Annotated in this window: 56 protein-coding genes, 3 tRNA genes and 1 rRNA gene; 5 read left to right on the forward strand and 55 right to left on the reverse strand. The window is 37.9% G+C overall.

Going from position 1 to position 54,844, the window contains the following annotated elements; translation table 11 throughout:
* Window positions 1-653: 653 nt before the first annotated feature.
* The 18 genes from AC1Q6O_RS21785 to AC1Q6O_RS21870 all read right to left on the reverse strand — a co-directional run bounded on the left by AC1Q6O_RS21785 (window position 654) and on the right by AC1Q6O_RS21870 (window position 20,392).
* Complete coding sequence (locus tag AC1Q6O_RS21785) at window positions 654-935, reverse strand: hypothetical protein (RefSeq protein ID WP_008180315.1); 282 nt, start codon at window positions 933-935, stop codon at window positions 654-656.
* Between the two features lie 196 nt (window positions 936-1,131).
* Complete coding sequence (lysS, locus tag AC1Q6O_RS21790; protein WP_008180313.1) at window positions 1,132-2,634, reverse strand: lysine--tRNA ligase; 1,503 nt, start codon at window positions 2,632-2,634, stop codon at window positions 1,132-1,134.
* Window positions 2,635-2,810: 176 nt separating this feature from the next.
* A complete protein-coding gene (gene dusB / locus AC1Q6O_RS21795; protein ID WP_089987423.1) occupies window positions 2,811-3,851 on the reverse strand; it encodes a tRNA dihydrouridine synthase DusB in 1,041 nt (346 codons plus the stop codon).
* 67 nt (window positions 3,852-3,918) lie between these two features.
* Window positions 3,919-4,428, reverse strand: coding sequence for a 2-amino-4-hydroxy-6-hydroxymethyldihydropteridine diphosphokinase (folK, locus tag AC1Q6O_RS21800; protein WP_492402206.1), 510 nt, complete (start codon window positions 4,426-4,428; stop codon window positions 3,919-3,921).
* Window positions 4,428-4,793 (reverse strand): dihydroneopterin aldolase, encoded by a 366-nt coding sequence (gene folB / locus AC1Q6O_RS21805; protein ID WP_008180308.1) that lies wholly within the window; start codon window positions 4,791-4,793, stop codon window positions 4,428-4,430. Before folB ends, folK begins: the two co-directional genes overlap by 1 nt.
* The gene (gene folP / locus AC1Q6O_RS21810) at window positions 4,793-5,647 is read right to left on the reverse strand and encodes a dihydropteroate synthase (protein ID WP_008180306.1); all 855 of its coding nucleotides are present in this window, start codon (window positions 5,645-5,647) and stop codon (window positions 4,793-4,795) included. Before folP ends, folB begins: the two co-directional genes overlap by 1 nt.
* Before the next feature lie 13 nt (window positions 5,648-5,660).
* Window positions 5,661-6,500, reverse strand: coding sequence for an aminodeoxychorismate lyase (pabC, locus tag AC1Q6O_RS21815; protein WP_008180304.1), 840 nt, complete (start codon window positions 6,498-6,500; stop codon window positions 5,661-5,663).
* Window positions 6,501-7,082: an aminodeoxychorismate/anthranilate synthase component II gene (gene pabA, locus AC1Q6O_RS21820; RefSeq protein ID WP_008180302.1), complete on the reverse strand. Its 582-nt coding sequence runs from the start codon at window positions 7,080-7,082 to the stop codon at window positions 6,501-6,503.
* Window positions 7,079-8,488: an anthranilate synthase component I family protein gene (locus AC1Q6O_RS21825; protein ID WP_371861942.1), complete on the reverse strand. Its 1,410-nt coding sequence runs from the start codon at window positions 8,486-8,488 to the stop codon at window positions 7,079-7,081. Before AC1Q6O_RS21825 ends, pabA begins: the two co-directional genes overlap by 4 nt.
* A 150-nt stretch (window positions 8,489-8,638) precedes the next feature.
* Window positions 8,639-9,568: a cysteine synthase A gene (gene cysK / locus AC1Q6O_RS21830; RefSeq protein ID WP_008180299.1), complete on the reverse strand. Its 930-nt coding sequence runs from the start codon at window positions 9,566-9,568 to the stop codon at window positions 8,639-8,641.
* Window positions 9,569-9,842: 274 nt separating this feature from the next.
* Window positions 9,843-10,814 carry a peptidyl-prolyl cis-trans isomerase gene (locus AC1Q6O_RS21835; RefSeq protein WP_008180297.1) on the reverse strand — a complete coding sequence of 324 codons (972 nt, stop codon included), beginning with the start codon at window positions 10,812-10,814 and terminating at the stop codon, window positions 9,843-9,845.
* Window positions 10,798-11,679 (reverse strand): Hsp33 family molecular chaperone HslO, encoded by an 882-nt coding sequence (gene hslO / locus AC1Q6O_RS21840; protein WP_008180295.1) that lies wholly within the window; start codon window positions 11,677-11,679, stop codon window positions 10,798-10,800. Before hslO ends, AC1Q6O_RS21835 begins: the two co-directional genes overlap by 17 nt.
* 21 nt (window positions 11,680-11,700) lie before the next feature.
* Window positions 11,701-12,468 carry a type III pantothenate kinase gene (locus AC1Q6O_RS21845; RefSeq protein ID WP_025116969.1) on the reverse strand — a complete coding sequence of 256 codons (768 nt, stop codon included), beginning with the start codon at window positions 12,466-12,468 and terminating at the stop codon, window positions 11,701-11,703.
* A 178-nt stretch (window positions 12,469-12,646) separates the two neighbouring features.
* Window positions 12,647-13,480, reverse strand: coding sequence for an aldo/keto reductase (locus AC1Q6O_RS21850; RefSeq protein ID WP_008180292.1), 834 nt, complete (start codon window positions 13,478-13,480; stop codon window positions 12,647-12,649).
* 162 nt (window positions 13,481-13,642) lie between these two features.
* Entirely contained in the window at window positions 13,643-15,673 is a 2,031-nt protein-coding gene (gene ftsH / locus AC1Q6O_RS21855; protein ID WP_043990717.1) for an ATP-dependent zinc metalloprotease FtsH, read from the reverse strand.
* Window positions 15,674-15,954: 281 nt separating this feature from the next.
* Window positions 15,955-16,497 (reverse strand): hypoxanthine phosphoribosyltransferase, encoded by a 543-nt coding sequence (gene hpt / locus AC1Q6O_RS21860; protein WP_008180288.1) that lies wholly within the window; start codon window positions 16,495-16,497, stop codon window positions 15,955-15,957.
* 67 nt (window positions 16,498-16,564) lie between these two features.
* On the reverse strand, window positions 16,565-17,971 hold the full coding sequence (gene tilS / locus AC1Q6O_RS21865) for a tRNA lysidine(34) synthetase TilS (protein ID WP_090003276.1): 1,407 nt from the start codon (window positions 17,969-17,971) through the stop codon (window positions 16,565-16,567).
* A 36-nt stretch (window positions 17,972-18,007) separates the two neighbouring features.
* Window positions 18,008-20,392, reverse strand: coding sequence for a SpoIIE family protein phosphatase (locus AC1Q6O_RS21870; protein ID WP_089987302.1), 2,385 nt, complete (start codon window positions 20,390-20,392; stop codon window positions 18,008-18,010).
* Between the two features lie 448 nt (window positions 20,393-20,840).
* Here AC1Q6O_RS21870 and AC1Q6O_RS21875 point away from each other — a divergent pair.
* The 4 genes from AC1Q6O_RS21875 to AC1Q6O_RS21890 all read left to right on the forward strand — a co-directional run bounded on the left by AC1Q6O_RS21875 (window position 20,841) and on the right by AC1Q6O_RS21890 (window position 21,473).
* A tRNA-Gly gene (locus AC1Q6O_RS21875) sits at window positions 20,841-20,915 on the forward strand.
* Between the two features lie 9 nt (window positions 20,916-20,924).
* Window positions 20,925-21,001: transfer RNA gene (locus AC1Q6O_RS21880), tRNA-Met, on the forward strand.
* A gap of 5 nt (window positions 21,002-21,006) precedes the next feature.
* A tRNA-Glu gene (locus tag AC1Q6O_RS21885) sits at window positions 21,007-21,078 on the forward strand.
* Between the two features lie 143 nt (window positions 21,079-21,221).
* Window positions 21,222-21,473, forward strand: coding sequence for a hypothetical protein (locus AC1Q6O_RS21890; protein WP_043990716.1), 252 nt, complete (start codon window positions 21,222-21,224; stop codon window positions 21,471-21,473).
* 89 nt (window positions 21,474-21,562) lie between these two features.
* Here the strand turns inward: AC1Q6O_RS21890 and AC1Q6O_RS21895 are convergent, their stop codons facing one another.
* From AC1Q6O_RS21895 to metG, 25 genes are all read right to left on the reverse strand, one after another.
* Window positions 21,563-22,000, reverse strand: a complete 438-nt coding sequence (locus AC1Q6O_RS21895; RefSeq protein ID WP_008180281.1) for a S1 domain-containing RNA-binding protein — start codon at window positions 21,998-22,000, stop codon at window positions 21,563-21,565.
* Between the two features lie 133 nt (window positions 22,001-22,133).
* A complete protein-coding gene (locus tag AC1Q6O_RS21900) occupies window positions 22,134-22,538 on the reverse strand; it encodes an FtsB family cell division protein (protein WP_107922835.1) in 405 nt (134 codons plus the stop codon).
* A gap of 17 nt (window positions 22,539-22,555) precedes the next feature.
* Entirely contained in the window at window positions 22,556-23,047 is a 492-nt protein-coding gene (gene yabQ, locus AC1Q6O_RS21905) for a spore cortex biosynthesis protein YabQ (protein WP_008180277.1), read from the reverse strand.
* A complete protein-coding gene (gene yabP / locus AC1Q6O_RS21910; protein WP_004229167.1) occupies window positions 23,044-23,343 on the reverse strand; it encodes a sporulation protein YabP in 300 nt (99 codons plus the stop codon). The genes yabQ and yabP overlap by 4 nt, the downstream gene beginning before the upstream one ends.
* 139 nt (window positions 23,344-23,482) lie before the next feature.
* A complete protein-coding gene (locus AC1Q6O_RS21915; RefSeq protein WP_008180273.1) occupies window positions 23,483-23,773 on the reverse strand; it encodes an RNA-binding S4 domain-containing protein in 291 nt (96 codons plus the stop codon).
* Window positions 23,770-25,239 (reverse strand): bifunctional methyltransferase/pyrophosphohydrolase YabN, encoded by a 1,470-nt coding sequence (gene yabN, locus AC1Q6O_RS21920; protein ID WP_090003277.1) that lies wholly within the window; start codon window positions 25,237-25,239, stop codon window positions 23,770-23,772. Before yabN ends, AC1Q6O_RS21915 begins: the two co-directional genes overlap by 4 nt.
* A gap of 9 nt (window positions 25,240-25,248) precedes the next feature.
* Window positions 25,249-26,871, reverse strand: coding sequence for a putative polysaccharide biosynthesis protein (locus tag AC1Q6O_RS21925; RefSeq protein WP_008180269.1), 1,623 nt, complete (start codon window positions 26,869-26,871; stop codon window positions 25,249-25,251).
* Between the two features lie 159 nt (window positions 26,872-27,030).
* Entirely contained in the window at window positions 27,031-27,567 is a 537-nt protein-coding gene (gene spoVT, locus AC1Q6O_RS21930; protein WP_008180268.1) for a stage V sporulation protein T, read from the reverse strand.
* Window positions 27,568-27,815: 248 nt separating this feature from the next.
* Window positions 27,816-31,325, reverse strand: a complete 3,510-nt coding sequence (gene mfd / locus AC1Q6O_RS21935; RefSeq protein WP_171366086.1) for a transcription-repair coupling factor — start codon at window positions 31,323-31,325, stop codon at window positions 27,816-27,818.
* A gap of 138 nt (window positions 31,326-31,463) precedes the next feature.
* Window positions 31,464-31,691 (reverse strand): anti-sigma-F factor Fin, encoded by a 228-nt coding sequence (locus AC1Q6O_RS21940; RefSeq protein WP_008180264.1) that lies wholly within the window; start codon window positions 31,689-31,691, stop codon window positions 31,464-31,466.
* A 202-nt stretch (window positions 31,692-31,893) separates the two neighbouring features.
* Window positions 31,894-32,454, reverse strand: coding sequence for an aminoacyl-tRNA hydrolase (pth, locus tag AC1Q6O_RS21945; protein ID WP_239355392.1), 561 nt, complete (start codon window positions 32,452-32,454; stop codon window positions 31,894-31,896).
* 155 nt (window positions 32,455-32,609) lie between these two features.
* Entirely contained in the window at window positions 32,610-33,206 is a 597-nt protein-coding gene (locus AC1Q6O_RS21950; RefSeq protein ID WP_008180260.1) for a 50S ribosomal protein L25/general stress protein Ctc, read from the reverse strand.
* Between the two features lie 265 nt (window positions 33,207-33,471).
* Window positions 33,472-34,431, reverse strand: coding sequence for a ribose-phosphate diphosphokinase (locus tag AC1Q6O_RS21955; protein WP_008180258.1), 960 nt, complete (start codon window positions 34,429-34,431; stop codon window positions 33,472-33,474).
* 24 nt (window positions 34,432-34,455) lie between these two features.
* Window positions 34,456-35,826, reverse strand: a complete 1,371-nt coding sequence (gene glmU, locus AC1Q6O_RS21960) for a bifunctional UDP-N-acetylglucosamine diphosphorylase/glucosamine-1-phosphate N-acetyltransferase GlmU (RefSeq protein ID WP_043990714.1) — start codon at window positions 35,824-35,826, stop codon at window positions 34,456-34,458.
* A gap of 271 nt (window positions 35,827-36,097) precedes the next feature.
* Entirely contained in the window at window positions 36,098-36,400 is a 303-nt protein-coding gene (gene spoVG, locus AC1Q6O_RS21965; protein WP_025116955.1) for a septation regulator SpoVG, read from the reverse strand.
* Between the two features lie 223 nt (window positions 36,401-36,623).
* Window positions 36,624-36,998: a RidA family protein gene (locus tag AC1Q6O_RS21970; RefSeq protein ID WP_008181603.1), complete on the reverse strand. Its 375-nt coding sequence runs from the start codon at window positions 36,996-36,998 to the stop codon at window positions 36,624-36,626.
* Window positions 36,995-37,828, reverse strand: a complete 834-nt coding sequence (purR, locus tag AC1Q6O_RS21975; protein WP_008181605.1) for a pur operon repressor — start codon at window positions 37,826-37,828, stop codon at window positions 36,995-36,997. The genes AC1Q6O_RS21970 and purR overlap by 4 nt, the downstream gene beginning before the upstream one ends.
* 56 nt (window positions 37,829-37,884) lie before the next feature.
* The gene (gene ispE / locus AC1Q6O_RS21980) at window positions 37,885-38,751 is read right to left on the reverse strand and encodes a 4-(cytidine 5'-diphospho)-2-C-methyl-D-erythritol kinase (RefSeq protein WP_089987305.1); all 867 of its coding nucleotides are present in this window, start codon (window positions 38,749-38,751) and stop codon (window positions 37,885-37,887) included.
* Between the two features lie 220 nt (window positions 38,752-38,971).
* On the reverse strand, window positions 38,972-39,151 hold the full coding sequence (locus AC1Q6O_RS21985) for a small, acid-soluble spore protein, alpha/beta type (protein WP_025116349.1): 180 nt from the start codon (window positions 39,149-39,151) through the stop codon (window positions 38,972-38,974).
* 115 nt (window positions 39,152-39,266) lie between these two features.
* On the reverse strand, window positions 39,267-39,527 hold the full coding sequence (gene veg, locus AC1Q6O_RS21990; protein ID WP_004229199.1) for a biofilm formation stimulator Veg: 261 nt from the start codon (window positions 39,525-39,527) through the stop codon (window positions 39,267-39,269).
* A gap of 156 nt (window positions 39,528-39,683) precedes the next feature.
* A complete protein-coding gene (rsmA, locus tag AC1Q6O_RS21995) occupies window positions 39,684-40,565 on the reverse strand; it encodes a 16S rRNA (adenine(1518)-N(6)/adenine(1519)-N(6))-dimethyltransferase RsmA (RefSeq protein ID WP_089987306.1) in 882 nt (293 codons plus the stop codon).
* Window positions 40,558-41,124, reverse strand: coding sequence for a ribonuclease M5 (gene rnmV / locus AC1Q6O_RS22000; RefSeq protein ID WP_090003281.1), 567 nt, complete (start codon window positions 41,122-41,124; stop codon window positions 40,558-40,560). Before rnmV ends, rsmA begins: the two co-directional genes overlap by 8 nt.
* Window positions 41,125-41,318: 194 nt before the next feature.
* Window positions 41,319-42,530 (reverse strand): resuscitation-promoting factor, encoded by a 1,212-nt coding sequence (locus AC1Q6O_RS22005; RefSeq protein ID WP_008181616.1) that lies wholly within the window; start codon window positions 42,528-42,530, stop codon window positions 41,319-41,321.
* 135 nt (window positions 42,531-42,665) lie between these two features.
* Window positions 42,666-43,436 (reverse strand): TatD family hydrolase, encoded by a 771-nt coding sequence (locus AC1Q6O_RS22010; RefSeq protein ID WP_008181618.1) that lies wholly within the window; start codon window positions 43,434-43,436, stop codon window positions 42,666-42,668.
* A gap of 253 nt (window positions 43,437-43,689) precedes the next feature.
* Window positions 43,690-45,681: a methionine--tRNA ligase gene (gene metG / locus AC1Q6O_RS22015; RefSeq protein ID WP_275444058.1), complete on the reverse strand. Its 1,992-nt coding sequence runs from the start codon at window positions 45,679-45,681 to the stop codon at window positions 43,690-43,692.
* 334 nt (window positions 45,682-46,015) lie between these two features.
* Between metG and abrB the strand changes: the two genes are divergently transcribed.
* The gene (gene abrB / locus AC1Q6O_RS22020) at window positions 46,016-46,294 is read left to right on the forward strand and encodes a transition state genes transcriptional regulator AbrB (protein WP_004229214.1); all 279 of its coding nucleotides are present in this window, start codon (window positions 46,016-46,018) and stop codon (window positions 46,292-46,294) included.
* Window positions 46,295-46,478: 184 nt separating this feature from the next.
* Here the strand turns inward: abrB and rsmI are convergent, their stop codons facing one another.
* The 12 genes from rsmI to rrf all read right to left on the reverse strand — a co-directional run.
* On the reverse strand, window positions 46,479-47,354 hold the full coding sequence (gene rsmI, locus AC1Q6O_RS22025; RefSeq protein ID WP_008179722.1) for a 16S rRNA (cytidine(1402)-2'-O)-methyltransferase: 876 nt from the start codon (window positions 47,352-47,354) through the stop codon (window positions 46,479-46,481).
* Complete coding sequence (locus AC1Q6O_RS22030) at window positions 47,351-47,614, reverse strand: GIY-YIG nuclease family protein (protein WP_008179720.1); 264 nt, start codon at window positions 47,612-47,614, stop codon at window positions 47,351-47,353. The genes rsmI and AC1Q6O_RS22030 overlap by 4 nt, the downstream gene beginning before the upstream one ends.
* Entirely contained in the window at window positions 47,598-48,347 is a 750-nt protein-coding gene (locus AC1Q6O_RS22035) for a tRNA1(Val) (adenine(37)-N6)-methyltransferase (protein ID WP_239355390.1), read from the reverse strand. Before AC1Q6O_RS22035 ends, AC1Q6O_RS22030 begins: the two co-directional genes overlap by 17 nt.
* A 63-nt stretch (window positions 48,348-48,410) precedes the next feature.
* Window positions 48,411-48,767, reverse strand: a complete 357-nt coding sequence (gene yabA / locus AC1Q6O_RS22040; RefSeq protein ID WP_043990641.1) for a DNA replication initiation control protein YabA — start codon at window positions 48,765-48,767, stop codon at window positions 48,411-48,413.
* A 27-nt stretch (window positions 48,768-48,794) separates the two neighbouring features.
* Window positions 48,795-49,610 carry a PSP1 domain-containing protein gene (locus AC1Q6O_RS22045; RefSeq protein ID WP_008179715.1) on the reverse strand — a complete coding sequence of 272 codons (816 nt, stop codon included), beginning with the start codon at window positions 49,608-49,610 and terminating at the stop codon, window positions 48,795-48,797.
* Entirely contained in the window at window positions 49,603-50,607 is a 1,005-nt protein-coding gene (gene holB, locus AC1Q6O_RS22050) for a DNA polymerase III subunit delta' (protein WP_008179713.1), read from the reverse strand. Before holB ends, AC1Q6O_RS22045 begins: the two co-directional genes overlap by 8 nt.
* A 297-nt stretch (window positions 50,608-50,904) precedes the next feature.
* Window positions 50,905-51,345 (reverse strand): YaaR family protein, encoded by a 441-nt coding sequence (locus AC1Q6O_RS22055; RefSeq protein WP_008179711.1) that lies wholly within the window; start codon window positions 51,343-51,345, stop codon window positions 50,905-50,907.
* A 131-nt stretch (window positions 51,346-51,476) separates the two neighbouring features.
* The gene (darA, locus tag AC1Q6O_RS22060; protein WP_004229230.1) at window positions 51,477-51,806 is read right to left on the reverse strand and encodes a cyclic di-AMP receptor DarA; all 330 of its coding nucleotides are present in this window, start codon (window positions 51,804-51,806) and stop codon (window positions 51,477-51,479) included.
* Between the two features lie 146 nt (window positions 51,807-51,952).
* Window positions 51,953-52,582 carry a dTMP kinase gene (gene tmk / locus AC1Q6O_RS22065; RefSeq protein ID WP_346037468.1) on the reverse strand — a complete coding sequence of 210 codons (630 nt, stop codon included), beginning with the start codon at window positions 52,580-52,582 and terminating at the stop codon, window positions 51,953-51,955.
* An 18-nt stretch (window positions 52,583-52,600) separates the two neighbouring features.
* On the reverse strand, window positions 52,601-54,025 hold the full coding sequence (locus AC1Q6O_RS22070; RefSeq protein ID WP_216604829.1) for an aminotransferase class I/II-fold pyridoxal phosphate-dependent enzyme: 1,425 nt from the start codon (window positions 54,023-54,025) through the stop codon (window positions 52,601-52,603).
* Window positions 54,026-54,220: 195 nt separating this feature from the next.
* The gene (locus tag AC1Q6O_RS22075; protein ID WP_008179701.1) at window positions 54,221-54,658 is read right to left on the reverse strand and encodes an SRPBCC family protein; all 438 of its coding nucleotides are present in this window, start codon (window positions 54,656-54,658) and stop codon (window positions 54,221-54,223) included.
* 110 nt (window positions 54,659-54,768) lie between these two features.
* Window positions 54,769-54,844: ribosomal RNA gene (rrf, locus tag AC1Q6O_RS22080) — 5S ribosomal RNA — on the reverse strand; the annotation flags it as partial.

The following is a 54,844-nucleotide window of genomic DNA, read 5'->3' on the forward strand; positions in this document are numbered from 1 at the left end:
CAGCGTTCGTCCTGAGCCAGGATCAAACTCTCCATAAAAGAAATTTGATTAGCTCAAATTGTTTTGCTGGCATCAATATTGATGTCCAAAATTTTGTTTTGTTCACTAGCTAAGCTAGCTACTGAAAACTTTATTGATTACGTTTTGCTTGTTCAGTTTTCAAGGTTCATTTAGTTGCTACGTTTTTGATAGCAACTCTTAAATTATAATATACTCAGTTATCATTGTCAACAACTTTTTTCAAAAAGTTTTTCGTTTACAAGAGACAACTTTTAAATCTTACCACAACCACATTTCAGTGTCAACAACTTTTTCGTTTATTGAATTTTTATGATGGTGTTGTTCTTACGTCGTTTTAACGACAAGTAATAATTTATCATGTTCGTAATTACTTCGCAAGTATTTTTTTCATAGAAAATGATATTATTGAAAAAACATGCATTAGTAAGCTATTTTCTACACTTATGAGAATGTAGATTTTATATCATTCTCTGTTCTAACTAAAATGATTTGTTTTACTATACATTGCTTTCTTTTAAAACTCAACAAATTAAAGACTAAAACATAGAAGCAGGAGTTAAAAGCATCTGCTTCATTTTCTCCTGCTTACTCAACTAAAAAACCTCATCGTTTGTTATTCAAGCTTCGCGCTACTACTTTAAGCCATCATCTTGTGGATCAACTATATTTAAACACCACAGGAAATTATCCCACGCGGAATACCAGCCACTAAAAATTTCAGAAGAATCATCCCAGCGAACATCAAACTTCTTATGTCCGTCTATCTCTACTAAATATAAAGTAAGATTCTCGTCTTTTTTGGCAACTACTAATTTCATTCCATGCTCAAGTTCTTCTTCTGTAAATGGAACATCCGATACAGAACGTAATTGAGCCTGTTCAAATACTTGTTTGTTAATAATTTTGTAATTCATTATATGCCCCCAATAAAAATACTTCTTTTTTATCTACTGTCGTTTATAAAAACATAGAACTATAAAAGTATAACCTAAATATAATCCACGTTTAAACAACTTAATTTTTTTAATACAAAAAAGAGGAGAATTGCCTTAACCAGCAAATTCTCCTCTTCATTCTATTCTTATCTTACTGTTAGAAAAGATGCTACGACTATTTAGTAATATGACGCATTGTCGGGAATAATAATACATCACGAATGGAAGGTGAGTTTGTTAATAGCATGATTAATCGGTCAATACCAATGCCTAGTCCACCTGTTGGAGGCATACCATATTCCAAAGCTTCAATGAAATCATTGTCCATTTCATGTGCCTCATCATTACCAGCTGCTTTCTCTGCTAATTGTGCTTCAAAGCGCTGACGTTGATCGATTGGGTCATTTAATTCTGTGAAGGCATTTGCATGCTCACGACGAACAATAAATAGCTCAAAGCGATCTGTGAAACGCTCGTCCTCTGGATTTTTCTTTGCAAGAGGCGAGATTTCCACTGGGTGCCCATATACAAATGTAGGTTGTACAAGTGTTTCTTCTATTTTTTGCTCAAAGAATTCATTAATAATATGACCTACTTCATGAACATCTTTCACTTCTACTCCATGTTCTTTAGCAAGAGCCTGAGCTTGCTCTTTTGTCATCGGCTGCCAGAAGTCTACACCAGTTGCTTCTTTTACGGCATCAACCATGTGAACTCGTCTCCAGCCCACTGCAAGGTTAATTTCATCTTCTCCATATTGAACTGTAGTCGTTCCAAGAACTTCTTGAGCAACGTGAGCTATAAGGTTTTCAGTAAGAGACATGATATCTTGATAGTCAGCGTATGCTTCATAGAGCTCAATCATTGTAAATTCAGGGTTATGTCGTGTCGAGATCCCTTCGTTTCGGAATACACGTCCAATCTCATAAACCTTTTCTAAACCACCCACAATTAAGCGTTTTAAATGCAGTTCGATTGCGATTCGCATATATAATTCCATATCAAGTGCATTATGATGAGTAATAAATGGACGAGCAGCCGCACCACCAGCAATTGTATGAAGCATTGGTGTTTCTACTTCTAAATATCCAGAGTTATCAAGATAGTTGCGGATAGCACGGATAATTTTAGAACGTGCTATAAATGTTAATTTGCTTTCTTCATTCGTCATAAGATCTAAGTAGCGTTGACGATAACGTTGCTCAACATCCTGTAAACCATGGAACTTCTCTGGCATAGGACGTAGCGCCTTTGTAAGGAATGTGAATTCCTCTGCCTTTACTGAGAGCTCGCCAACCTGTGTGCGGAATACATTCCCTCGGATACCTACGATATCTCCCAAATCAGCTTGTTTAAATAATTCATACGCTTCTTCACCTACATGGTCTTGACGAACGTAGATTTGAATTTGGCCACCCAAATCTTGAATATGTGCAAAGCCAGCTTTTCCTTTACCGCGCTTCGTCATTATACGACCCGCAATAATAACCTCTTGCAGATTTTCTTCTAGTTGCTCTTTTGTTTGATCTGCAAATTGTTCCTTTACTTCTGTTGACAAATGCGTACGTTCAAAACGGCTACCAAATGGATCTTGTCCGTTCTCTAATATAGTCGTCATTTTTTGGCGTCTCACCAAAAGCTGGTCATTTAATTCTTCTATGTTTGACACTTGTTTCACTCCTTAAATAAATAGCGTTTACGTCCATAATATTTCTATTGTACACAATTTTAATGCTGTAATCATCTGTTTCAGTTTATTTTCAATACAAGATAAGATAATTAATAATTCTAAAAATTAAAGCGCGCAAAAAAAGCGTCTCTGTCAAAACTTGAGACGCTCACGGTATCTTTATCTTAAATAATTAATTCTTTTGCTTCAGGGATCATGAGATTGGACTCGGATTCTGCATACTCTTGAACAAGGCCATTTAATAACGCGCGAAGCTCTGCTGCCGTTTCTGTTTGGTTAATAGCGTTACGTGCTTTACCATTACCTCTAATTCCCTTCAAATACCAAGATGCATGCTTACGCATTTCACGAACTGCTATACCTTCTCCTTTTAATTGGAGCAGACGTTCAAAGTGAAGTAGACAGACGTCCATTTTTTCACGTACACTCGGTTCTTCCTTTAATTCACCAGTTTCTAGGTATTGAACTGTACGATAAATCATCCATGGGTTACCCAAAGCGGCACGACCAATCATCACTGCATCTACACCTGTAGTTTCTAGCATACGTTTAGCGTCCTGCGGCGTTTCTACATCACCATTACCAAGAACAGGGATTTTCACATTTTCCTTTACCTGACGAATGATATCCCAATTCGCCTTCCCTTCGTACATTTGTACACGTGTACGACCATGAACCGCTACCGCTGACGCACCAGCACGTTCAACAGCCTGGGCATTTTCAATAGCGAAGATATGCTCATCATCCCAACCAATTCGCATTTTTACGCTAATAGGCTTTTTCACTGCATCCACCACAGCGGCTACCATTTCATACACTTTATTAGGATCTAAAAGCAAGCGAGCTCCCGCTTCACATTTAATGATTTTATTAACAGGGCACCCCATATTGATATCTATAATATCAGCGGATGTATTTTGATCTACATACTTAGCGGCCTCTACTAATGTTTCTTTATCTCCACCAAAAATTTGTAGTGACAGAGGATTTTCACGTTCATCGATATAAAGCATACCTAATGTTTTTTCGTTTTTTTGAACAATGCCCTTATCACTAATCATTTCAGCATATACAAGCCCTGCTCCGAACTCCTTAACGGTTAATCGGAAAGCAGAATTACAAATCCCTGCCATTGGAGCTAATACAACACGGTTGTCCATGACAATATCGCCAATTTGAAAGGGCTTCTCTGTTGTTTGACTCAACGTTGTCTTCCTCCTATATAGGCATGTACCTATTTATCCTTAATTTAAAATTATATAAAGCGCCTACCTAACTCACTATAAGAGGTTCGTTAGTTGGCTGCCACAAGTTTATACCTTCACGCTCACAGTCCATCTGTTGCAATAAATGATGTGCTTGTTGTAGCTGATCTCCGAAAGGTGCTGTAATCTCTACCAGTGGCACTAAGACGAAAGCTCGCTCATACATTCTTGGATGAGGAACAAGTAGGTTCTCTGTTTCAATATTTTCTTGATTGTAAAGTAAAATGTCAAGGTCGATGATTCGTGGACCCCAACGAAATTCTCGCACACGCCCTAACTCTTGCTCAATCGATTGGCAAATCTTCAGCATTTCAGTAGATGATGCATCGGTTTTGAGATGAACAGCAATATTCAAAAAGTCTGCCTGATCTGTATAGCCTACAGCTGCCGTTTCATAAACAGATGAAACACGGACAACCTCAATGTTCTCCTTCTCTCTTAAAAGAGCAACAGCTTGTTGAAGGTTTTCATATCTCTCACCCATATTTGTTCCTATTGATAAATAGACATCCTTCATTAAAAATCACCTCTCGTTACCTCAACAGACACTTCTTTGTAATAGCCGTGGATTGGTGGGTCTGGCTTGATCAGCTCTACACGAACGCCCTTTATTTTTTCAGGGTATGTTGTTAAAATCACGTTTGCCATTTTCACAACAAGTGCCTCAATAAGCTTAAAAGGTTCTCCTTCTACAATATCACGACACAAAGCATAGACCTCTGCATAATTTACCGTATAAGCGAGGTCATCCGTTTCTCCGGCCTTTGTCATATCTACAGCCAGCGAAACATTTGCTCGAAAACGTTGACCAAGAGTTGTTTCTGCCGCTAATACACCGTGGTAACCATAAAACTGCATATCTTTTAAATGAATATAATCCATTATGCCTCCTCCTTATACAGTCGTTTCCCTACTAGTACATCAGCCATATGCGCTGCACGTGCCATTTCCTTTACATCATGAACGCGTATCATATGACAGCCCTTTTCAATTCCATAAACTACCGTTGCTCCCGTACCTTCAAGACGTTCATTAACTGGTAGCTTCAAGACATTGCCGATCATGGATTTACGTGATGTTGCTAAAAGCACAGGATAGCCCATCTCCACTAAATCCTTTAAGTGTTGCATCATGGCTATATTCTGCTCAGTGTTTTTAGCAAAGCCGATACCAGGATCTAGGATAATATGATGATCAGGAACCCCCGCTTGATGTACGATAGCAATACTTTCATCTAAATCCGCTTTCGCCGTTGACCAAAAATCAACACCATAATCCATATTTTCACGATTGTGCATTAAAATTATTGGAACATGTAAATCAGCTGCAACCTGTGCAATTTCCGGTTCAGCTTTTGCTCCCCAAATATCATTTATCACATGCGCCCCCGCCTCAATGGCAGCTCGCGCTACGTTTGCTTTATACGTATCAACCGAAATAATGGCATCTACTTCTTTCAATAATGCTTGTATAACAGGTACAATACGTGTAATTTCATCTTCATCTGAAATACGCTCATAACCAGGACGTGTAGACTCTCCGCCTACATCAATAATTTTAGCACCATCCGCCACCATTTTTTTCGCTTGAGCTACCGCAGCTTCGACACTGTTGAACTTTCCTCCATCAGAGAAGGAGTCTGGTGTAACATTTAAAATACCCATTACAAACGTTTCTTTTGTAAAGTCTAATGTAATACCATTAATGGTTAATGGTTTTATATATTTATCTAGCATACAAACGCTCCCTCTATCGTTGCTCCACTTCTTGAGCAAATGCATCATGTAAACACGAATAAACAGGTCCTTTATTACCTAATAATTGCTGGTTCTCTATATGAATGATTGGTACAAGCTCCTGCACGGAATTGGTAATAAAGCATTCCGTACTTTGTTGTAAGTCTTCCTTCATATAAAAGCCTTCTCTTACTTCAATACCAAGAGCATCGGCTTTTTTTATAACCCAAGCTCGAACAATGCCAGGTAGTATGCCTGTTTCCAAAGAAGGCGTATATAGTATATCATTTTTTACCCAAAAAACATTTGAGGTTACACCTTCTGCAACGTAGCCGGCTTCCGTTAAAAAGAAACCTTCTTGCTGTGCCAAAGACGGCAGCTCGAAACGGCCAAGCACATTGTTGCCATAATGATGTGATTTGACGCGCACCCCTTGTTCAGGCGAATTACGTGGTGTAGTAAGCCACTGAGCTGTCTTTTCAGTTCCACGAGGTGTATCCAGTAATTCTTTACGAAAGATAATGACATTGGGTTGCATGTATTCTGTTGGCTGCAAACCAATATTATGTTCACCTGCTGAAACATTAAGACGGAAATAGCCATCCTGACCACCAGCTTGCTGATTTAATTGTTGCACAACTTCAAATAAAACACTTTCAGGATAGGTTAAATGAATGCGATATTGTGATAAAGCCTGCTGTAATCTTTTCATATGTGCATCCCATTCAAATATCTGCCCTTCATATGTTCGGAACGTTTCAAAGAAGCCCAAACCATATAAAAAACCATGGTCAAAAGGGGAAATTCGCAAATCCTCGGCTGCCATATAGCTTCCATTCATCCAGCACTGCATCTATTTAACTCCTTCTACGTACATTTCTATAAATTGACGAAGGAGTTGTTTACCTTGCTCAGTCATAATAGATTCTGGGTGATATTGTACACCCTCTATTGGATACTCCTTGTGACGAAGCCCCATAATTTCTCCCTCTTCTGTCCAAGCGGTTACTTCTAGACAAGTCGGTAGTGTCTCTTTTTCTACAATGAGAGAATGATAGCGAGTAGCTTGAAATGGGTTTGGCATAGCTCTATGTAAACCAACTTCAGCATGTAATACAGGGGATATCTTCCCATGCATAAGGCGCTCAGCCCGTATTACCTGACCACCGAACACTTGCGCAATAGCCTGATGTCCAAGACAAACACCTAAAATTGGAATATTTCCCGCGAAATATCGGATAATATTCAGACTTTCACCCGCTTCATTTGGACTACACGGCCCCGGTGAAATAACTATCATATCTGGTGCAAGTTGCTCTATGTCCTCTATTGTTAATACATCATTTCGTTTTACTATTACTTCATGACCAAACTCACCCAAATATTGTACGATGTTATAAATAAATGAATCATAGTTATCGATCATTAAAATCATTTTGCTCGCCCCTCCGCCATGGCCTTTGCCTGCCACATGGCCTTCGCCTTATTTAAAGATTCCTGATATTCTCTTTCTGGAACAGAATCAATGACAATACCTGCTCCTGCCTGAATATGCGCGATCCCATCTTTTATAAATGCTGTACGAATCACAATATTAAACTCCATGTCCCCAGTATAGCCGAGCCAGCCAATAGAACCCGTGTATAAGCCACGTCTTACAGGCTCTAATTCTTCGATAATCTCCATTGTTCGTATCTTTGGTGCACCAGTAATAGTACCGCCTGGGAACATTGCACGGATAACATCAGCGTTTGTTTTGCCTTCCGCTATTTCTCCCCGAACATTAGATACAATGTGCATAACATGCGAATAGCGTTCAATGACCATGAACTCATCTACTTCTACTGTTCCATAGGTTGATACTCGCCCTAAATCATTACGCTCTAAATCTACTAACATCACATGCTCTGCGCGTTCTTTATCATTGTCAATTAATTCTTGAGCTAATGCTAAATCTTCCTCTTCAGATTTCCCTCTTGGACGCGTTCCCGCAATGGGTCTTGTTGATAATTCTTGACCCTGGCGTTTAACTAAAAGCTCAGGTGATCCAGAAACAACCGCAAAATCAGGGGCTTCCATATAAGCCATGTAAGGTGACGGATTAAAGGCTCTTAATGCCTCATATACATCCATCGCTGTCGTATTTAAGTTTTTAGATTGACGAACTGATAAATTCACCTGAAACACATCACCTTGTGCGATATAGGTTTGAATTTTCTGCACCGCCGCCTCAAAGTCAGTCCCTGCGAATGACACAAGCAATTCACTCTCGTCATTGACTACTTCTATAGCATTGGTCTTTTCAAATTTACGCGTAGCAAGTCCATCACGGGCTGCAACTTGCCAATTAGTAGCCCATTCTTCTAAGTCAACAACACAATCTTCTAGCTTCATTAACGTGACCGTATTGTGTTTCACATCATGTACTGCCCAGCTATCAAACAAATAAAAATAAATATCTGGTATTTGTAGATCGTCATTAGCTGTATTAGGAAGCACTTCAATATTGCGCGCATAATCATATGTTACAAATCCAATAGCTCCCCCCTGAAAAACTGGAAGTTCCGCATTATGGGGAACCTGGTATTCCGCCACGAGTTCTTCCAACAATGCAAGAGATTCACCTGGTAAAACTTCGCTTCTGCCATTTCTCCAATTTACTAAAAGTCCGTCCTCTACCGATTGTGCGGTTGCTAATGGATTCCAAGCAGCTATTGTAAAATGACCACCACGTCCACTTTCTAAAAAGACATGCGAATCTTGTGTCTCAGTTTGCTTTTTATAACTATAAAAAAATGAATCTGCATCCATCTCTACTGTTTTCGTCAAAATTGTCTTCAAGTTAGCTTTCCCCTTTTAAATCATTTGATGTGATTCCATCTTAACGTGAATATTACATAGATGCGAATATTTTTATAAGGCTCTATGAAATTCTAAGCGCACTAAAAAAGACTCCTTATCAGGAAGGAGTCTTTTTTCTATTAACTTAAATTAGTCTTCAAATTGATAGAGAGGTGTTGATAGATAACGTTCACCATTCGAAGGAACAATAGCAAGGACATTTGAACCCTTACCTAAACGTTTTGCGGCTTCAATTGCAGCATAGATCGCAGCGCCTGACGATATACCACATAAAATTCCTTCTTCACGCGCTACTTTACGAGCTACTTCAAAAGCTACCTCGTTTTCAACAGGGAATACAGACGAATAAATCTCTGTATCTAAAACTGTTGGCACAAACCCTGCTCCAATCCCTTGAATTTTATGAGGGCCAGGCTGACCACCAGAAAGAACAGGCGAATCTTTTGGCTCTACAGCGATAATTTCAACATTGGGATACTTTTCTTTTAATACGGCACCTGCACCTGTAATAGTACCACCAGTACCAACGCCAGCTACAAATGCATCTAGTGTTAAGCCATCGAATGCTTCAACAATTTCAGGGCCTGTAGTTAGGCGGTGAATAACAGCATTCGCTGGGTTCGTGAATTGTTGTGGTAGGAAATAGCCATGCTCTGCAGATAATTCTTCTGCTTTAGCAATAGCGCCTTTCATACCCGCTGGTCCAGGAGTCAATACAAGCTCCGCACCATAAGCACGAAGTAAGTTTCGTCGCTCTAAGCTCATTGTTTCTGGCATCACTAAAATTGCTTTATAGCCTTTAGCAGCAGCAATCATCGCAAGACCAATACCTGTATTACCAGATGTCGGCTCGATAATCGTACCACCTGGTTGTAATGTTCCATCTTTTTCTGCCGCTTCAATCATGGCTAACGCTAAACGGTCTTTCACTGAGCTTCCCGGATTAAAATATTCTAATTTTACATAAACAGTGCCTTCATTTTCACTTGTTGCATGATTTAATTTAACGATTGGTGTTTTACCAACTAATTCAGCTATCGAGTTCGCTAATCTACTCATTTAATAATCCACTCCCAATCCCTACTATTTTTATAGGTTTTACTTATTTTGTATTTTATCAATTTTTCCATTCGATTGTCAATAAATAAAACTTGTATTTTCAGAATATTTATCTACTGTCAATGGATGGCGCCTTTGCTAGTCCATCAAACATCGCATAAAGACAAAAAGAATCTGCACCATTTGTCGGGTAAGTCCATTCTGATGACATCCACTGTCTGCAAGTTTTTTAGACTTATGCTACCCGCAAAGAACTTGCAGATTCTTTCATTTATTATTTTTCTTTTTTAGATTCTCCATAATACCATGTAGCATTAAATTCAGACCAAAACGCTTCAGGTGTAACAGATTGTGGCAACTGCTCTAAAGCTAATTCACGCTCGATATGTTCTTTCACATCGTCATATGTAAAGGATTGTCCCTCTAAAACCTCTTGCACCTGTACAATGCCATAATGACCATTATCTAACTTAAAGGCTTTACTTACCTCATTTGCCTTTGTAGATTTCACAGCATTAATAATGGCAGGATCCACGTTTTCCTGATTTTCCGTCAGGAAGCCAACGTCTCCCCCTAAACTCGCCGAAGCACTATCTAAGGAAATCTCACGGGCTAGCACTGAAAAATCAGAGCCATTTTTTAACTCACCCAGCGCCTCATCAGCCGCTTTCTTGGCGTCAACCTCAATAAAATTGGTACGATAGCTTGTTTTTGTATTGTATAGTCCTTGATTTTCCTCATAGTACTTTTCAATACTCTCTTCACTTATCACTACATCTTTTGTGAGTACCTTATCTAAAATAAGTTGTGAACGAATTTTTTGGCGTAGTTGCTCCGCTGAGAGATTTTGCATTGCTGTATCAAATTTATCTTGAGCAGAACGCATTAAGGCTAATTCGAGATCAATTTCTTGATCAGTAACTTTAATTTTATATGTCTTTGCTGCCTTTTCCATTACAGATTCATTGACTAAATTTTGTAGTGTTTCTTTGCCATATCGCTCTTCCATAGCAATCATCCACTCTTGGCGCGTGATAACATCCCCGTCAATGGCAGCGACTTGTTCATCGCTACCAATTTCCTGACTTTTATTTGGGATAGCCCATGCAATGAACCATAAAATATTACCTAATAACAATACCGCAATGACAGACAGAGCTGGTTTTGTTTTTAAACGGCGCTGTAGTAAAGGGGTTTGGTTTGGTGTTGTAGTGGCAGAAGGTCGTCTATTACGATTTGAGCTCATCAATAAACCCTTCTAACTCTTCTTTTGAAAAATGATAGGTCTCTAAGCAGAAATGACATTGTGCATCTGCACTGTCATCCTCTTCAATCATTTCTTTAATTTCAGCTATTCCTAGACCTAAAATTGCTGCACCAAACCGCTCTTTTGAACATTGACATTTAAATTCAACAGGCATGGAATCTAAAATTTGTAGATGGCCATTTCCTAATACAGCTTCTAAAATTTGCTCAGGTGTAAAGCCTTTTTCAATCATTTTCGAAACTGGCTCTATTGTAGCAAGATGCTGTTCGATTTCATTGATTGTTTCCTCTTCACAGCCTGGCATTAATTGCAGAATAAATCCTCCTGCAGCAAGAATTGTGTTGTCCGGATTAACTAATACGCCTAAACCAACTGATGAAGGTACTTGCTCAGACGTAGCGAAATAATAAGTAAAATCTTCAGCAATTTCACCTGAAACAATTGGTGTTTGGCCTGAAAACATATCTCGCAAACCAAGATCCTTAACAATTGTTAGAGCTCCTTCAGTCCCAACCCCTGCTCGCACATCTAGCTTACCTTGCTCGTTTAAATCGAAATGAACATGAGGATTCGTGACAAATCCACGTACTTCTCCACGTGCATTACTATCGATTACCATTGGACCAATCGGACCATTACCCTCAATCTTGATTGTAATCTTCTCTTCACCTTTTAACATAGCACCCATCATTACAGCCGCTGTCATAGAGCGCCCTAGAGCAGCTGATACAACTGGCCATGTATCGTGACGACGTTGTGCTTCTCCAACTGTTGCTGTTGTACGGGCTGCAAATACACGTACCTGTCCATTAAATCCTAAACCTCTAACTAAATAATCATTCATAAATGAAATGTCCCTCATTTCTTATTGGTTACGTTTATACAGTTTATATAAACCCTTTAACGTTAAAAACGGATCCACAACATCAATAATTTGCGTTTCCCCTGCAATTAGATTTGCTAATCCACCTGTAGCAATTACTAATGGCTCCTCTTTACTTTGTCCCTTCATCCGATTAACAATGCCCTCAACTTGTCCTACGAAGCCATAAAAAATTCCGGCCTGCATGGCGGAAACGGTTGTTTTTCCTACAATATGTGTAGGTCTTAATATTTCAATACGCGGCAATCTAGCAGCCTGAGTATAAAGAGCCTCTGTCGAAATGGTTATACCTGGCGCAATCGCACCACCCATATAGTCGCCTTTTTCATTTAAATAACAATAAGTTGTTGCTGTACCAAAATCAACTATAATACAAGGTGCTTTATATAAGTCTAAAGCTGCTATAGCGTTAACAATACGGTCTGAACCAACCTCTCGAGGATTTTCGTATTTAATATTCAAACCCGTTTTAACACCAGGACCCACTACTAGAGGTTTTTTTCGAAAATACTTCTGACACATTGCCTCTAATGAATACATAATTGGTGGCACAACTGAGGATATAATAATGCCCGTAATTTGTTCAAATGAAATACCTGCATGATTAAAAAACGAAAGAACTTGCATAGCATATTCATCTTCTGTTTTATAAAGGTCTGTCACCATACGCCAATGGAAGGCTAATTGTTCGTTGTCATCATAAACCCCTAACACAATATTAGAATTCCCTGCATCTAAAACTAAAATCATGGTTGACACCCCCATATCATCATTGTAACTTTCGCCAACCTACTGTTACAACTTACATTATCCATCTAACTTAAAGTTAAAACACTTTAGAAAATGATACCATACTTTTTATGCTAGGAAATAGTATTCCAACCTTCTAAAAAAAGAGCATCCTCAGCTAGGACGCTCCTTAAAAAAATTATTTGAAATTAAATTTTTCCGGATCTGGACCACAGCGTAGACCATCATTTAAAGCATCCAGTTGAGCCATTTCACCATCTGTTAATGTAAAGTCAAAAACATCAAGATTCTCCACCATACGAGTGGCTGTCATCGTTTTTGGGATAGTTACAACGTTGTGCTGTACATCGTAGCGTAATACGATTTGAGCAGGCGTTTTGCCATATTTAGATGCTAACTCTTGAATCAATGCTTCCTCCAATAAGGCGCCGTTCATTAAAGGAGACCAAGCCTCTACTTGGATGTCCTTGTCTGTACAATAAGCACGTACTTCCACTTGCGTTAAATGTGGATGGAATTCGATTTGATTAATAACAGGAATAACCGTAGTTTCATTCAAAAGTTTTTCTAAATGTTGTACATGGAAGTTACTAACACCAATTGAACGCACACGACCATCTTGATAAATCTTTTCCAGTGCCTTATAGACATCTACATAATTTGTATCAATGCCTGGCCAATGTACTAAATATAGATCCAAATAGTCTAATCCTATTTTCTCTAAACTACTATCATAAGCGGCAAGTGTTTCTTCATAGGAAAGTCCATCGTTCCAAACTTTAGATGTTATAAATAGTTCTTCACGCGTAACCAAACCTTCTTCTATGGCTGCTCGTATCCCTCGTCCAACACTTTCTTCATTACGATATACTTGTGCCGTATCGATGCTTCGATAACCTTTCGCAATAGCCATTTTTACGGCTTCAGCTAGGTCTTCTCCTTCTGGAACACGAAATACACCGTAACCAACCAAAGGCATTTTAAGTCCATTATTCAACGTTACAGTTCCCATGCGAAAACACTCCTATCCATTTGTCTTTACAAATACATCTTGTCTCCACCATTTGTGCGAAGTCATATGTAGCTGTCTTCCACTAATATCCTAATGCTTTTTCATAATAAAAGGCAAAGAAAAAGACTGTTTACTCATTTTGCAGTAAACAGTCTTTCCAATTTATTCACGTTTTTCGTCGATACCCTTAGGTGGTTCATTTGATTCCTTGCCTTCTTTTGCAAGGTCTAAAGTTGTTGGGTTTGGCTCTTTACTTAATAGCTCTTTTTCAACAACTGGCTCACCAATCGTATCTAATGTTGGCTTCGTTTCCACTTTCGGAGTGTTATTCCCCTCAATTTTTTCGACAGCCTCTGGTGCTGGTAAAACACCATGATCACGTAAATGCTCGATTTCCTGCGCATTTAATGTTTCTTTCTCCATTAACGTGTTAGCAATTAAATCAAGTAACTCACGATTCTCTGTTAGGATACGTTTCGTACGCTCATATTGCGTATCAATAATTTTTTGCATTTCTTTATCAATTTCATAAGCTATAGAATCAGAATAATTTTGGTCCGAATTAAAGTCGCGGCCAAGGAATACATTTCCACCCTGACTTGAACCGAATTGCATTGCACCAAGATTTTCACTCATTCCATATTCAGTAACCATAGCTCGTGCGATACTTGTAACCTTTTGGAAGTCGTTATGTGCCCCCGTAGAGACTTCACCAAGAACGATTTCTTCAGCTACGCGACCACCAAGCAGTCCAGCAATACGGTCTAAAAGCTCTTGTCTTGTTGTAAAGAAACGTTCTTCCTTCGGTAACATAATAGCATATCCACCCGCTTGACCACGTGGAACAATTGTTACTTTGTGAACTGTATCCGCTTCATCAAGTTCTAGACCAACAACTACGTGACCAGCTTCGTGGAAGGATACAAGTTTTTTCTCTTTGGCTGAATATACTCGGCTCGCTTTAGCTGGACCAGCGATTACACGGTCAGAAGCTTCATCGATATCTGCCATATTGATGGTACGTTTACTTTTACGAGCGGCTACAAGAGCAGCTTCATTTAGTAAATTTTCTAAATCGGCACCTGAGAAACCTGGCGTACGTTGTGCAACTGCTGCTAAATCAACTGTATCTGCTAAAGGCTTGTTACGTGCATGTACCTTAAGAATCGCCTCACGTCCTTTTACATCAGGATGTCCTACTGTAATTTGACGGTCAAAACGACCTGGACGTAATAATGCTTTATCTAAAATATCTGGTCTGTTTGTTGCAGCGATGATAATAATACCCTCGTTTGCCCCGAAACCATCCATTTCAACTAGCAACTGGTTCAATGTTTGTTCACGCTCGTCATGACCCCCGCCTAGACCAGCGCCACGTTGACGACCAACTGCATCAATCTCATCTATAAAGATAATACATGGTGCGTTTTTCTTTGCATTTTCGAATAGATCTCGGACACGTGATGCACCGACACCGACAAACATTTCTACGAAGTCAGAACCTGAAATTGAGAAGAATGGAACGCCTGCTTCGCCTGCCACAGCACGTGCAAGTAATGTTTTACCTGTACCTGGAGGACCTACAAGTAAGATACCTTTTGGAATACGTGCACCAATCTCTGTGAATTTACGATGGTCTTTTAAGAAGTCTACAACTTCTACAAGCTCTGCTTTCTCTTCATCAGCACCCGCTACATCTGTAAAACGAACCTTTTTCTTTTGGTCATCATAAAGTTTAGCTTTACTCTTACCAAAGCTCATCACTTTATTACCGCCACCTTGAGATTGGCTCATTAGGAAGAAGAACAAGAAAATGATGATAATGAAAGGGATGATCCCTGTAAAGAATTGAATCCATCCACTCGTTTCTGGCGCTGCTAAATATTTAATATTACTATTTTTTTCCTTAGCAGCCTCATCGATGCGATCCATTAATGATTGGTTATCTCGAGGGATGTTCACTGTAAAGCTTTGACCCTTTTCATAACCTTTTAATGTACCTTCTACGACATAAACTGATTTATCAGGTTGAATTGTAGCACTTGTTATTTCTTTCTTATCTAGAGCTTGTTGGAACTCATGATAAGTTAACTCTTTCGTTGGTGAATTGCCACCGTTGAAAGTACCAAAAATACCGATAATCACTAGGAAAATCAGTAGATAGAATATGGTATATCGAAATATTCGATTCATCTCCAGCCTCCTCATTACAAACAGAAAAATTATAAGTAAAATCTTAACATATCATGATTTCATCATACAACGAAAAGCCCTACTTAAAAAATGTTTCGTTCATTTTTTGCTATTATCAAAACAGTTTTTAGGCCATCTTAATACATCCCAGCGTAATTGTACCTGTTCCATGGGCTCGAAATAGCTGAACATTGTGTCAAGATTTCGAATTATGTTAACCATAATGAAAAACACTTGACTGCGCTGGAGGCCATAACTTTTAAAGCTGGTCGTTTTATATCTTAAAATGAATAAACTTCAGGTTTCAAGATACCAATATAAGGTAGGTTACGATATTTTTCAGCGTAATCTAAACCATATCCAACCACAAAGCCGTCTGGAACTTTAAAACCAACATAATCAGCCGATAGGTTCACTTTTCGACCTGATGGTTTATCAAGTAATGTAACAATTTTAATGGATTTGGCTTTACGATATTTAAATAAGTCTACTAAATAGCTTAACGTTAAACCACTATCGATGATGTCCTCGATAATTAATACGTCACGTCCTTCAACGCTCGTATTTAAATCCTTTAAAATCTTTACTTCTCCAGATGACACGGTAGCATTGCCATAGCTAGAAACATCCATAAAATCTAGCTCAATGAAAGAATCGAAACGTTTCATGAGATCTGTCATAAATGGCATTGCTCCTTTAAGTACACCAACAGCTAATGGGAATGCATCTTTGTATTCCTCTGTTAATTGTGCACCTAGATCTGCAATTCTTTCTTGCAATTGTTCTTCTGTAATCATTACTTTTTCGATGTCATTTTGTAACATATCGATTCCTCCTCGTGATGTATCAACAAATCTTCAACCAATTACGGTGAAATATTTTACAAAGACCTTAGTCTACGATGAGCACTGTATCATCGTTTGGTTGCGGAGTGGTTGAAAAAAACATTCCCATACGCACACCAATTACCGCTACCACCTCATCAGACTGAGAAATCAGTAACGGCCAGCTATTCCGCTCATTTAAAGGAATCTTTTCATCTATAAAAAGGCGAGATAAGCGTTTTGGCTGATCCATTCCTTTTAACAGCATTCTGTCTCCATCCTTGCGTGCTCGAATAGAGAGCGGAAGGTGGAGTTTGCTAGCGTTAAAATAAAAAAGTTGTGCAGTATCCGTCATCAATTCGGACGATAAATCGTGCAACTTGACTACGCATAAGCGTTTACCATTCGTCAGTGTTGTCCACCCATTAGCAGCCGAAATAATTATTTTTTCAGAAGAAGGGTAGTCCTCTGTTGAACTATTCTTCTGAATCATTAATTTTCCGTAACGGCGAACTGCAAGGAAATCTTCAGGCAAGTGAATTTCAGCATACCCTGCTGTCGTATCACAAAGCTTTAAAATTGAAGTCAATAAAGCATAACTTTGTATCGTATTTGAATCTTTGTAAAGATAGTTTAATAGTATTAAAATGAGCCTCCTTTGTAAAGCAAGTGGTACCAATTGAAAAGCCTCAATTTCCATGCTATATGTATTTTCATTACTTCTTTTAATGGTTTTGGAAAATACATCTTCGGCTAATGTCATTAAAAAGGTATTGTCTTCTTGCAATTGCGATGTAAAATGGGTCACTTGTTCGGTCACTCTCGGATTTTCAGCCTCCAGTAAAGGCACGACATGATGTCTGAAACGATTTCGTACATAAGTGTCTTTGGAGTTACTGACATCCTCCCGATAATTTAAACCTTTTCTAAGTAAATATTCCCCTATTTCAGTCTTTGTAACCGTTAAAAACGGACGAATTAATGATTTTCCTTCAAAATATCGCTGAGGGCGTATGCCTTGCATGCTATTCATCGTCGCATTTTTTGTCAGGGCCATTAATACTGACTCCAGTTGGTCATCCGCATGATGTGCAGTTACAAGCTTATTCGCATTCGTTTTGTACAAAACCTCTTTAAAATATCGATACCTTTCTCTACGACATATTAGCTGGGTATTTCCATTCTCCTGTGCCAGTATTGTTGGTATGGAGATCGCTGTGGCATGTAAATAAACGTCATTTTCATCACAATACTTTTGTACAAATGCCCTATCTTCAGCAGAAGCTTCTCCCCTAAGCATATGGTCGACATGTACTGCTTCCACCCGAATGTTCCAGTGCTCTTGTGTTTGAACAAAATAATGGAGTAAAGCCATAGAATCTACTCCACCCGAAACGGCGATGAGAAGATGGTCGTCTTGCTGTAATAATTGCTCTTTTTCAATAAATGTCTTAACCTTTAATTCAAATGACAAACGCTTCTCCTCCCCTTTCGATAATACAAAAAATGATTAGCTCATAGAATATTGTGCTGGTCTAAATACAGCCCATGTCGGAACAACATGTGTCACCTCTAACATGAGTACAGTACAATCATCTTCTATTTCAAAGTAATCTTGGAATGACTGCATTATCGTTGTTAGCTTTTCTTGGATAGTATTATTTGTACTGGCTACCTGCTGTGCATAAGCTAAAAACGTCTCCTCTTGCTCATCCCAATCGGCAACACTAGAAAACAGTCCATCTGAATGCATTAAAATGACATCCCCTGCTTTCAGCTTTCTTTTTTCAGCCTCTACCGCAGAAATCGATAGGAAACCTACAGGTGCTGCATTACTCTCAACCTTTATGACTTCCTTTCCACGCAAAATATAGGTCGACATTCCCCCAGCCTTCCATGACCATAAATCACCATGCTGTAAATCCACTAGTGCGAAATCAAGGGTTGCATACATATCATCCTGTTGTTTTAATGACATGACATAATGCAATGTATGCATTGCAGTTTCAGGATTCATATTATAATTAAGGCACTCTCGCATTAAATGTATTAATTTTCTACTTTCATGTTGCGCTTCTTTACTTTGCCCCATACCATCCGATAATAAAATGGCAAATAGACCTGGATGTAATTGGAAAAGTGCGTGTGAATCCCCAGAATACAATGTCGCATCTTTAGACATGCTATATATATCATACTCTACTTCAAAGCTAATAGCTGATCTAAAGCATATTTGTATATGACGAAACGGCATTTCACAGGCCACTACTTTTTCAATTTCAAATGGCTCATTAAAAATTTCGTAAAGAATAGGCAAAATCATCCGTTCAGCTAATGTTGTATCTTTCTCCCAGTCGACACGGGCTGGCGCCAAAGCACAAACTATCTTTCTAGCCCCTGGTTTATTGTTAAGTACATCTAGCTGAAAGCATTCAATATGAGCATCCTTTAAACGTTCAATGATATCCTTTTCAACACTTACAAAAGAAATCGTATCCTCCTTCATCTCAGCAATTAATTGGTTTAAATGATTACTCATATCGCGGAGCTGTAGTGCAATCATTTTTTTACCATGAAAGTACTGCCCGTTAATACGTTCCCTGTATAATTCCGTATCCAACTCTTCAAAAATCTTTGTCGATTTTACGCATTTATAGCGGATTTGTTCTTCTACACGATGAATAGCCGATTCTTTACCTACTCCCTTCATATGAAACCAATCTGTCATCAGCTTGTCCATCCCATTATTTTGAGCTCCCCAGCAATGATCATGACGGAAACAGCTTAAACATGTATTCATCGGGGATACTTCCTTCGCCTCTTCAACTGGCGCGGTCATAAAACGATCAAATACCAGCTCCTTCATAAATTGCACGAAATGCTGAAAATGTTCTAATTTGTATGTGACATGTTCAGTTAACCAATTTTGTCTTGCGAGTAAAATTTCCTCCCGTTGTGGGAAGAGCTTGTCCCTCACCTTATCTGAATATTTTCTAGGGATCGTTAGGAAAAGAACACTTCCAATGGCAATGGAAGTGAAATACACACTATCTAATGGCAATGTTGCATCATAAAATAAAAAAAACACACTAGGCAAGATACTTCCGATTGCAACCCCGAATCTACCGCCTTTAGCCCCCATACCTGCACATAGTCCTGTTAAGGTGGCAACAGATAGCATACCGGTAAAGGAGAGCTTAGCAACACCAATGAGCGTTCCTAATACCGCTCCGATTACCGTTGCTAACGGTACACTTCCGACTAATGCACCAAAACAAATAAAAAGCTGCAATAAAAATATAGGGAGCGAAAAATAGCTAAACACAACTGCTTGCATCCCTGTAAGCATAGCAGCAAACACTACTAACCCTGACCCAAGCTTCTCGTAAGTCCAATGACTCGTAAACCATTCATATGAATTGACGAAAAGCACTTGCATAAATAGGGTCATAATTAGAGCTAGTGCCGCTTCACAGCCTACATAAAATTGTACAAGCACTGGTGGTAAGCCTTGATACATCGCCCCTTGCCACATAATTTGCACCAATAAAACAGCTAAAGAGACGGCAATACTTTGAGGAAGTCGCCAGTAACGGAAACGCATAATACATTCATACATAATGATTTGTAATGCTAAAATCACAACTTGTCCAAAGCCTAGGAAAAAACAGCCGACCAAGCTTCCAAATAAAACGAATTTGGCGTACTCCCTATACTTTGTTCGAATAATTGCCCAAAAAGGAACTGAGAACGGTACTGCTGCTTCAAATACAACGGATTGAGCCAAAAAAAAGGATGTTAAAAAAAATAGGGTGCCTATGAAGACTTGCTTCTTTTTTATCCCTAATTTTCGGTCTTCTACATTTGCTGTATTATACCATTCAATACTTGTCATTTAATTATCCCCTTTCCCGCACTTTTGGCTATTATAAAGAATTATGCATGGAAAGATTGTCTGACGTTGGCATTAAAAAATATAAACATTTCGACGAATACGTATACATAAATACGCAAATTGGCAATAATTTCTTTTGTAATTGTTGGTCATTGTGATCCTATATGAAGTTTTCTGTTCCAGACAATATATCAGATATCGCCTCCCCTTTAACATGGAATCTTCTAAATTGGCGTGCTATCAACTATTCCCCTCTCATTTCAATGATTACAGCAAGACAATTCTACTTAAGAACAAAAAATCCGCTAAAATATCTTTATATAGCTGACTCTGTCTCATCTTGTTTAAAGAATTTTATTGTAAAATATATTTTTTGATATTTTTTTATTAATTTTCTTGACACTAAGACCAATGGCTTGTATTATTTAACTTGTTGCTTAAGCGACATGCGGAAGTAGTTCAGTGGTAGAACACCACCTTGCCAAGGTGGGGGTCGCGAGTTCGAACCTCGTCTTCCGCTCCATAAAAAATTGGCGGCCTAGCTCAGCTGGCTAGAGCGTACGGTTCATACCCGTAAGGTCGGGGGTTCGATCCCCTCGGCCGCCACCATAGTAGGCCCCTTGGTCAAGTGGTTAAGACACCGCCCTTTCACGGCGGTAACACGGGTTCGAATCCCGTAGGGGTCATCTCAAATAGGCGTCTCAGAATGATATTCTGAGACGCCTATTTTTTATTCTACAATATGATATGTATAAGGTTCGACTATGTGACTACATATAAAATATGGCATACTACATATAAGATTGTATTTTTAGGAGGTTTATTTTCCTTGAGCGCATTAACTAAAGCTGCTTTAATTTGTGGAAGTGGCTCAATGATTATTCTTGTTTCAATACTTATTAATTTACCATTTGTTGTTCAAATAATGTTACTACTTTGCGGGCTTGCTGTAAGCATATATGGCGTCTTTTTACTTGTTAAAATGGTTATTCGTCCAGCAGAAAAAGCACCCATTACTCCTGCTGATGAAAAAGTAGCCACACCTATCAAAAAGAAAAAGGGACCTTCCTCAACTTTATAGGTCAGTCCACAAAAAAGGGATTAGCTTTTTTCAAAGCTAATCCCAGCACTATATCATACACTTTTTCTACGATTAAAACAGTCAGCAAACTACCCTCTTCTAGCTCCGCGACCTCCGCGTTTTGACTCTGTAGCACGTTTAAGTGTTGCTAGACGTTCATCACTATCTTTTAAGAAGCGTGCCATTTTTTGCTCAAAATTTTCTTTTGGCTGGTGGCGGTCGTTACGATCGTTAGAGCGATTATCGCGACGTGGACGCGCTGGACGCTCTGGACGCTCTGGTCTCTCAGCTTGAGGCTTTGCTTTACGGATTGAAAGACCGATCTTTCCGTCCGCTTCAACATTCATCACTTTTACTTCAACTTCATCTCCAACTTTTAGATGCTCATTGATATCTTTTACATAATTGTCAGCAACTTCACTAATGTGAACTAAGCCTGTTTTGCCATCTGGCAGCTCAACGAATGCTCCAAAATTTGTGATTCCTGTTACTTTACCTTGTACCTTGCTGCCTACTTCAATTGACATAAAAAAAATGCTCCTCCTTAAAAATTAAGCGACTCTTTTGAGCCATGTAATCATTTAATTAAACTTTTTACTGCAATAAGCTTCTCTTTTCATTATATATAACTAAAAAAGAGTGTCAACAATACATAGCTTTTCAGTCGTCTTTTTTATCTTCCTTATCTGGAATTATAAAAATAACCTCACCTTTTTCAGACAAGTAATACTCTTTTCTTAATAGTTTTGCGATATATTCATCATCCTGTAATTGTTTGATTTTCAGATTTAGAGAATCCTGTTCCTCTTTCAATTCAGAGAGATGCTGTTTCGCTTCTTCCTTGGATTTCTCTTTAATCGCTAATGTTTCCTGTTGGTTAGATAGCACATTTAAGAGAAGGGCGATAATAATGACTGGTACAATCGCAAAAAAGACGATACGGCGCCATTTACGTTTCCGTGCCTGCTGCTTGCGATTTATAGCTTTATCCGTGTTACGGACATAGTCATTATCAAGCTTTGTAAAGTTCTGTTGTTCATCATTTGATGAATGACGTCTAGTCATGCCCGCACCTCCGAAAATTATTGTTGCTTTTTATTATACTTCAAATATCGTAACTTTTTTAAAAAAGTGTAGGACAAATACGAATAAATTTTGACAAAAGGTCTTATAACAAACATTACTATATTTAATAAAAACTGCAAAATATGTCGAATAACCGAGACGATGAAGCGCACAATGAACCAGAAGGGCCTCCATGTAATATTCACCAAAACTCTAGCTATGAAACGTAAAATAGTTTGAAAAAATGATTGATACAAAAAAATTCCGGCTATTTGCGCAAGCGGGTCGTATGCCCGCCATGCGCCGTCTTTTAGCCAAAATAATAAATAATATGTCAGCCCTCCAAGTAGAATCCATGTTAGTAATTCAAAAACCATCATCCACTTTCGAAGGCTTGACCTTTTTGGAGTTGAGAAAACAATAAGCCTTACACTATCAATAATGAAACCAACTGCTATACCGCTCAAAACCATGACAATTAATTGAAAGAATTGTTCACTAACAATCATCCAAATAACTTATGAAGGAAACCCTTCGAGAAGCCACTTTCCTCCTCGTCGTACTGTAAAGTTTTCACAGTTCCTTCAAGTGTCAATAATCCTTTGTCAACATCTAAATGAACGATATGCAGTTCCTCTCCACGGATTAACAAATGCCCTTGGGACGTCTTAATGAAAAACTCTTCCTGATCAAAGCGTTCAATTGATTTTACAGAAGTCATGTCCATTCTTTTACGATTACGAATCGTTAAAATATGCTCTCCAGATGGAATTGTGTAACGATTACTTTCTTGATGTAGCGTCATTTTTTTCCTCCTTTAGTCGTCCTAGCTTCTGTTCACTTTATGCGGACAACCATCAAAGCATGACAACTTTATTTAAGTTGTCTATTACTTTCATCCATAAATGGAAGCAGGAACAACATTAGGTGGCTAAAAAAGAAATTTATTCTTCATCATCTATAAATTCAGGCTCAATTTTTTCTAGTCTCTCTTCTTTCAAAATGGTAAACATTTTGGCTGCATCTTCTTTTTTCACTGTCTCACGTATTTCTTCTACACGTGCTGTTACTATTTTTTGACCAAATCGGATGGCCAGTTCATCCCCAGCTTTTACTGAGCTACTAGCTTTCGCTACCTTCTCATTGATAGTAATACGACCCTGATCTGCCACCTCTTTAGCTAAAGTACGACGTTTGATTAAACGTGAAACTTTTAAAAATTTATCTAATCTCATAGTTCTTTCTCCCTTTCTAGTTGCTTCGCTTCATTCCAGAACCTATCTAATTGATCTAAAGTAAAGTCAGCAAATAATTTTCCACTTGCCTTTACTTGAGCTTCCACATAGCCAAATCGTCTAGCAAACTTTTCATTGGCATGCAGGATTGCCTCTTCTGGAGATAATTTATAGAAACGTGCTAAGTTCACTAATGTAAATAATACGTCTCCCAATTCATCAAGTCTGGATATACTAGAGCCATTCGTCACCTCATGGCGAAATTCCTGCCACTCCTCCGCAAACTTATCCCATGCACCTTCTACATCCGGCCAGTCAAAACCTACTTTGGCAGCTCTATTTTGATAGTTAAAGGCTGTCTGTAGCGCCGAGGATGCCCTATATTCCCCGTCTAATAGTGGTTTATCAGAATTGCCCTTTTCTTCAGCCTTTATAGCCTCCCAATTGGCTACAACACCATCAGCATCTTCCACTGCGACATCTCCAAAGACATGTGGATGGCGACGAATCATTTTCTCACTAACAGAAGCTAAAACATCTTCAAGCGTAAAGTATCCTTGATCTTCTCCTATTTGTGCATGTAAGAACACTTGTAAAAGCACATCTCCAAGTTCTTCAATCATTGCAAAATCATCTTCAGCATCTACAGCAGCTAAATATTCATGAGCTTCTTCGAGTAAATACTTTTTCAAGGACTCATGAGTTTGCTTTTGATCCCATGGACAGCCATTTGGACCTCTTAATGTTGCAATTATTGTACGGAATGTTGTCCAATCTCTTAAGGCCTCTTCCTGTGAATTTACAGGTGGCACATAGACGGTTGTTAAATTATTAACCTCCACACTTTGATCGAGTTCATAGAGTGGCACAGTAACAATTTTTTCTTGTGAAGATCCCGCAGCCGTAACTACGGTCACTGGGTACTCGTCCTCATATTTTTCCATCAATGTTAGCTTCACTTCTGAAGCACTAAATGTATCGTACACTTGGGCGATTAAGATATGCTGACGCATGTTGATGTCATGCATGGAAAAGCTAGTACCATCCAGCAATTGAAAACCTTCAATCGGATCAATTTTCAATGCACCAAATATCGGATCCAAGAAACTTTGTCCACCTTCTATGACAAGATTGAAAGTTCCCTCATCCGCTGCTTTTATAAGCAATTGCACTGTTTGTTCTGCAACCAATGGATGACCTGGTACCGCGTACATACTATCCTCTATAGCGGTAGCTGCTATAAGTGATTCTGCAATTTCTGCATATACTGGCTGAAATGCGTCGTGTTTTTCATAAATTTTGTCAAAGCTTTCGAACGTTATACCTTCTGCCGCTAATTCCTCTAGTACCGGATGATCGATTGTACGAACAAATAATTTTTTAGCAGCTTTCAATTTTTTATAAACGCCCATTTGCAGCTGATTAAAATCCCCTGCGCCTAGACCAATAATAGTTAAAGTATTCATTATTTCCACCTACTTCTTTGAATTTAGCCATAGTTGGTAAACGGCCATTCTACGTCCGAACGGTAATAAATACCACTCTTTTTCTACTAACACTCGTTTCTTCGCAATCATTGTAAGCATAACAAACGCTCCCAAGCCTACTGCAGTGAATCCTGCGATCACCGCTACTGAACGTGATGACAATAAATGGCCTAAAAAGGCAGATACCATCTGTAGCCATACCAATACGACCACTGCCATACTTATTGATGCGAGCCCCACTTTTTTATAAAATTCGGTGGGTGCTAATTGAATACCTGTCATTGTTTTTAAATAAACAATTAGCAAGAATGCTGTTAATAGTAAGCCTATATCATTTGCAATAGCTGCTCCTAATACACCAAGCCAGCCTATCAAACGAACATTTAATATTATTTTTAACACAAACCCTATCATTAAGAATAATGCTGGCTTCTTTAATTTTCCATAGCCTTGTAAAATGGCTGTAAATGTAAGAATAATCGACAAAGGCACGATTTGGAATACATACACAATTAATACTTCGGATAATGTATTGGTTTTAAAAAGCATTTCATTTAAATAGGGCATCACAAGCATTAATCCGAGTGAAGCAGCCCAGCCAAACAAAATAGACGCTTTGTATGTTAATTGGATAAATGGAATGGCACTTCGCCCTTCTTGTTTTTTCGATAAATGAGCAACAAGTGGAACAATTGCAAGGGATAGCGAGGATGCGATAACAACGCCTAGTTGTACGAGCGGCTGTCCACGATCATAAATCCCCTTGGTTTCTTTAGCAACTGTAGAGTCCATACCGTGATCGATTAATAACGAATAGATCGTAAAGGAATCAACTAATTGATAGCCTAGTAACAAAAGGCCACTCATACTTACACTTAAGCTAAGCCATGTAACCTCTTTAATAATCGGTAAGCTTTTAGCCTTGTGTAGACGTAAGTGCACACGGAATAACCCAAAGCGTTTAGAAAAAATATAGGCAAGTAATAATAATGCAGTTATTTCCCCTATGACTGTACCAATAACGGCCATTTTCCCCGCAGCATATAGTGATTTTGTGGTAGTCATAATGACAAAGGTTCCTGTTAAAATAACGGTTACCCTAATCGCTTGTTCAACGACTTGAGCATAAGCAATAGGCTCCATAATCCCTCTAGATTGAAAACCGCCCTTCAAAATAGCAAGCGCTGGCATTACCAATACTACGAGGGAGCCCGTGCGTATCAACGGTGCCAGTTGAATATCACCCATCAACTGGGCTATTTTTTCAGCACCTCCAAATAGGACAGAAAAAAACAATAATGAGAGTATCGTCAAATAACGGAAAACGACACGCATGATCATGCTTCTTTTTTCATTACGTTCTATTGTATCAACTATGCAATCATTATCTGCAAGCATTTTTGAAATGGCTACAGCAAAGCCACTAGATGTCCAAACAACGAAAATTGAAATGACTGGATATACCTGTTGATAAATATAAAAACCTTCATCACCAACTAGATTTTGAAAAGGTACACGGTAAAAGGCACTAAGTACTTTTACGATAAGGGCAGCGATTGTTAATAAGGCCGCTCCCTTCATGTAGCTTTTCATACCAAAACGTTGCGACATAAATTGCCCTCTTTCCTTCTTAACAATGCCAATAGTATAGCATATCTAAAAAGTTTGACGCGCCAGGCGACAATACTGTTCCTAATTTGGCCCATATTTATGTACGCAAAAAAAGTTATTACACGGCCTAAAAGGTCATCGCAATAACTTTTACATGCATCAGCTATTCATTTGTTTCGCTAAGAAGTTTGCAGCCGTTTCCACTACTTTCACTTCTACCTCACCAACAAAATGCACTTTAGACAATACTATAATGCAGCCAATTGGGTCACCGTTCACCATAATAGGTGATGCACAATATGATTTTACTTGCTCATATTGTCCAGGAACAATTTCAATGGATGTCTCCATTTTCTCAATCTTAGTAGAGCGCTCTTCCATGAAGCCTTCTGCAAAGGACGTAATACGACGATTGATATACTCTTTTTTACCAATCCCTGCTACGGCAATTACTTCATCACGGTCTGTAACAAATGCTGGTGTTCCTAATGTTTCATATAATGTTTCAACATATTCTCTTGCAAATTCTCCTAAATCATTAATTGGAGAATATTTTTTTAATATGACTTCACCTTCACGGTCCGTATAAATTTCAAGCGGGTCGCCTTCACGAATACGTAGCGTCCTACGAATTTCTTTTGGAATAACTACACGCCCTAAATCATCAATACGACGAACAATTCCTGTTGCCTTCATTCTAATGCCTCGCTTTCGCTACAATAAAATTTTTTATTCAACTATAGTATGGTTTTTATTTAAGCAATCTATGCAAAAACTGAAGAAAAAGGATTTCACAACCATCAATTTTTTTCAAAAAAATTGCATTACATCAATCAACTCATTATTAGAGTACCCAAGGAATACGTTTCTATAATAAATTGATTAAAATTATCATGAAAAAAGGCAGTCTTATCTTTTCTTCAAAAGATAGGACTGCCTCTTTATTATAGCTTCTTTGCTTGATCAATAATTTGCATCAGCTCTTCCAAAATGTCAAAGGGTTGATGTTTTCCGCACTTCCGCTCATCAATAGTTAGTTTTAATTGCATGCCATCCATACCAAAACCAACAGCACGTTCAAATTTCATAGACTCTTCAATAATTTTACTACCATCAACATTTGCTGTTCCCTGTTCGGATAGCATAATTGTAATAAGTTTCTGCTTATCCTTTACAGAGACTACTCCCGCACCTAATCCCCATACTTTCATTCGTGCTACACGAAGTAGACGCTCTGTTTCAATTGGAAGATCACCAAATCGATCTTCTAATTCCTCCATGATTTCACCATACTCCTCCACCTGATCCATCGCTTTAATGCGTTTATACATTTGAATTTTTTGGTATCCATCAGGGATATACGCATCAGGGATATACGCATCGACACTTAATAAAATTTCAATCTCAGGTTTTTCTTCTTTTTTCACACCTGTTTGACGCTCTTCAATTGCCTCTTGGAGCATCTGTGAATATAAATCAAAACCAACTGAATCAATAAAGCCATGCTGTTGCGCTCCAAGTAAATTTCCGGCGCCTCGAATAGATAAATCTCTCATAGCAATTTTAAAGCCTGAACCCAGCTCCGTAAATTCTTTAATAGCCTGCAATCTTTGCTCAGCAACATCTGTCAATACTTTATCACGCTGGTACATAAAATAGGCATAGGCTACCCGGTTAGAGCGCCCAACGCGTCCACGCAATTGATAAAGCTGAGCTAAGCCCATTCGATCAGCATCGTGGACAATTAAAGTATTAACATTGGGAATATCTACACCGGTCTCAATAATAGTCGTTGTCACAAGTACATCATAGTCTCCTTCTAAAAAGGATAATATGACTGATTCTAATTCAGACTCTGACATTTTCCCATGTGCATGACCTATTCGTGCCTCTGGAACGAGCACTTGAATTTCCTCAACTTTTCTAGCCATATCTTCTACTCGGTTATATAAGTAAAACACTTGTCCGCCACGTGCCATCTCTCTTTCGATTGCCTCTCGAACTAGTGCCCCACTATGTTCCATCACATATGTTTGAACCGGGAATCGATTGGCTGGTGGTGTTTCAATAACAGACAAATCTCGGACCCCTACCATTGACATATGGAGTGTTCTCGGAATAGGGGTGGCTGTTAACGTTAACACATCGACATTTGTTTTTAACTGCTTAATTTTTTCTTTATGCGTTACCCCGAAACGTTGTTCTTCATCAACAATTAATAAGCCAAGGTCTTGGAATAATAAATCCTTCGATAAGATTCTGTGTGTTCCGATAACAATATCGACTTGCCCTTCTTTTAACCCTTTTAATGTAGCTGTTTGCTCTTTCTTTGACCTGAAGCGTGATAGCAACCCTACATTAATAGCAAAGTCCTGAAAGCGTTCACGAATGGTCTCATAATGTTGCTGAGCTAAAATGGTTGTAGGAACAAGGAAGGCAACCTGTTTGCCATCTTGAATAGCTTTAAATGCGGCACGAATAGCCACTTCTGTTTTACCATAGCCTACGTCACCGCAAACTAGGCGATCCATAGGACGTTCACGTTCCATATCTCTTTTTACTTCAACAATAGAACGTAGCTGATCCTCGGTTTCTTCATAGGCGAACATTGCCTCGAAGTTACGCTGATCATCATTATCAGGTGTAAAAGCATGCCCCTTTTCAGCTTCTCGCTTCGCATAAAGCTTAATTAAATCATCTGCAATATCCTGTACAGCTGATGATACCTTAGCTTTAGCTTTTTTCCACTCTGCGCCACCTAATTTATGTAGCTTCGGTTCTCGGTCCTCTGATGCCACATACTTTTGGATTAAGTCTATTTGCTCGACAGGTACATATAATTTATCGTCTGCACGATATCGAATATGCAAGTAATCCTTATGTGTTCCATTTACCTCTAATGTTTCTACACCAATATATTTCCCTATTCCGTGGTGAACATGAACAACATAATCACCAGGTTTAATTTCCGTATAGCTTTTAATGCGTTCAGCATTCGTCATTTTTTGCGTACGTGCTTTTTTCTTAGCCTGCTGCTTAAATAGTTCATCCTCTGTTACAATGGCCAAACGTTGGAGCGGTAATTCGAAACCACTCGACAATACTCCATCGACAATATAAATTCCAGCATCTGTAGGCTCACCTATAGCTGCATGGATATCATACTCTTCTAGCATTTGCTGAACACGTTTCACACGCTCTTTATCTCTAGCTACGATGAGTACTGTAAATTTGCCAAGTAGCCAGCGTTCAATCTCACTTTGTAGCAATGCCATTTGTCCGTGAAATTGTTGCATTGGCTTGCAAGAAAAGTTAGTCGTCTTATTAAACGTTATTCCCGAAAATGTACGTGAAAATAATGAAAAGGACAGCTTTTGTTGCGACAACATTGCCACTATTTCCTTTAATGTGAAGGCGGGTTTAACATCATGAACCATTTTCCCTTCTTCAATTAAAGATAAAAACCATTCCTCTTCTTCACGTTCCCAAGCATCCATAACTTCTTGAATACGTCCAAGCTCATCAAATAGAACAATTCCATCTTGCGCAAAATAGTCGCCTAAAAAAGCCGTTTTATCATATAGTAATGACCCATATTTATTGACATAGTCAGGAAGATTTCCTTGTTGTAGCAATTCAATATCATACTGAATATGCTGATAAAGGAGTTCTTTTGTTTCCTGCTTTTTAACTTTCTTTAAACTTGCGGCTAAGGCTTTTTCTAAACGATCTGCCAAGTTCTGTCTTTCTGATTTTGTCAGAATAACCTCAGAAGCAGGAAGTATACGAATTTTTTGTAATTTATCAATAGAACGTTGGTCATCTGCCGAAAATGTTCTTATAGAATCTACTTCTGTATCAAATAATTCAATCCGAATAGGTGATTCTAAATACGGTGGATAAATATCAAGTATGCCTCCACGTAAGGCAAATTCGCCAGGTGTAGTCACCATGGAATTTCGGACATAGCCCATTTCAACTAATGTTTGTAGCCATGCATCTACTTCAATTTCATCGCCCACAGTTGTTTGTAAAAAATAGTGTAGCCAATGTTCCTTCGGCTGCATGATCTTCCTTAAACCTGCAACAGGGATCACGTAAACAGCCTTCTCCCCCCTGGCTAAGCAATCAAGCGTGGCGATTCGCTCCGCTCGTAATTCTGGAGAGGCAACAGAAAGGTCTGCAGCAATAAATTCGTCCGCTGGGTAATAGTGCACATTTTCTTCACCTAATAGCCCAGCAAGCTCATCCACCATTCTTTGTGCCTGCAGTAGATTAGGAGACACAATGTATATCGGCTTCTTTACATATTCAAATAACGCATCGACCATAACGGGACGTGCGCTTCCAGTTAAACCTGTAATAAGCTGTGATGCAGTTTGACCGCTCTGAATCTCCTGTAAAAATGATGTAATATGTTTATCCCTCGACACAAGCTGTCGTAAAACTTCCACAGTCAAAAGCTCCTTTCAGCAAAAAATTCTATTTGTCATTACTAGCATTCTAGTGCTAGTTTGTATATATTTATTAGCCATTTTACAAAATGGAAAAAGCCTTGAACACACATGAAGTGTGTCAAAGCATCCTTCCAATTATTGAATCCATTTATTGAGTGCATGATAATCTGGATATTGTCTCAGCGAATCCTCACATTGCTCACAAATACAGTGTACAGTCGTATGACCATGCTGATCTTTCTCAACATAATCATCGGCTTCTCCCAATTCGAAAATATGTAGTTTTCGAATTGTATCATCTGCATCAAATGGTAGTGTCCCTATTTCTACTTCACAATGCCGACATCGATAGCGAACTGACATCTCCAAATCATCCTCCTTTAAGCAACTTTCTACTTAAAGTATAGACATTTATAAATTGGATTATGCACTATCTTCGTGTCTTCAGTATTGTATGAACGTAAAAATGGGAGAATTAATTTTTGCTTATAGGCAAGACTTATCCATATAAGCATGAGTTTAACTTAGACTTCTGTATCCAAAAATTTTAACTAAATTCACGACTTTACTTGTTAAAATGATTCATCACATCAAGAAATGGCTTTGAAAGAGATACTTCTACAGCATTTACAGACTTTTCAATGGCTTCTTTCATATAATCCTGATCTTCCTTTGAAAACTTTGCTAATACATAGTCTGCAACCTTCATGCCAGCTGGTGGACGACTAATGCCTACTCGGATTCGATTAAATTCCTGCGTACCTAAATGTTGAATTAAGGATTTAATGCCATTATGGCCACCCGCACTTCCTTTTTGGCGCAAGCGTAATTTTCCAGTTTCCAAATCTAGATCATCGTATATAACAATTAGATCTTCCACATCAATATCAAAATAATCCATTAAGGGACCTACACATTCCCCTGATAAATTCATATATGTTAAAGGCTTAACAAGTAGAACCTTCCCCTCAGGTCGATGAACAGTTGTGTACATACCATTAAATTTTGAATTTGTTAAAGGTGCCCCCCATTTTTCTGCTAACGCATCAATTACATCAAAACCAATATTATGTCTAGTGTGCTCATACGGTTTACCCGGGTTTCCTAAACCAACGATAATTTTCATAAGTACCTCTCTTCTTTCAAATCTAATAGTCATTATTTTACCATACCACAGGACTAGAAAGCATTTTGAACAATTGCTAAATGCCATTTTAACGCTACAAAAAAAGCTAGCAAGAAAGTTTTTAGCTTTCTTACTAGCCAGATAAATAATTTATTTTACATTTGCTCTTCTTCTACGCTAGCAGTAACTTCTTCTTGCTCTGCCGAAACAGGAGCAACAATCGTTACTAATAGATAATCATCTTCACTAATAACTTCTACAGGCGTTTGATTTCGAATCTCTGCCACAGTCAGGGATTCCCCTACTTTCAGTGATGAAATATCAACTTCAATGGAATCAGGTAGTTCAGCTGGTTTCACCTTCACTTTTAATTCTAAGTTAGGCTGCATTAAAATGCCGCCCTCACTCACTCCAACTGACTGACCAACTAATTTAATTGGCACATCGGCCTCTAATTCCTCCGCCATATTAATCGCTAAAAAGTCTACATGATTAACTTCATCTTTTAATGAACATTGCTGTACTTCTGATACAACTACATTCACTTTTTTCCCCTCTAAATCTAGTGAAAACACACTGTTTTGCCCATTTTTTTGAATGGATTTCTTAAATTCTTTTGCAGAAATAGAAATTGGGGTTGAATCTAACTTATAGCCGTAAATAACTGCAGGAATGGCTCCCCCTTTTCTAAGTTGGGTTAATGTCGAACGATGCCCAGTTTCGCGCTTTGTAACACTTAATACTGTACTCATATCTCTTTATTCCCCTTCCAAGAAAATTATTTACGCCTTATCAACAATCAGCCACTCAGCATTTTAGTGACTATCTTGTTTAAGGCTATAATAATATTTACCTCTATTTTTTAAAGTAGTGTAAATATTATGAAGACACATTTACTATTATACCCCTATATTAGGAGATTCACACATAATATACTCTTTCCCTTGATTAAATAAAAAGAAAAAGGACAAATCCATCTAAAAAGATAGATTTGCCCTTTATACAACATCTTTATAATTAATCGAATAGAGTACTTACAGATTTGTTTTCGTACACGCGAGAAATTGCATCAGCCATTAATTTAGCTACAGAAAGCTCTGTAATTTTTGGAGATTTTTTATCATCCGCAAGCTGAATTGTATTTGTCACCACTAATTCTTTAATAGAAGAGTTTTCGATACGCTCAATTGCTGGCCCAGATAGTACAGGGTGAGAACAGCAAGCATAAACTTCTTTTGCACCGGCTGCACGTAATGCATCTGCACCGATCGTAATTGTACCTGCAGTGTCAATAATATCATCAATCAAGATTGCCACTTTACCATCAACATTACCCACAATGTTCATAACTTCCGCAACATTTGGTTTTGGACGTCGCTTGTCAATAATTGCAATTGGTGCTTTTAAACGTTCCGCCATTTTACGAGCACGTGTTACCCCACCATGGTCTGGTGAAACAACAACGATTTGATCTTCTGGAATACCTTTAGATTTAAAGTAATCTGATAATAACGGTACTGCCATTAAGTGGTCGATTAAGATATCGAAGAAACCTTGAATTTGAGGTGCATGTAAATCTAATACGATCACTCGTGTTGCACCAGCTGTTTCAAGTAGGTTTGCCACTAATTTAGCTGTAATTGGTTCGCGCGCTTTTGCTTTACGATCTTGGCGTGCATAACCATAATAAGGCATTACGACGTTTACTGTACGAGCAGATGCACGTTTAACTGCATCTACCATAATTAAAAGCTCCATTAAATGTTCGTTTACTGGTGCAGAAGTTGACTGCACGATAAACACATCACAACCACGAATACTTTCTTCAATGCTAATTTGAACTTCTCCATCGCTGAAGTGCTTAACAGAAGATTTCCCTAATTCTACACCCATTTCTTGCGCAATTTCTTGAGCTAACGGGTTATTTGAATTTAGAGAAAATATTTTTAATTGTGAGTTTGCATAATGATACGGCATGATGGCCTCCTGTTTAGTTGATAATTATTTTAAATTTAATTTGCTTACATAATTAGGTTTGTTTTCTTGTCTTGCACGAGCAATTGCAAGTGCATCTTCAGGTACTTCTTTTGTAATTGTAGAACCTGCTGCAATAAATGAACCTTTTCCAACTTTCACTGGCGCTACTAAGTTAGTATTACATCCTACAAATACATCATCTTCAATAATTGTTTTGTACTTATTTTTTCCATCATAGTTAACTGTAATGGAACCGCAGCCAACATTGACGTTACTGCCAATTTCAGCGTCACCAATATAGCTTAAATGCGATACTTTTGTGTCATTACCTAGCTTGCTTTTCTTCACTTCTACAAAGTTACCAATTTTCACATGGCTACCGATGTCTGAAAGTGGTCGAATATGAGCAAATGGTCCAACGGCTACATCTTCCGCAATAGCGCTTTCACGCACAACTGAAGAATGCACCGTTGTACGATCTCCAATTCGGCTATCTGCAATTTGAGTATTTGGGCCAATATTGCAATCTTCTCCGATTACAGTGGCTCCTTCTATCATACAACCAGGTTGAATGACAGTATCACTTCCAATAACAGATTCCGCGCTAATATATGTCGTTTCAGGGTGAATAATTGTCACACCGTTACGCATATGCTTTTCATTAATTCTCGCACGCATTAATGTCTCTGCCTGTGATAAAGCAACACGGTCATTGACACCAAGCGTTTCTTCAAAATCATCTGTCACATATGCTTCTACAATATCACCTTGCTTTTGTAGAATTTCAATAACATCTGGTAAATAGTATTCACCTTGAGCGTTGTCATTTTTCACTAATTTTAATGTTTCAAATAACAACTTGTTATCAAAGCAATATGTGCCCGTGTTTATTTCTTTTACTAATTGCTGTGCTGCTGAAGCATCCTTTTGTTCAACAATTTGCTCTACTTGCCCGTTCTCGCTACGTAAAATACGACCATAGCCAGTTGGATTTTCCGCAATGGCAGTTAAAATTGTTGCTTTAGCATTCTTTGCCTGATGATGCTCAAATAGAGCCTGCATAGTTTCGGGACGAATTAGCGGTGTGTCACCACAAACAACTAAAGTTGTTCCTTCTTCATTCCCTAGAATTCCCTCAGCTTGTTGAACAGCATGTGCTGTCCCTAACTGTTCGGCTTGAAGAACATACTCACTTTTATCTCCCAGCTGATGTTGCACTTTTTCTGCACCGTGTCCAACAACCGTTACAATGCGATTCACATCTAACGTTTGAATATGATCCACCACATGTTGTACCATCGGTTTCCCACAAACTGGATGGAGCACTTTATATAATTTGGACTTCATACGTGTACCTTGACCTGCAGCCAAAATGACAGCAAAAATATTGCTCATCTGTAAGTCCTCCAATACGCTCATTTTCTCTTATGACTATATAGCATAATTCATCTATTTTCAAGGCATGTAGAGTTGACAAAAAGATGAATTCCAAAAACCACTGCACCTTCTGCTCGAATGTCATGAAGTATATCCTAAAACTGCTGGTTTTCTCTTTTTATCAAAATAAAAAGAACTCTTCAAATTTGAAGAGTTCTTAAAATTTTTGACTAATAAAATCAACTTTAAATTGTAACTACTTCTTGAATAGTTAGTTATTACCTTTTAACTATACACCAATGCCCTCTAATTCTACTTCTTCGCCCGTTTCTTCTAATTCACTAGAGTTGTGATAGGCGTTTAAAATAATCTCTTGAATTTTATTACGAGTGTCCGAATTGATTGGATGAGCGATATCCCTAAATTCGCCATCTGGTGTTCGTTTACTTGGCATTGCTACGAACAATCCAGTATTTCCATCAATTACACGAATATCGTGAACAACAAACTCATTGTCAAGTGTAATGGAAGCAATCGCACGCATGCGACCATCCGTCTGTACCCGACGTAATCTCACATCAGTAACTTCCATTTTCTCACCACCTCTCTCTTAGATGCCTAAATAAAATTATCATATTCTTAATTACCGAATATTTTCCTTTTTATAGTCTATCAAATTTTCTAAAAAATTTGAATACTTTCGAGAATAATATTTTTTCTTATTTACGGAATTTTTGACAATTGTTTGTCAACAATAAAAAAAGCCCCCTAAACAGAACGAATGCTCTTAATAGTGGGCTTCATTAATCGATTCTTTATTTAACAATAGCAATAACTTCGATTTCTACTTTTACGTCTTTAGGAAGTCGAGCTACCTCTACAGCAGAACGTGCAGGCTTATGCTCCCCAAAGTGGCTTGCATAGACTTCATTCATTGCGACAAAGTCGTTCATATCCTTCATAAACACTGTAGTCTTTACAACATTTTCTAAAGATGATCCCGCTGCCTCTAATACTGCTTTTACATTGGCGAATACCTGATTTGTTTGCACAGTAATATCGCCTTCCACTAATTCACCTGTAGCTGTTAATGGAATTTGTCCTGAGCTATAAAATATACCATTCACAATAATCCCTTGTGAATATGGTCCAATTGCTGCTGGTGCATTTGATGTTGCTACTACTTTCATTTGTCATGTCCCCTTTTAGAAAAATAGTTACCTTCACTTAATGCAATTGTTCGATCTTTTTCATTCACTTCATGAAGCTTTACAAGTGAATAGTAATCGTCTACTAACGTTTCGTCCGCATGTTCAGCCTCAACAAGAACTGCAATGCCAGCTAATTTACAATCAAATTCTTCTAATAAATTTTTCATGCCATTCATAGTACCGCCAACTTTCATAAAATCATCGGTAATCAAGACACGTTGTCCACTCTTCATGCTTCTTTTTGATAATACCATTGTCTGAATTCTTCTGGAAGAACCAGACACATAATTAATACTTACTGTAGAACCTTCTGTTACCTTACTATCTCTTCGCACAACAACTACTGGCACATTTAAATGTCTAGCAATAGCATGTGCTATAGATATACCCTTCGTTGCTACTGTCATTATGACATCGATCTGTTGATCTGCAAAAGCAGAAGCAAAAACCTTCCCTACGCGGTTAATTAAATCTGGGTTCCCTAGTAAATCTGTCATAAACAAGTAACCACCAGGCAATAAGCGATCTGAATGCTCCAGCTCTGCCTTTAAATCCTGAATAACTGAACGCACCTCTGGCTCGGACATTTTAGGAATATATTTCACTCCTCCTGCAGCACCCGGCACTGTCATCAATAACCCGATTCCTTTTTCTTCGAAAGTTTCTTTTACAATCGTTAAATCCTCACTAATGGATGACTTCGCAGATTGATATAGTTCTGAAAAATAAGTTAGCGGGATCAGCTGATGTGGATGTTCTAGTAAATAGTACGTCATATCAACTAGTCGTTCACTACGTTTCCATTTCATGCGACCCTCTCCTAAACACGAATATTTATAGGTAAAATTAACACAAATTTGCGTTTCTAAGCAAGCGTATTTCGCTCACCTAATATTCTTACTGCATAAACTTCCTCACAAAACCCACGTAAACCATTATAAATACGACTGACACGAGCTTCACTATCCACTAGCCCAAAAACAGTCGGACCGCTTCCGCTCATTAACGTAGCATCTGCTCCAAAGCGTTTCATTTGTTCCTTTAACATGACGACCTCTGGATGTAGCTTAAATGTTACAGTTTCCAAAACATTTCCTAATGAAGAACATAATAGCTCATAATCCTTCGTTTCAATAGCCTTTATCATCTGCTTCGTATTGGGATGCTCCAGTCCTTTAACTTTGAGACCACCATATACTTCAGCAGTGGATACGCCAATTTTAGGTTTTGCTAATACTACCCAGCAGTTAGGCGGGGCAGGGATTTCCTTTATTATTTCTCCGCGTCCTGTGGCAAGTGCTGTGCCACCATAGACACAAAATGATACATCTGAACCTATTTTAGCACCTAGTTCAGCCAATTCATCTATCGATAACCCTAAATTCCAAAGTTCATTAAGGCCCTTAAGTGTAGCAGCTGCATCACTACTACCTCCAGCAAGGCCGGCAGCAATAGGGATTTCTTTTTCAATAGTAATGGATACACCTTGTTTAATGCCATATGTATCTTTAATGAGACGCGCTGCCTGATAAGCAAAATTACGATGATCGTTCGGTACAAAATTATCCGTTGAAATTATTTGGATCACACCATCTTCTCGAGATTCAAGACTGATACGATCAGCTAAATCGACGGTTGTCATAACCATCTCTACTTCGTGAAAATTATCAGGTCTTTTATAAAGTACATCTAAAGTTAAATTAATTTTTGCAGGCGCCTTTACATAAAGCATTTTTCTTCCTCCCTTATAGCAACACATATAAACAATTCCTTTTTCGCACAAGATTATTCATTTTATTTTACCATACTGAGATTACGAAAATGGAAAAAAAGAACCGTATACCCTGTTCGGAGTAACGGTTCTCTCTCGTCAGCTGTATTTGTTGTGTCAGTAAGGATTTTCATCCTTACTGAATGAAACTTAATAAGTCGTCTATTTTATTAGAAATAGTCTACTTACGCTCTTGCTCATTACTTGCTCGTTCAGCCATTTCAATGGCACGTTTGACCATATTACCAGCATCTCGAGCTTTTATGCCGCCCCAGCCTTCCTTTTGCACAACATCATAAAATCCAAGTTCTTTTGCGATCTCTTCTTTTAATCGAGGTGACATGATACCCTTTCTAGGCATATAAACTCCTCCTTTAACAACTGACCACATTAGTATGCCCCGGGAAAACGCAAAACACTCATGTAGTTTTTAACATACATGAGTGTTTCAAAAATATAGAAATAAGTACTAGAAACTATTTTGCGACAGCAGCCTTTGCTTCGTCTAAAAATGTAATCTCTACTGCTTCAGTTAAAATATCTGTGTAACTATACGATACGCGCTTACACGTATTGTCTTCTTGGTCAAGTTCAACTACAAAGATGGCGCGATATGTCTCGCGTAATATCCCTGCACACTCAACCGTTTTCTTGCGACCACCGTTTGCTTTTAATTGCAAACGTTTACCCAAATGACAATCCAACGACTTTTTAATGTCCGCTAAAGTTTTTGGCATTTTCGCTTACACCTCACTAATAACTAGTATAAGCGAATCGCCCAAAAATGTCAACAAAATATAATATTTTATCAGCACCTCATAAATCTTGTCAACTTATTTTTTATAAAAAACATATATTTTTTTACATCTAAGAAAAAATGTTAACAAAATTTTTTACTTTGCAAATACAGGATATAGCGCATCGGCTAATTTTCCAAACTCTTGAATCGTTAAAGTTTCACCACGACGGGTTGGTTCGATACTAGCAGCAGTTAAAGCCTCTAGAATGAAGTCCTTTTGTGCTTTACCATTCGGCAAACCAGATTGTAGGTTATTATATATCGTTTTTCTACGCTGTACGAAAGAGGCACGCGTCACGACAAAAAGGAAATCCTCATTAATAACCTTTACTGGAGGCTCATCGTGCTTAATAAGGCGAATGACTGCTGAGTCGACGTTAGGCTGTGGCATGAAAACTGTCTTAGGGACTGTCATAGCAATTTCTGCCTTTACGTAATACTGGATAGCAATCGACAATGAACCATATTCCTTTGTCCCTGGTTTAGCCGTTATACGATCTGCCACTTCTTTTTGCATCATGACAACAAAACCACGAATTGGTAATCGATCATTCAATAATTTCATTAAAATTGGTGTAGTTACGTAATACGGTAAATTGGCCACAACCATTATATCTTCAATTCCTGGCATTTCCTCTGCAATCACTTTAGCAACATCAGCCTTTAGAATGTCAGAGTGGACAATAGACACATTATTGTAGGGGCTAAGTGTATCCTCTAATACAGGTAATAGTCGTTGGTCAATTTCAAAGGAAACGACCTTTTTAGCACTTCTCGCTAAATGTTCGGTTAATGCCCCAATGCCTGGGCCAACTTCAATCGCCCCACTATTTTCTGTTAAGTCGGCATGACTAACTATATTTCTTAATATATTTGGATCAATTAAAAAGTTCTGTCCTAAGCTTTTTTTAAATGAGAATCCGTATTTTTTTAAAATTTCCTGCGTTCGAATTGGTGTTGCAATATCCTTATGCATCATTTTCCTCCTGATCTAGCTGTGCAACTGCGGCACCAAATTGTTTTTCTGTAATTTGAAACATTTTCAATCTTTTATGGAGCTGCTTACCATTTGTAGCACCTATATTTAATAATTCACCAAGACGATCACGACGATGCTTTGCCTGCGGATGACCAATTAAACGAGCTGTCATTAAATCCTCTAGTGTTATATCATCTTCTTTTGGTACATCAAAATTGGGGGTATAGACAAGTCGTAGCGCTTCACGAATATCGTCGTCTGCTGCATGCTCAATCCCTAATCCCTTGCCATTCTTCGCAATTGTCTTTGCTTTCGGTAAAAAAGCGTGCTTGACCCCTTGAACGCGCTCCTCAATAATGGCACGTATGCGGCGTCCTGGATAATCAGGATCGGTAAATACAATAACTCCACGCTTCTCCTGCGCATGCTGAATTCGTTTCAACGTCTCTTCAGATATAGCAGATCCATTTGTTTCTATAGTATCTGCTTGTACGGCACGCTTAATAGCTGTCGTATCATCTTTTCCTTCAACCACGATAATTTCTTTTATTTGCAAAAAGGCTCCTCTTTTCTACCTTATCTTCTGACCATTTTACAACTGCATGATACTGTTTGTACAGGAATACAAGACTTATACGTACCTATACATATACTATTGCTTGGCCGCTAAAAATAAAAAAAGAAGCTTTCCTGCCAGTCAAAACAGGAAAGCCCTTAGTGAAAAACATTTTGATTTATTTTACAATTTTTTTAATTTAATACTTTAATACGCACTTTCTTACGTCCCCAGTTGCGTGCTTGGGTATCTGTTTGTACAAGTATATCGATCTTATTACCCTTAATTGCGCCACCAGTATCTCCAGCAATAGCTGTACCATACCCTTCAACCCAAACTTTTGAGCCTAGCTTAATAACAGAAGGGTCTACTGCTACAACCTTCAAGTTGGAATTTGAACGCAAGTTTATACCAGTTGCCGATGTACCTGAGCAACCGTTGCAATATGGCGTATAGGCTGTTGCTGTTACATAGAACTCTTTACCGCTTGATGGCTCTGCTGAACCACGCGATACAGTCGCTGCACTTGCAACTACAGTTTTAGTTCCGACTGCAACTACTTGCTTTTTCGGCTCTTTTAAAACTGCCTCAGATTGTAGATTCTTTGCTACAACCTTCCCATTTTCTTTGACAACTTCATACGTACGAGAAACAGAACCCTTCTGTCCTGTTGCTACTACCTTTTCTTTCCCCTTTTGCAATGAAGCATCTTGCTTCTTTTCAACTGCGAAATCTAAAGAGTCTTCCACTACATCGATAACCTTTTCTACGCGAACTACTGTGATTTTACTCGCCGGAGTAAGAACGTCCTCCAGGTTATTTTCGACACGATCGAATTCATTTAACTGAATTCCTTGTTGTTTTAAAAAGTTAGCGACCGTAGTCGAAGTGGACCATACTTGTCTTTTGTTTACGCCATCGACAAGCGTTAATTGAAACGCTCTTTGAATATCGATTTTGTTTTCTGCGCCTAGCTCAGTATCTAGACCTTGTGCTAAAGAGTCATGTTCAGATACTTTAATATTCGCTTCCTTCAAAATGTCTTTCACTAGTGTTTCAGTTGTCCATACTTTTGACTGATTTCCATCAACTGAAATTGTTACTTCTTTTGCCTGTTCCCATTGAATTGCTAAGCCATTAACAATTTTGGTGTTCAGAGAGGGTGATATTTTATCATGCGCTGCTACATCTATATTTTGATCTTGTAATAATTGTTCTACAGTTTTGGCATGTGTGGATACTTCGATTGTTTCTCCATTTGCTTCAAGCTTTACGGCTTTTTTCGTACCTTGATAAAGCACGAAAGAGATTACAGATACAAACAGGACAAGTGAAATAATTCTTATCACTGTTTGCTTACTCCTCAATGATCCTAAGAACAAGTTTTTCATGGAATTATTTGACATGAAAAAACGCCTCCTTAATACAAGGTTGGATTATACGGACTAGTTTTGACACTGTCAACCCGAAAGTATTTCTTTGAAAATTGACTTCTTTGTTTTTGCCAACCGTAAACCCTGTATTGGAGGCATCTTAGCTAGTTAACTGTCAATCCCAAAAAATTTTTTCGCATTGTCGGTAGTTGCTTGTGCAATTTCCTCGATTGTCAACCCTTTCAAACGTGCAATTTCTTCCGCCACTAATGGCACAAAAGCGGGTTCATTGCGCTTTCCACGGTAAGGATGTGGCGCTAAATAAGGGGCATCAGTTTCAATCATTAAGTGCTCAAGAGGGATATCCGTAGCCACTTCTTTTGGCAAACGTGCATTTTTGAATGTCACAGGTCCCCCAAGACTAATCATAAAATTCATAGCAATACATTCACGTGCTGTCTCTACACTCCCACTAAAGCAGTGCATAACACCCCCTACAGATGCTGCATTTTCTTCACGTAAAATATTTACAACATCCCCTGTTGCATCCCTATTATGAATGATAATTGGTAAATCAATCTTTTGCGCTAACTGTATTTGTTTGCGGAAAAGTGCCTGCTGAACATCCTTTGGTGATTTATCCCAATAGTAGTCCAACCCAGTTTCACCAATACCGACTATTTTTGGATGTGCTGCTAATTCCTCAATCCACTCTAAATCTTCCTGCGTGCAATCAATGGCGTCGACCGGATGCCATCCAATAACACCGTAAACAAAATCATATTGCTCTATTAGCTCCATAGTTCTTTCAATGGTTTTACGATCAAAACCTATAACCACCATTTTTTCTACTTTAGCTTCTAAAGCTCTATTGATTACATCTTGAAGGTCTTCCTCGTATTGATCTGCGTTTAAATGTACATGTGTATCAATAAACATCTTCATTCTCCTAACATAGATTTTATTAAAATTTATTATTTCATATTTTTCGTAAGCATTACAAATTTGTTACAAACGATTCGAGTTTGTGACAATTCACTTAATCGACAAAGCTCGAGTTGGTCCTATATACCTAAAAATCCATTAATTTTACAGTATATAAATTATTTTAAAATAACAATAAGACTAATTCTACTAGCAGATTTGAAAAGCCTGCTGAATAATATCTATTCAGCAGGCCATTCTTCGTTTGTTACTTTACTTTTGCACCATTTTCAAGTTTTGAATCTACAGATGCTAATTTTAAAATCCCATCTTTTTCCCCAGCTAGGATCATACCTTGTGATAATTCACCACGTAATTTAACTGGTTTTAAGTTTGCTACGACAATCACTTTTTGACCAACTAATTCATCTGGAGAATAGAATTTTGCAATGCCTGAAACTACTTGGCGTTGCTCGTATCCTAGGTCGACTTGAAGCTTTAATAATTTATCAGCTTTAGGCACCGTTTCACATGCGGTTACAGTCGCAACACGAAAATCAATTTTCATGAAATCATCAATAGTAATTTCAGGAATTTCTGGGTTCCCATCACTCTTTGTCTCACTTTTAACATCTTCTTCTTGTGAAGTTTTTACTGAACCACGCATTTCTTCACGGATATAAGCAATTTCAACTTCATTTTCCAAACGAGGGAAAATAGGTATCCCTTTTTCTACCACTTTAATGTTTGCTGGAATAGTATTGCCGAATGTTTCAATTGTATCCCATGCTAAGAATTTGTCATCCAAACCAAGCTGTTCCATCATACGTTTAGGTATTGTTGTCATAAATGGTTGTAACATGACAGCAATTTGATGTAAGCTTTCTGCCAAATTTCGCATTACTGAACCTAATTTTGGTTTATCCGCTTCTTCTTTTGCTAATACCCATGGTTGTGTTTCATCTATATACTTATTCGTGCGTGATACTAATGTCCATAAGTCTGCCAATACCACACTGAATTGCATTTTTTCCATACTTTCTTCATATTTAATACGTACCGACTCAGCCTGCTCTTTTAATGCTGCATCAAATTCTGTCGATTGAAGATTCTCTGAAGGAATTATGCCATCGTAATATTTGTTAATCATGGAAATAGTACGGTTTAATAAATTACCTAAATCATTTGCAAGATCAAAGTTTGTGCGTTCAATAAATGATTCTGGAGAGAATACTCCATCTGAACCAAAAGGTAATTCGCGTAAAAGGAAATAACGAGTCGCATCAAGGCCATAACGTTCGATTAACATTTCTGGATAAATGACATTACCTTTTGATTTAGACATTTTCCCGTCTTTCATCATAATAAAGCCGTGTGCAAAAACCTTTTTCGGTAATGGTAAATCTAAAGCCATTAAGAAAATTGGCCAATATATTGTATGGAAGCGAACGATATCTTTCCCTACTACATGCACATCTGCTGGCCAATATTTGTTGAATAATGTTTCATCATCTGAAAGATATCCTAATGATGTAATATAATTCGTTAATGCATCTACCCATACATAGATAACATGTTTGGGATCCCCAGGTACTTTAATACCCCAGTCAAAGGAAGTTCTCGATACTGATAAATCTTCTAACCCCGGTTTAATAAAGTTATTAATCATTTCATTTTTTCGAGACTCCGGTTCAATAAACCCAAGGTTTTCCTCATAATAAGATAATAAACGATCCGCGTATTTCTTCATATTAAAGAAGTACGATTCCTCTTTTACTTTATGGACGGGGCGACCACAGTCTGGACAATTGCCATCAACTAGTTGAGTCTCTGTAAAGAATGATTCACAAGGCGTACAATACCAGCCTTCATACTCACCTTTATATATATCTCCATTATCTAAAAACTTTTGGAAAATCTTTTCGACAGCTTTTGTATGTCGTTCTTGCGTTGTTTGAATAAAATCATCGTAAGAAATATCCATTAACGCCCAAAGCTTTTTCGCAGCCTCTGCAATTTCATTGACATAATCCTGAGGATGTTTGCCCGCTTCTGCTGCCTTCTCTTGAATTTTTTGTCCATGCTCGTCCATACCTGTCAAAAAACGAACATCATAACCACGTAAACGTTTATAACGTGCTATCGCATCTGATGCAACTGTTGTATATGCCGTACCAATATGAAACTTCCCACTTGGATAGTAAATGGGTGTTGTTATATAGAATGTTTTCTTTTGTTCACTCACAAGAACTGCCTCCATTGTTTTACAATATACTTTCTATTCTAACGAAGTCCGAAATTCGTTTCAATGAAAGTTTATTATTTGCGAAAATTGTCGAATAATATATTTAATCCATTTACTGACTTAAATAAGAACCTTTTATACTATAATCAAAAATATTTATTAAAAACCTTTTAAAAAAACAGAAAAAACAGCATTCTTCTCAAAAAAATTTTTAAAAAACCATAATATTAGTGCATTAATTAATTGACGTTTATGGCATTACTTGGTATGATAACTATCAGACAAAGAAATGATGTCGAAATTTGACGAAATGCCAATATAACTTTTATAAATTAGGAGGAAAACTATTATGAAATCAACAGGAATTGTTCGTAAAGTCGATGAGTTAGGTCGTGTAGTAATACCTATCGAATTACGCCGTACACTAGGTATCGCTGAAAAGGATGCTTTAGAAATCTATGTGGATGATGATAAAATCATCTTAAAAAAATATATGCCTAATATGACATGTGCTGTTACTGGCGAAGTTTCAGATGATAACTTCCGTCTAGTTGGAGGCAAATTAATTTTAAGTCCAGAAGGCGCTGAAATGTTAGTAAAAGAAATTCAATCAAACTTAAAAAAATAATGCTTACACACCTAAATCAAGACAGTGATTTAGGTGTTTTTAATATAAACGTATACTATCTACTATACCCAAATTGTGAACCCCTTATAATGTCCATGTCAGACCTTTATATGTAAGGTTACTATTATTTACATTTGTATTCAATCCAAAAAATTAAGAGCTACCCTAAGGTAACTCTTAATCGTCATTGATTATGATATTCGTTATAGACATCTCTCTTCGCTAGTTGTCGTTCCTTGGCTACTTCTTTAATGGCTTCTTTAGAACTTACATCGTTTTGTTGAAGGATATAATCCACGTGCTCGATAATAGACAGTGTATGCCAATAAGCCTTTTCAGAATCTTCCACTTCAACTTCCTGATTCCCCTCAAGGACTATACAAAATTCACCACGTATTTCTTCTGTTTGTGACCATTCTATAGCTTCTGCTAGGGTGCCACGCAAAAATTCCTCAAATTTTTTAGTCAGCTCTCGTGCTAAAACAATATGACGATTTCCGAGAATAGCTTCCATATCTTTTAATGTTTCCTTTAAGCGATGAGGTGCTTCATATAATAAAATCGTTTCTTGTCGTTTTTTTAATTGTTCTAATTGTTGGCGACGATCTTTTTTTCCACGATTTAAAAAACCATAAAAGAAAAATGGCTGAGGTGTTAATCCTGAAGCGATTAATGCAGTTATTGCTGCATTTGGACCTGGTATAGGCACAACCGGAAAGTTTTGAGCAATTGCTTTTTCAACTATATCTGCACCAGGATCAGAAATACAAGGTAAACCTGCATCACTCACTAATGCGATGGTCTTCCCTTCCTGTAGAAAAGTTAATAATTTTTCTCCACCTACAGCTAGATTATGTTCATGGTAACTCATTAAAGGTGTGTCAATTTCAAAGTAGTTACATAATTTCTTTGTATTTCTAGTATCCTCTGCTGCAATAATATCAGCTTCTTTTAAAATACGGAGCGCCCGTACACTAATATCCTCTAGATTTCCGATAGGTGTCCCTACAAGATATAAACAGCCTGTCTGATCGTGTATTGTACTTTTTTGTGATTTCACGATTCACCCCTCCTTATATACATTATTTTTTGAGTTCTTGTTAGTTGCTTAAAAGCATATTCTGCGCGCATTGCCTCTTCCTTTGTTTCAAATTCTTCCTTATAAATACACTTTACTGGCCCTCTAGCTCTTGTATATTTTGCCCCTTTGCCAGCATTATGTACAGCTACACGCTTTTCTAAATTATTTGTATAGCCTGCGTAAAGTGATTGATCCGCACACTCTAGCACGTAAAAATAGTGACTATTGCTCTTTTCCATAAAGAATCTCTCTCACTTCTGCTGTGTATTCATTATTCTCATTATAGACATACAATGGTGGTAATATTTTTAAATCAGGCTTCCCATCCTTTATTCCTTCTATTAATAATGTATTGGCCTCTTTTCCTTCTTTCGGATAAATAAGCTGCATTCGTTTTGGCTCTAAACGATTTGCACGCATTGCCGTAACTATATCTAATAATCGACCTGGTCGATGTACAAATGCTGCTTTCCCACCTTGCTTTAATAATTTGCTTGCTGATTGAATGGCCTCTTCTAATGTTAAATAGAGTTCATGTCGTGCAATAGCATGATGCTCACTAAGATTTTTATCACTAGCTTCATGCGCTAAAAAATAAGGGGGATTGCACGTAACAACATCATATTTTTCAATGCCCAGTTGTTTCGGTATTTCTTTTACATCTCCAAGAATCATTTGAATTTGATTTTCTAATTGGTTATAGCGAACACTTCTCTCTGCCATATCTAGCAAGCGTGGTTGAAGCTCAACTCCTGTTATTTGCCCCTTCGTTCGTGCACTTAAAAAGAGAGGGATTACACCATTTCCCGAGCATAAATCTACAATACTTCCTTTATGAGAGGGAATATTGACAAACTTTGAAAGCAATACCGCATCCAATGAGAATGAAAAGACAGATGGACTTTGAATAATACGTAAATTCTCAGCCAATAAATAGTCTAGACGTTCATCACCTTTTAGCCATTTTTCCATGCTAATTCCTCCTATGCTACAAAAGAAAAGACTGATACCACCATGGTGGGAATCAGCCTTCTATTATACATTTTGTTTATTTAAAAATGATAGACAAAACAGACAATCTTCACCTTTTCGAGAGCTTCCAAAATGAACATGACAAACATGGAAACCTTCCTGGTATAGACGAGCTAGGTTATCATAGCCTTCACCTATATCTAGCGGACTCTCTTTCTTTACTTCAGCAGCTTGTACGGAGTGTGTATTTGAAAGTAGTTCTTCTAGACGTGTGCGAAGATGATGATTTTCTGTTTCGAGTGCCTTATGCTCTTCCATCATTAACGCTACAAATTGTTTCAATGCACTAAATTGCTCCTGCATTGCTTCGAGCTGTTGTTCGAACTCCATAACGGTATCTAAGAAATTACGGTCCTTCACCCAAGCCACCTCGTTAAATTCTCTATCTTATATAAGATTTTTTTCGCATGCTAGCAGTTCTTCTAGTGTATACTCAACTGTGCGCTCCTGCTCTTGTAAATATACTTGAATAAGTCTTTCCAGCACATTTAAACCTACAACTTTACCGCGGCCATCTGGTGTCATAGCTACTTCACCTAAATCTGGCATACCTTCTTTTGCCTCTTCATACTCATCATTCTCATACTTTAAGCAACACATTAAACGTCCGCAAAGTCCTGATATTTTTGAAGGATTTAAAGATAAGTTTTGATCTTTAGCCATTTTTATAGAAACTGGCTCAAAATCTCCTAAAAATGTAGAGCAACATAGCATACGACCACAAGGCCCAATGCCTCCTAATAATTTTGCTTCATCACGAACACCGATTTGGCGAAGTTCGATACGTGTTCTAAATACCGAAGCTAAATCTTTTACAAGATCCCTGAAGTCAACTCGTCCTTCAGCTGTAAAATAAAAAATGATTTTATTACGATCAAATGTATACTCAACATCTACAAGCTTCATTTCTAGATTATGTTCTATAATTTTAGTACTCGCAAGTTCAAATGCTCGTTTTGACTCAGCAGCGTTTTCTTCTACTTGTATACGATCACGATCATCCGCCGGTCGAAGTACTTGTTTAAGTGGTAATACAACATCATTATCACCTACTACTTTTTGAGGGACAACCACTTTACCATATTCGACGCCGCGCGCTGTCTCAACAATAACATATTGACTATCTTCTAATAGAAATGATGCTGGATCAAAATAATATATTTTACCCGCTTTTTTAAAGCGGACTCCTACTACATTATACAAATGTATATCCCTCCTGCAGATTTAGCATTAACTGCTCCATCAATAACGTCCTATTCATGTTACGCTGTAAAGATGCACGCGCCTGTAAAATAGATTCCATTTGCTTAGACAATTGCTCATAAGTGGAATATAACGCGACTTCTTTGAATAGTGGTAACATGTCTGGATAAGTACAAGCTGCCTCGGGATTAGCTTTTATTGACACTATATCACGGTAAGCAAATAGTAGTAAATCCATTGCTTGCTCTATTTCGCTTTTTTCTTTAAAGTGTGGTAGCCACTCCTCGTGCACAATAAGCATGGCCTCATGTACATTTTGCCGAATAGCTTCTACTAATTTTAACACTGTTTTTCGAGCAAGTGCAAACTGCTCATCACTTGCTAAAAATATCGCCATTTCGAGCTCGTTCGTCATCATACTTACGGTTGAAGCCATCGAATGCGAAATATTATTTTCCTGTAAATGCTGTAATAAAACATGACGGGGCATTTTTTGGAATTTTATGTGTTGGCAACGCGAGCGGATCGTTGGTAGTATCGATTGCATTTGCTCTGTTAATAAAATAGCAGTAACCTCACCATCCGGCTCCTCTAAAAATTTAAGTATCATATTGGCAGAAGCAGTGTTGAGACGATCTGCATGATGAAGAACATAGATTTTGCGTCCCTCTTCTACGCCCATCATTTTCATTTCACCAATTAATTCACGCATTTGATCAATCTTAATAAATTGACCCTCTGGATAAATTTGATGAATATTTGGATGATTTCCCGAATCCACACGTCTGCAATTTCGACATGTTTCACATGGAACATTTTCATTTGGGTGCTCACATAGCATTAGTTTGACAAAAAAATGCATAATATCTGCTTTGCCTGTCCCTTTTTCACCGTCAAAAATGTACGCATGTGCTAATCTATTTTTGTCAAAAATCGTTTGAAGTTGCTTCATTACAACTGGTTGTAGCGCGAATAGCTCTTCAACATTCTTGGCCATATATTTAAAATTCCTTCCTGTTTCTATTGTAAAGATGGGACTGTTCCACTCTTAACTTTCCATAGAAACATTGCAGTAGTTCTTTATTGGCGATTGCGTTTTGCGTAAAATTGCCACTGTCACCTCACACATTTGGGAAGATAATCACAGCGTTCTTTATTAACAGATATTCTTGATTCAAAAATGAAATGATAAGTATTTAAACGCTATTGGTTTTCAATTGATCATGGGTCTACTATTGAATGAAGGTAAATATTCGAAAAAAGCCCGCGCCTATAGGAGAATGAGACACGGGTTTTACATATATAAGTTAATTAGTAAGCCTTTAATCTCACCGATTTTATCAAGGAGGTCAATCGCTTCTTTCTCTTCGTCTAAAAGATCTTGCGCAAGTTCAACCAGACGTGTATCAATAGTATCAATGATTTTTAAACGTCTTCCTTCACCAAAACGATTCCAAGTATGAGATTGCTTTAATTCCATACCATGTTCTACTGTCTCTTGTAGAAATCGTTTAACTAGCATTTTAAACCTAGCAAGTTCTCGTAAATTACGCGATCTCGCAACTCGGTCACCTGCAGTAGATATATCCCCTAACAACCTTGTCAATTGCTCAGTTTGCAACTTTGTTCCTTGCTTGACGACCATATCCCCAAATCGGTTATTTTGATTATTATTTTGTAGTGGCTCTTTACGATTTGTATTTAACCCGACGCGTATATCTTGATTAATTTTCAAGCTTGTTTCGCCCCCACGATCTTTATCTATTTCTCCTCAGCATGATTGCTTTAGGATAACAATAGGCTAAATCCTAGTCATGATTCTGCCTTTCAAACAGTGAACCCTAATGTTTATGAGGAGGCTCTTTTTTAAAAATGATGGAATTGTTCAATTGGTAAAACAAAGACAGTGGCTCCTCCTACCTCAACCTCTACAGGATAAGGAATATAGGAATCAGCATTTCCCCCTAGTGGAGAAACTGGCGCAACCATCTGCTCCCGAGCACGACAATTATCCCGAATAATATCTAAAAGTTTGGGTATGAGAGAGTCTTCAGTTCCTATAAGAAACGTCGTATTTCCTGAACGTAAAAATCCTCCTGTGCTCGCTAATTTAGTTGCGCGAAACTGATTTTTCGTTAAAGCATTTGATAAGCGGCTGCTATCCTGATCCTGCACTACAGCTACGACTAACTTCATTCGCACTCACCCCTTTTATAAAATTAACCTAAATAGGTTTCAATATTATTCCTAAACTTTTAATACTCCCACTATTAATAATCTAATTGAAGATAAAATAATGGATAGTATCATTATATCACATTGTTATAGACAACTTCATGTATTTACTGTATTGCGTCCAATAATAATGACCATACATCTTCAACAACGCTATCAATATCTTGGTCAGCATTCACAATACGTATACGTTCTGGATAACGCTCAACTAGTAGTAAATACCCTTCATGCACCTTTTGATGAAACGGTAAACTTTCAACATCTAAACGATTTACTTCGCGATTTCCCGTTGCATAAATACGTGCTAACCCTACTTCTGGTGCAATATCAAATAATATCGTCATATCAGGTAATTTCTTTCCGATAGCGAATTCATTAATGGAAAGCACCTCATCAATACCTATACCTCTTGCATAACCTTGATAGGCTAAAGATGAATCGATAAAACGATCACATATTACCAACTTCCCAGCATCTAAAGCAGGTTGAACCTTTTCAAAATAATGCTGGCTTCTTGCTGCGGCATATAACAATGCTTCAGTTCGTTCATCCATTGCTGTATGTGCAGGATTTAAAATAATCGTTCTTATTTTTTCTGCAATTTCAATTCCACCAGGTTCTCTTGTTGCTAGAACATCAATATTTATTTCTACTAACCGCTCTGCAATCTTTTGAATGACTGTTGTTTTCCCTGCTCCTTCTGGACCTTCAAATGTTATAAATAAATTGCTTTTCATGCTGTTAATTGCCTCCAACTATTTAATGACCTGAATCAATTTTTCTGTTAAACGATGATTTCCTTGAAATGTTGCACCTGCTGCTAGTAATTCTTCTAATTGACTTAGTTTTGCTACTGTTATTCTTTCTCCTGGCACTAGTAATGGAATGCCGGGTGGATAAGGAATAATCATACTTGCTGATATTCGTCCCATTGTTCGCATATATGGTAACCATTCTTTATTTAAAGATGCAATCTCATTGAAAGTATAAATAGGCTCAGTTATCTGAACAAACTTATAAGCTGCTTGAGAAGCCTGGCTGCTATCAGTTTTTGCTGTTTCTAATAGCAATGTCACAGCTTCCTTTATTCGGACTCTTATTTCAGCAAACGGATAGGTATGTCCTTGCTTGAGTAATGGTAATATGAATAAAACTTGATTCCTATCAGCTAACTCCCCATAGACATGCACTGCCTCTAGCGCCTCCTGTAATTGAAAGCCACTATAACCTTTGACACGTAAAAGTAATTTGAGAGGGTCATCTACTTCAATAACTTCCAAAGAGCCAATTGATCGTAATGCTTCAACCCATTGATTCCTTTTTTCTATTATATATGCCCCATCACTCTCCATATATGTCTGTACATAATAACGAGCATCATCTAATGAAGCTAATAGCACATAAGATGGGCTACTAGATTGTAGCATACGTAAATAGTGATGGATTTTGTCAGCTTCTATTAACTCCGATCTCACATGCATAAAGGATGCCATCGTCATCGCAGGTAGAGTTTTATGCGCTGATTGTACAACAACATCTGCCCCAAGAGACAAAGCTGATGGTTGAAATAATGAACATGCATGAAAGTGAGCGCCATGTGCTTCATCCACCAATACAGGGATCCCCTTTTCATGGCAATAAGCAATTTGTTGCTGTATTTCACTAGAGGTTACCCCATAATAAGTAGGATATGTTAAAACAACCGCTTTCGCCTCTGAATAATTTTCTACAGCTTCCTTTAAATCCTGAAACGTAACATGTGTTGCCGTTAATGTTCGTTCATCCCATATCGGTGACACGAAAATAGGCTTGGCTCCAACAAGTTCAATGGCATGAAATATAGACTTATGCGCATTCCTTTGAACAATAATGGTATCGCCTTTTTGACAAGTAGCGTAAATCATTGCTAAATTTCCAACGGTAGAGCCACCTACCAAAAAGAAACTTTTCATCGCTCCATATGTATCCGCTAATAAATGTTCTGCTTCTAAGATCATTTCCTCAGGATAATGCAAATCATCCAGTCCTGATAATTCAGTTACATCATAACGCATAACATCCTTAAATGCTTGCGGAAGGTGAGACAGTTCGCCATGCTTATGGCCAGGGACATGAAAAGAAATATTTTGTTGTTGTCGAAAACGTTCTAATCCCTCGATAATGGGCTTTTTCTTTTGCAAAACAAACACCTATTTTCGTTATATTCTCACCTAATTATACGAGATTATAACGCGATAAAAAAGTCATCCCTCAGTAAGCTGCTCTATATTTATAGGAAAAGTTATAATTTTTCAATAAAATGCCTTACTATTATAAAAACCGACCATTGCCTCCTTCTGCAATAGTCGGTTCTCCACCCTTTATAAATGAAACTATTAATCTTTTGCTACCGTCAAAGCCATTTGACTAACAAGTTGCTCCACCAATTGTGGAACAAACTTTTCTAATACGGGATTCATCATTCCTGCTAAAAAGCCACTAGCCTTCATAGTTAAGCTACCAGTAAGTAGGAGTGATTCATCTTGATGCTTAATTTCAAATGACCCATCACCATTTATCGGATCCGATAGGCCAACTAAATCAAATAAGACTTGATGTGGTTCTGAAGATTTCAATTGAAGCTCCACCTTCACAGCCTTTTGAATGATGCCGAAGTCACCTTGAAAAACCCAAATCATATTATTTGCATTTAGCAACTCATGATGCAAATAACCTGGTATTAAAACAGCCCACTTTTCTCTATTTTGAATAAAGCTCTCTACCTTTTCTCTCTGTATATAAATTGCGTCACTCGTATATAGTCCTGTAGCCACTGTATTTCATCCCCTTTGTCCAATCTTTACCATTATATTTTACCATTTTTGATGCTTACAAAGACAGACAAAAATAAAAACCGCCGAAATATATCTCAGCGGTTTCAATTGCCTAGCGACGTCCTACTCTCACAGGGGGAAGCCCCCAACTACCATCGGCGCTAAAGAGCTTAACTTCCGTGTTCG

It is taken from the genome of Lysinibacillus sp. GW823-FHT06C08 (assembly GCF_058795135.1).

Bases quoted from the DNA above. Each gene is read 5' to 3' on its own strand.
- hslO (WP_008180295.1), bottom strand. From the start codon at position 11,679: ATGAATGATTATTTAGTTAGAGGTTTAGGATTTAATGGACAGGTACGT.
- darA (WP_004229230.1), bottom strand. From the start codon at position 51,806: ATGAAGTTAGTCGTAGCTGTAGTGCAGGATCAGGATAGCAGCCGCTTA.
- AC1Q6O_RS21845 (WP_025116969.1), bottom strand. From the start codon at position 12,468: ATGATTTTAGTTTTAGATGCAGGGAATTCTAATATTGTGTTAGGGGTT.
- pabA (WP_008180302.1), bottom strand. From the start codon at position 7,082: ATGATTTTAATGATCGATAACTATGATTCATTTATTTATAACATCGTA.
- holB (WP_008179713.1), bottom strand. From the start codon at position 50,607: ATGGCCAAGAATGTTGAAGAGCTATTCGCGCTACAACCAGTTGTAATG.
- AC1Q6O_RS21950 (WP_008180260.1), bottom strand. From the start codon at position 33,206: ATGAGTACAGTATTAAGTGTTACAAAGCGCGAAACTGGGCATCGTTCG.
- AC1Q6O_RS21915 (WP_008180273.1), bottom strand. From the start codon at position 23,773: ATGAGATTAGATAAATTTTTAAAAGTTTCACGTTTAATCAAACGTCGT.
- AC1Q6O_RS21900 (WP_107922835.1), bottom strand. From the start codon at position 22,538: ATGACTAGACGTCATTCATCAAATGATGAACAACAGAACTTTACAAAG.
- AC1Q6O_RS21785 (WP_008180315.1), bottom strand. From the start codon at position 935: ATGAATTACAAAATTATTAACAAACAAGTATTTGAACAGGCTCAATTA.
- ispE (WP_089987305.1), bottom strand. From the start codon at position 38,751: ATGCTTTATGTAAAGGCGCCTGCAAAAATTAATTTAACTTTAGATGTA.
- metG (WP_275444058.1), bottom strand. From the start codon at position 45,681: ATGGAGGCAGTTCTTGTGAGTGAACAAAAGAAAACATTCTATATAACA.
- yabP (WP_004229167.1), bottom strand. From the start codon at position 23,343: ATGACGCTACATCAAGAAAGTAATCGTTACACAATTCCATCTGGAGAG.
- folP (WP_008180306.1), bottom strand. From the start codon at position 5,647: ATGCTAGATAAATATATAAAACCATTAACCATTAATGGTATTACATTA.
- AC1Q6O_RS22010 (WP_008181618.1), bottom strand. From the start codon at position 43,436: ATGTTTATTGATACACATGTACATTTAAACGCAGATCAATACGAGGAA.
- AC1Q6O_RS21955 (WP_008180258.1), bottom strand. From the start codon at position 34,431: ATGCCGTATCATTATGCAAACTCACAATTAAAAATATTTTCTCTAAAT.
- folB (WP_008180308.1), bottom strand. From the start codon at position 4,793: ATGGATTATATTCATTTAAAAGATATGCAGTTTTATGGTTACCACGGT.
- ftsH (WP_043990717.1), bottom strand. From the start codon at position 15,673: ATGAATCGAATATTTCGATATACCATATTCTATCTACTGATTTTCCTA.
- AC1Q6O_RS21850 (WP_008180292.1), bottom strand. From the start codon at position 13,480: ATGGGAACTGTAACGTTGAATAATGGACTTAAAATGCCTTTGGTTGGT.
- AC1Q6O_RS22030 (WP_008179720.1), bottom strand. From the start codon at position 47,614: ATGGAAAAGAGCAATAGTCACTATTTTTACGTGCTAGAGTGTGCGGAT.
- AC1Q6O_RS22005 (WP_008181616.1), bottom strand. From the start codon at position 42,530: ATGTCAAATAATTCCATGAAAAACTTGTTCTTAGGATCATTGAGGAGT.
- AC1Q6O_RS21925 (WP_008180269.1), bottom strand. From the start codon at position 26,871: ATGTCGCAACGTTTTGGTATGAAAAGCTACATGAAGGGAGCGGCCTTA.
- hpt (WP_008180288.1), bottom strand. From the start codon at position 16,497: ATGTTACAAAATGACATCGAAAAAGTAATGATTACAGAAGAACAATTG.
- abrB (WP_004229214.1), top strand. From the start codon at position 46,016: ATGAAATCAACAGGAATTGTTCGTAAAGTCGATGAGTTAGGTCGTGTA.
- pabC (WP_008180304.1), bottom strand. From the start codon at position 6,500: ATGCAGTGCTGGATGAATGGAAGCTATATGGCAGCCGAGGATTTGCGA.
- purR (WP_008181605.1), bottom strand. From the start codon at position 37,828: ATGAAATGGAAACGTAGTGAACGACTAGTTGATATGACGTACTATTTA.
- cysK (WP_008180299.1), bottom strand. From the start codon at position 9,568: ATGAGTAGATTAGCGAACTCGATAGCTGAATTAGTTGGTAAAACACCA.
- yabN (WP_090003277.1), bottom strand. From the start codon at position 25,239: ATGAATACTTTAACTATTATTGGTCTAGGCGCAGGGGATTTTAATCAG.
- AC1Q6O_RS21970 (WP_008181603.1), bottom strand. From the start codon at position 36,998: ATGAAAGTAGTAGCAACATCAAATGCACCAGCAGCAATTGGACCATAT.
- spoVT (WP_008180268.1), bottom strand. From the start codon at position 27,567: ATGAAGGCAACAGGAATTGTTCGTCGTATTGATGATTTAGGGCGTGTA.
- AC1Q6O_RS21985 (WP_025116349.1), bottom strand. From the start codon at position 39,151: ATGCCTAGAAAGGGTATCATGTCACCTCGATTAAAAGAAGAGATCGCA.
- AC1Q6O_RS21895 (WP_008180281.1), bottom strand. From the start codon at position 22,000: ATGTCAATTGAAGTAGGCAGCAAGGTACAAGGTAAAGTAACAGGAATC.
- spoVG (WP_025116955.1), bottom strand. From the start codon at position 36,400: ATGGAAGTTACTGATGTGAGATTACGTCGGGTACAGACGGATGGTCGC.
- AC1Q6O_RS21835 (WP_008180297.1), bottom strand. From the start codon at position 10,814: ATGAGCTCAAATCGTAATAGACGACCTTCTGCCACTACAACACCAAAC.
- AC1Q6O_RS22035 (WP_239355390.1), bottom strand. From the start codon at position 48,347: ATGGAAAAATGGCTAAAAGGTGATGAACGTCTAGACTATTTATTGGCT.
- rsmA (WP_089987306.1), bottom strand. From the start codon at position 40,565: ATGCATAAGGATATTGCAACACCAATTCGAACGCAGGAAATTTTAAAA.
- tmk (WP_346037468.1), bottom strand. From the start codon at position 52,582: ATGAAAAGCAATTTATTTATAACATTTGAAGGTCCAGAAGGAGCAGGG.
- AC1Q6O_RS21940 (WP_008180264.1), bottom strand. From the start codon at position 31,691: ATGTCAGTTCGCTATCGATGTCGGCATTGTGAAGTAGAAATAGGGACA.
- AC1Q6O_RS21870 (WP_089987302.1), bottom strand. From the start codon at position 20,392: ATGACAAGTATTGAATGGTATAATACAGCAAATGTAGAAGACCGAAAA.
- yabQ (WP_008180277.1), bottom strand. From the start codon at position 23,047: ATGATTGTTAGTGAACAATTCTTTCAATTAATTGTCATGGTTTTGAGC.
- veg (WP_004229199.1), bottom strand. From the start codon at position 39,527: ATGCCAAAAACTTTAGCGGACATTAAAAAGTCGTTGGATTGTCATTTG.
- pth (WP_239355392.1), bottom strand. From the start codon at position 32,454: ATGAAAATTATCGTTGGTTTAGGAAACCCGGGTAAACCGTATGAGCAC.
- glmU (WP_043990714.1), bottom strand. From the start codon at position 35,826: ATGAGCAATATTTTTGCTGTCATTTTGGCTGCAGGTCAAGGTACACGT.
- folK (WP_492402206.1), bottom strand. From the start codon at position 4,428: ATGAAGGATGTCTATTTATCAATAGGAACAAATATGGGTGAGAGATAT.